The 56432-nt window shown below is 69.8% G+C and carries 51 protein-coding genes and 3 pseudogenes (2 of these 54 only partly in view); 25 read left to right on the top strand and 29 right to left on the bottom strand.

Annotated elements, in window-relative coordinates; translation table 11 throughout:
- The 3 genes in view from CLM62_RS22490 to CLM62_RS22480 are tightly spaced (each overlapping or abutting the next) and all read left to right on the top strand, a layout consistent with a single transcriptional unit that may run on beyond the window.
- Positions 1-914 carry the 3' portion of a molybdenum cofactor guanylyltransferase gene (locus tag CLM62_RS22490; protein ID WP_257004004.1) on the top strand. The gene continues 10 nt to the left of window position 1, outside the view, so 914 of the gene's 924 nt are visible here — the last part of the coding sequence; its start codon lies off the left edge, out of view; it ends in the stop codon at positions 912-914.
- On the top strand, positions 911-2317 hold the full coding sequence (locus tag CLM62_RS22485) for a molybdopterin molybdotransferase MoeA (RefSeq protein ID WP_095751651.1): 1407 nt from the start codon (positions 911-913) through the stop codon (positions 2315-2317). Before CLM62_RS22490 ends, CLM62_RS22485 begins: the two co-directional genes overlap by 4 nt.
- Positions 2314-3411, top strand: coding sequence for a TrkA family potassium uptake protein (locus CLM62_RS22480; protein ID WP_095751650.1), 1098 nt, complete (start codon positions 2314-2316; stop codon positions 3409-3411). Before CLM62_RS22485 ends, CLM62_RS22480 begins: the two co-directional genes overlap by 4 nt.
- Before the next feature lie 63 nt (positions 3412-3474).
- Here CLM62_RS22480 and CLM62_RS22475 read toward each other — a convergent pair whose 3' ends face one another.
- Positions 3475-4323: an ABC transporter permease gene (locus CLM62_RS22475; protein WP_095751649.1), complete on the bottom strand. Its 849-nt coding sequence runs from the start codon at positions 4321-4323 to the stop codon at positions 3475-3477.
- Positions 4320-5342, bottom strand: coding sequence for an ATP-binding cassette domain-containing protein (locus CLM62_RS22470; RefSeq protein WP_095751648.1), 1023 nt, complete (start codon positions 5340-5342; stop codon positions 4320-4322). Before CLM62_RS22470 ends, CLM62_RS22475 begins: the two co-directional genes overlap by 4 nt.
- A 691-nt stretch (positions 5343-6033) precedes the next feature.
- Here CLM62_RS22470 and CLM62_RS22465 point away from each other — a divergent pair.
- Positions 6034-7014: an NAD(P)H-quinone oxidoreductase gene (locus CLM62_RS22465; protein ID WP_095751647.1), complete on the top strand. Its 981-nt coding sequence runs from the start codon at positions 6034-6036 to the stop codon at positions 7012-7014.
- Between the two features lie 39 nt (positions 7015-7053).
- Here CLM62_RS22465 and CLM62_RS22460 read toward each other — a convergent pair whose 3' ends face one another.
- Positions 7054-7554, bottom strand: coding sequence for a hypothetical protein (locus CLM62_RS22460; RefSeq protein ID WP_257004002.1), 501 nt, complete (start codon positions 7552-7554; stop codon positions 7054-7056).
- 147 nt (positions 7555-7701) lie between these two features.
- Here CLM62_RS22460 and CLM62_RS22455 point away from each other — a divergent pair, with 147 nt between their 5' ends.
- On the top strand, positions 7702-8244 hold the full coding sequence (locus CLM62_RS22455) for a bacterial proteasome activator family protein (RefSeq protein ID WP_095751646.1): 543 nt from the start codon (positions 7702-7704) through the stop codon (positions 8242-8244).
- A gap of 293 nt (positions 8245-8537) precedes the next feature.
- Here CLM62_RS22455 and CLM62_RS22450 read toward each other — a convergent pair whose 3' ends face one another.
- The gene (locus tag CLM62_RS22450) at positions 8538-10211 is read right to left on the bottom strand and encodes a protein kinase (RefSeq protein ID WP_095751645.1); all 1674 of its coding nucleotides are present in this window, start codon (positions 10209-10211) and stop codon (positions 8538-8540) included.
- A gap of 331 nt (positions 10212-10542) precedes the next feature.
- On the opposite strand from CLM62_RS22450, the gene CLM62_RS22445 reads away from it, so the two are divergent.
- Entirely contained in the window at positions 10543-12120 is a 1578-nt protein-coding gene (locus CLM62_RS22445; protein WP_095751644.1) for a protein kinase, read from the top strand.
- Positions 12121-12264: 144 nt separating this feature from the next.
- On the opposite strand, the pseudogene CLM62_RS22440 reads toward CLM62_RS22445, so the two are convergent.
- Positions 12265-13075, bottom strand: a pseudogene (locus CLM62_RS22440) (phosphotransferase).
- A gap of 452 nt (positions 13076-13527) precedes the next feature.
- On the opposite strand from CLM62_RS22440, the gene pdhA reads away from it, so the two are divergent.
- Genes pdhA through CLM62_RS22425 form a run of 3 tightly spaced genes read left to right on the top strand, consistent with a single transcriptional unit; the run spans position 13528 to position 17174 of the window.
- Entirely contained in the window at positions 13528-14739 is a 1212-nt protein-coding gene (gene pdhA, locus CLM62_RS22435; protein ID WP_095751643.1) for a pyruvate dehydrogenase (acetyl-transferring) E1 component subunit alpha, read from the top strand.
- A gap of 1 nt (position 14740) precedes the next feature.
- Positions 14741-15733, top strand: coding sequence for an alpha-ketoacid dehydrogenase subunit beta (locus CLM62_RS22430; protein WP_095751642.1), 993 nt, complete (start codon positions 14741-14743; stop codon positions 15731-15733).
- A gap of 10 nt (positions 15734-15743) precedes the next feature.
- Complete coding sequence (locus CLM62_RS22425; protein ID WP_095751641.1) at positions 15744-17174, top strand: dihydrolipoamide acetyltransferase family protein; 1431 nt, start codon at positions 15744-15746, stop codon at positions 17172-17174.
- A 61-nt stretch (positions 17175-17235) separates the two neighbouring features.
- Here the strand turns inward: CLM62_RS22425 and CLM62_RS22420 are convergent, their stop codons facing one another.
- Positions 17236-17667: a PPOX class F420-dependent oxidoreductase gene (locus CLM62_RS22420; protein WP_095751640.1), complete on the bottom strand. Its 432-nt coding sequence runs from the start codon at positions 17665-17667 to the stop codon at positions 17236-17238.
- Complete coding sequence (locus CLM62_RS22415) at positions 17664-18563, bottom strand: NAD(P)-dependent oxidoreductase (protein ID WP_095751729.1); 900 nt, start codon at positions 18561-18563, stop codon at positions 17664-17666. The genes CLM62_RS22420 and CLM62_RS22415 overlap by 4 nt, the downstream gene beginning before the upstream one ends.
- Positions 18564-18645: 82 nt before the next feature.
- Between CLM62_RS22415 and CLM62_RS22410 the strand changes: the two genes are divergently transcribed.
- Positions 18646-19014, top strand: coding sequence for a MerR family transcriptional regulator (locus CLM62_RS22410; protein WP_095751639.1), 369 nt, complete (start codon positions 18646-18648; stop codon positions 19012-19014).
- Positions 19015-19224: 210 nt separating this feature from the next.
- Here the strand turns inward: CLM62_RS22410 and dacB are convergent, their stop codons facing one another.
- A complete protein-coding gene (gene dacB, locus CLM62_RS22405) occupies positions 19225-20592 on the bottom strand; it encodes a D-alanyl-D-alanine carboxypeptidase/D-alanyl-D-alanine-endopeptidase (RefSeq protein WP_095751638.1) in 1368 nt (455 codons plus the stop codon).
- Positions 20593-20915: 323 nt separating this feature from the next.
- Positions 20916-21818: a D-alanyl-D-alanine carboxypeptidase family protein gene (locus CLM62_RS22400; RefSeq protein WP_095751728.1), complete on the bottom strand. Its 903-nt coding sequence runs from the start codon at positions 21816-21818 to the stop codon at positions 20916-20918.
- A gap of 212 nt (positions 21819-22030) precedes the next feature.
- Here CLM62_RS22400 and CLM62_RS22395 point away from each other — a divergent pair, with 212 nt between their 5' ends.
- Together CLM62_RS22395 and CLM62_RS22390 are read left to right on the top strand one after the other, a co-directional pair.
- Positions 22031-22693 carry a GntR family transcriptional regulator gene (locus CLM62_RS22395; RefSeq protein WP_095751637.1) on the top strand — a complete coding sequence of 221 codons (663 nt, stop codon included), beginning with the start codon at positions 22031-22033 and terminating at the stop codon, positions 22691-22693.
- Entirely contained in the window at positions 22690-23985 is a 1296-nt protein-coding gene (locus tag CLM62_RS22390) for a nitrate/nitrite transporter (protein WP_095751636.1), read from the top strand. The genes CLM62_RS22395 and CLM62_RS22390 overlap by 4 nt, the downstream gene beginning before the upstream one ends.
- Before the next feature lie 9 nt (positions 23986-23994).
- On the opposite strand, the gene CLM62_RS22385 is transcribed toward CLM62_RS22390, so the two are convergent.
- Positions 23995-24795, bottom strand: coding sequence for a cyclopropane-fatty-acyl-phospholipid synthase family protein (locus CLM62_RS22385; protein ID WP_095751635.1), 801 nt, complete (start codon positions 24793-24795; stop codon positions 23995-23997).
- A 114-nt stretch (positions 24796-24909) separates the two neighbouring features.
- Positions 24910-25734, bottom strand: coding sequence for a maleylpyruvate isomerase family mycothiol-dependent enzyme (locus CLM62_RS22380; RefSeq protein ID WP_095751634.1), 825 nt, complete (start codon positions 25732-25734; stop codon positions 24910-24912).
- A 183-nt stretch (positions 25735-25917) separates the two neighbouring features.
- On the opposite strand from CLM62_RS22380, the gene CLM62_RS22375 reads away from it, so the two are divergent.
- Entirely contained in the window at positions 25918-26736 is an 819-nt protein-coding gene (locus CLM62_RS22375; RefSeq protein WP_095751633.1) for a carbon-nitrogen family hydrolase, read from the top strand.
- A gap of 3 nt (positions 26737-26739) precedes the next feature.
- On the opposite strand, the gene CLM62_RS22370 is transcribed toward CLM62_RS22375, so the two are convergent.
- Together CLM62_RS22370 and CLM62_RS22365 are read right to left on the bottom strand one after the other, a co-directional pair.
- Entirely contained in the window at positions 26740-27237 is a 498-nt protein-coding gene (locus CLM62_RS22370; RefSeq protein WP_095751632.1) for an LURP-one-related/scramblase family protein, read from the bottom strand.
- A complete protein-coding gene (locus CLM62_RS22365; RefSeq protein ID WP_095751631.1) occupies positions 27234-28232 on the bottom strand; it encodes a GlxA family transcriptional regulator in 999 nt (332 codons plus the stop codon). The genes CLM62_RS22370 and CLM62_RS22365 overlap by 4 nt, the downstream gene beginning before the upstream one ends.
- 53 nt (positions 28233-28285) lie before the next feature.
- On the opposite strand from CLM62_RS22365, the gene CLM62_RS22360 reads away from it, so the two are divergent.
- Complete coding sequence (locus CLM62_RS22360) at positions 28286-28678, top strand: cupin domain-containing protein (protein ID WP_095751727.1); 393 nt, start codon at positions 28286-28288, stop codon at positions 28676-28678.
- A gap of 41 nt (positions 28679-28719) precedes the next feature.
- Here the strand turns inward: CLM62_RS22360 and CLM62_RS50185 are convergent, their stop codons facing one another.
- The 6 genes from CLM62_RS50185 to CLM62_RS22335 form a co-directional block, all read right to left on the bottom strand.
- Positions 28720-28884 (bottom strand): hypothetical protein, encoded by a 165-nt coding sequence (locus CLM62_RS50185; RefSeq protein WP_172629231.1) that lies wholly within the window; start codon positions 28882-28884, stop codon positions 28720-28722.
- A gap of 39 nt (positions 28885-28923) precedes the next feature.
- The gene (locus CLM62_RS22355) at positions 28924-30072 is read right to left on the bottom strand and encodes a glycosyltransferase family 2 protein (protein WP_257003997.1); all 1149 of its coding nucleotides are present in this window, start codon (positions 30070-30072) and stop codon (positions 28924-28926) included.
- A 230-nt stretch (positions 30073-30302) separates the two neighbouring features.
- Positions 30303-30554 (bottom strand): DUF6458 family protein, encoded by a 252-nt coding sequence (locus CLM62_RS22350; protein ID WP_095751630.1) that lies wholly within the window; start codon positions 30552-30554, stop codon positions 30303-30305.
- Positions 30555-30651: 97 nt separating this feature from the next.
- Positions 30652-31947, bottom strand: coding sequence for a M18 family aminopeptidase (locus CLM62_RS22345; RefSeq protein WP_095751629.1), 1296 nt, complete (start codon positions 31945-31947; stop codon positions 30652-30654).
- Between the two features lie 291 nt (positions 31948-32238).
- Positions 32239-34065, bottom strand: a complete 1827-nt coding sequence (locus tag CLM62_RS22340; protein WP_095751628.1) for an acyl-CoA dehydrogenase — start codon at positions 34063-34065, stop codon at positions 32239-32241.
- A 153-nt stretch (positions 34066-34218) separates the two neighbouring features.
- Complete coding sequence (locus CLM62_RS22335; protein WP_095751627.1) at positions 34219-35100, bottom strand: intradiol ring-cleavage dioxygenase; 882 nt, start codon at positions 35098-35100, stop codon at positions 34219-34221.
- Between the two features lie 180 nt (positions 35101-35280).
- On the opposite strand from CLM62_RS22335, the gene CLM62_RS22330 reads away from it, so the two are divergent.
- From CLM62_RS22330 to CLM62_RS22320, 3 genes are all read left to right on the top strand, one after another.
- Positions 35281-35751: an SseB family protein gene (locus CLM62_RS22330; RefSeq protein ID WP_095751626.1), complete on the top strand. Its 471-nt coding sequence runs from the start codon at positions 35281-35283 to the stop codon at positions 35749-35751.
- A gap of 194 nt (positions 35752-35945) precedes the next feature.
- The gene (locus CLM62_RS50180; protein WP_179382159.1) at positions 35946-36278 is read left to right on the top strand and encodes a hypothetical protein; all 333 of its coding nucleotides are present in this window, start codon (positions 35946-35948) and stop codon (positions 36276-36278) included.
- 169 nt (positions 36279-36447) lie between these two features.
- The gene (locus CLM62_RS22320) at positions 36448-37419 is read left to right on the top strand and encodes a pirin family protein (RefSeq protein ID WP_095751625.1); all 972 of its coding nucleotides are present in this window, start codon (positions 36448-36450) and stop codon (positions 37417-37419) included.
- Positions 37420-37660: 241 nt separating this feature from the next.
- Here CLM62_RS22320 and CLM62_RS50175 read toward each other — a convergent pair whose 3' ends face one another.
- Together CLM62_RS50175 and CLM62_RS51765 are read right to left on the bottom strand one after the other, a co-directional pair.
- Positions 37661-38119 (bottom strand): helix-turn-helix domain-containing protein, encoded by a 459-nt coding sequence (locus tag CLM62_RS50175; protein ID WP_179382185.1) that lies wholly within the window; start codon positions 38117-38119, stop codon positions 37661-37663.
- Between the two features lie 9 nt (positions 38120-38128).
- Positions 38129-38431, bottom strand: a complete 303-nt coding sequence (locus CLM62_RS51765; RefSeq protein ID WP_257003996.1) for a hypothetical protein — start codon at positions 38429-38431, stop codon at positions 38129-38131.
- 196 nt (positions 38432-38627) lie between these two features.
- On the opposite strand from CLM62_RS51765, the gene CLM62_RS22305 reads away from it, so the two are divergent.
- On the top strand, positions 38628-39731 hold the full coding sequence (locus tag CLM62_RS22305; protein ID WP_095751624.1) for an AI-2E family transporter: 1104 nt from the start codon (positions 38628-38630) through the stop codon (positions 39729-39731).
- Here the strand turns inward: CLM62_RS22305 and CLM62_RS22300 are convergent.
- Positions 39659-41851: a SpoIIE family protein phosphatase gene (locus CLM62_RS22300; RefSeq protein ID WP_095751623.1), complete on the bottom strand. Its 2193-nt coding sequence runs from the start codon at positions 41849-41851 to the stop codon at positions 39659-39661. The genes CLM62_RS22305 and CLM62_RS22300 overlap by 73 nt on opposite strands.
- Positions 41852-42083: 232 nt before the next feature.
- Between CLM62_RS22300 and aspS the strand changes: the two genes are divergently transcribed.
- The 3 genes from aspS to CLM62_RS22285 all read left to right on the top strand — a co-directional run bounded on the left by aspS (position 42084) and on the right by CLM62_RS22285 (position 46463).
- A complete protein-coding gene (gene aspS, locus CLM62_RS22295; protein WP_095751622.1) occupies positions 42084-43847 on the top strand; it encodes an aspartate--tRNA ligase in 1764 nt (587 codons plus the stop codon).
- Between the two features lie 136 nt (positions 43848-43983).
- Entirely contained in the window at positions 43984-44940 is a 957-nt protein-coding gene (locus CLM62_RS22290; protein ID WP_095751621.1) for an intradiol ring-cleavage dioxygenase, read from the top strand.
- A 167-nt stretch (positions 44941-45107) separates the two neighbouring features.
- Positions 45108-46463, top strand: coding sequence for an MFS transporter (locus tag CLM62_RS22285; protein WP_095751620.1), 1356 nt, complete (start codon positions 45108-45110; stop codon positions 46461-46463).
- Positions 46464-46532: 69 nt separating this feature from the next.
- Here CLM62_RS22285 and CLM62_RS52725 read toward each other — a convergent pair whose 3' ends face one another.
- The 3 genes from CLM62_RS52725 to CLM62_RS22270 all read right to left on the bottom strand — a co-directional run bounded on the left by CLM62_RS52725 (position 46533) and on the right by CLM62_RS22270 (position 51056).
- Positions 46533-49688 (bottom strand): S8 family peptidase, encoded by a 3156-nt coding sequence (locus tag CLM62_RS52725; RefSeq protein ID WP_306457927.1) that lies wholly within the window; start codon positions 49686-49688, stop codon positions 46533-46535.
- Positions 49689-49957: 269 nt separating this feature from the next.
- The gene (locus tag CLM62_RS22275; RefSeq protein WP_095751618.1) at positions 49958-50635 is read right to left on the bottom strand and encodes a nucleotidyl transferase AbiEii/AbiGii toxin family protein; all 678 of its coding nucleotides are present in this window, start codon (positions 50633-50635) and stop codon (positions 49958-49960) included.
- A gap of 127 nt (positions 50636-50762) precedes the next feature.
- Positions 50763-51056 (bottom strand): hypothetical protein, encoded by a 294-nt coding sequence (locus CLM62_RS22270; RefSeq protein ID WP_095751617.1) that lies wholly within the window; start codon positions 51054-51056, stop codon positions 50763-50765.
- A 13-nt stretch (positions 51057-51069) separates the two neighbouring features.
- On the opposite strand from CLM62_RS22270, the pseudogene CLM62_RS51745 reads away from it, so the two are divergent.
- Positions 51070-51345: pseudogene (locus tag CLM62_RS51745) on the top strand (Scr1 family TA system antitoxin-like transcriptional regulator); the annotation flags it as partial.
- Positions 51346-51529: 184 nt separating this feature from the next.
- Positions 51530-52297, top strand: coding sequence for an alpha/beta hydrolase (locus tag CLM62_RS22260; RefSeq protein WP_095751616.1), 768 nt, complete (start codon positions 51530-51532; stop codon positions 52295-52297).
- Positions 52298-52362: 65 nt separating this feature from the next.
- Here the strand turns inward: CLM62_RS22260 and CLM62_RS22255 are convergent.
- From CLM62_RS22255 to CLM62_RS22240, 3 genes and pseudogenes are all read right to left on the bottom strand, one after another.
- Positions 52363-52883, bottom strand: a pseudogene (locus CLM62_RS22255) (transposase); the annotation flags it as partial.
- Between the two features lie 73 nt (positions 52884-52956).
- Positions 52957-53853, bottom strand: a complete 897-nt coding sequence (locus tag CLM62_RS49395) for a hypothetical protein (protein ID WP_143659125.1) — start codon at positions 53851-53853, stop codon at positions 52957-52959.
- Positions 53850-54254, bottom strand: coding sequence for a hypothetical protein (locus CLM62_RS22240; protein WP_095751612.1), 405 nt, complete (start codon positions 54252-54254; stop codon positions 53850-53852). Before CLM62_RS22240 ends, CLM62_RS49395 begins: the two co-directional genes overlap by 4 nt.
- A 649-nt stretch (positions 54255-54903) precedes the next feature.
- On the opposite strand from CLM62_RS22240, the gene CLM62_RS22235 reads away from it, so the two are divergent.
- Positions 54904-55449, top strand: coding sequence for a hypothetical protein (locus CLM62_RS22235; protein ID WP_257003995.1), 546 nt, complete (start codon positions 54904-54906; stop codon positions 55447-55449).
- A 398-nt stretch (positions 55450-55847) separates the two neighbouring features.
- Here CLM62_RS22235 and CLM62_RS22230 read toward each other — a convergent pair whose 3' ends face one another.
- The gene (locus CLM62_RS22230; RefSeq protein WP_095751610.1) at positions 55848-56213 is read right to left on the bottom strand and encodes a PH domain-containing protein; all 366 of its coding nucleotides are present in this window, start codon (positions 56211-56213) and stop codon (positions 55848-55850) included.
- Positions 56214-56368: 155 nt separating this feature from the next.
- On the opposite strand from CLM62_RS22230, the gene CLM62_RS22225 reads away from it, so the two are divergent.
- Positions 56369-56432, top strand: partial view of a polysaccharide lyase family 1 protein gene (locus CLM62_RS22225; protein ID WP_095751609.1) — the 5' portion only. Its footprint extends 1277 nt past the window's final position; only the first 64 of its 1341 coding nucleotides appear in the window; it begins with the start codon at positions 56369-56371; the stop codon falls past the right edge of the window.

Genomic DNA, 56432 nt, shown 5'->3' with positions numbered 1-56432 from the left:
ACGAGGCCCTCGACGACCCCGGATCCGAGATCTACGACGCCGTCGTACTCGCCGGAGGTGCCGCCCGGCGGCTCGGCGGCGTGGACAAGCCCGGGGTGCGCGTGGGCGGGCGCGCACTGCTCGACCGGGTGCTCGCCGCCTGCTCCGACGCGCACACCACCGTGGTCGTCGCCGATCCCCGGCCCACCGCGCGGCCCGTGACCTGGGCGCGTGAGGACCCGCCCGGCGGCGGACCGCTCGCCGCCCTCGACGCCGGGCTGCGGCACACCACGGCCGAGGAGGTCGTCGTACTCTCCGCCGACCTGCCGTTCCTCGGCGGCGCGACGGTACGGCGGCTGCTGACCGCCCTGCGGGCGTGCGGCGCCGACGGTGTGCTGCTCACCGACGCCGACGGCCGCGACCAGCCGCTCGTCGCCGCGTACCAGGCACCCGCACTGCGCCGCGAACTCGCCGCACTCAGCGATCAGCACAGCGGTCTCACCGGACTGCCCCTGCGCCGGCTGACCGCCGCGCTCGACCTCACCCGCGTCCTGGAACCCGTCGCGTCCTTCGACTGCGACACCTGGGACGACATCGCCACAGCCAGGGCACGGATCAGGGAGCATGGGCACGTGTTGGATGAATGGATTTCCGCAGTCAAGGACGAGCTGGGCATCGACCTCGACGTCGACACCGGCGTCCTGCTCGACCTCGCCCGCGACGCCGCCCACGGGGTGGCGCGGCCCGCGGCCCCGCTGACCACCTTCCTCGTCGGCTACGCTGCCGCGCAGGCCGGAGGCGGCCCCGAGGCCGTCGCCGACGCCTCGCGCAAGGCCGCGGCGCTGGCCCTGCGCTGGGCCGACGAGGACACGGCCGATGGCAAGCCCGACGTGGCCCCCGACGCCACGCCCGACACCCGACCGGACGCCGGATGACCGCCCGTGGCATCCGCACCGGGCAGGACGCCCGGGACACCGAGGACGCCGACGACTTCGACGTCGAGGAAGTGCTCGCCCTCGTGAAGGAAGACAACGGCCACGCGGCCGCTGATCACATGTCCGCACACGCGGCGCAAGGCGGCCACCACGGCGCCCCGCACAAGCCGGAACACAAACAGGACGCCCGTCACCGAGCCACCCCGTGGCCCCAGGCCCGCGAGATCGCCGCCCGAGCCCCGCACTCCGCCTCCCCCGGCGCCCGCCGTGCCCCCGCGTCCGTGCCGCTCGACGCCGCCCTCGGCCTCACCCTGGCGGCCCCCCTCACCGCCCTCACCGACCTGCCCTCCTTCGACACCTCCGCGATGGACGGCTGGGCGGTCGCCGGCCCCGGCCCCTGGGACGTACGGGACGAGGGCGTCCTGGCCGGCCATAGCGAGCCCGAGCCCCTGACCGACGGCGAGGCTGTCCGGATCGCGACCGGCGCCCGTATCCCCCCGGACACCACCGCCGTCCTCCGCAGCGAGCACGGCCGCACCGATGACAAGGGCCACCTGCACGCGACCCGCGAGATCGTGCACGGCCAGGACATCCGCCCGCGCGGCCAGGAGTGTCGCAGCGGCGACCAGCTCCTGCCGGTCGGCACCGTCGTGACCCCGGCCGTACTCGGCCTCGCCGCGGCCGCCGGATACGACACCGTGACCGCCGTACCCCGCCCCCGCGTCGACGTCCTCGTCCTGGGCGACGAGTTGCTGACCGAGGGCACACCGCACGACGGCCTGATTCGCGACGCGCTCGGCCCGATGCTGCCGCCCTGGCTGCGCGCACTCGGCGCCGAGGTCACCGCCGTACGCAGGCTCGGCGACGACGCCAAGGCCCTGCGCAAGGCGATCACCAGCTCCGACGCCGACCTGATCGTCACCACCGGCGGCACCGCCGCGGGCCCGGTCGACCACGTCCACCCCACCCTCCAGCGCCTCGGGGCGGAACTCCTGGTGAACGGCGTCGAGGTGCGTCCCGGCCACCCCATGCTGCTGGCCCGCACCAAGGCGAACCAGCACCTCGTCGGCCTGCCCGGCAACCCCCTCGCGGCCGTCTCCGGCCTGCTCACGCTCGCCGAGCCCCTGCTGCGTACCCTGGCGGCACGCCCCGTCCCCGAGCCGTACACGCTGCCCCTGATGGGCGAGGCGCACGGGCATCCGTACGACACCCGGCTCATCCCCGTGGTGCTGCGCGGTGACCGTGCCGTGCCGCTGCACTACAACGGCCCGGCGATGCTGCGTGGCATCGCGGTGGCCGACGCCCTGGCCGTCGTACCGCCGGGCGGGGCACGGCCGGGTCAGGAGACGGAACTTCTCGACCTGCCCTGGGCGGCAGCCGGAATCGGGGTGTGTTTCACGTGAAACTTCCGGGCCGTGACGTGATCGCCCGCGAGGCGGACGAACATCTCGTGATCCATCGGGTGAAACTCCCGCGGAAAGTGGTGGAGCACCCGTTCCGGCAGGTGGCCAAACGGCTGTCCATGGCCCTGCTGGTCCTGGTGGCGACCGCCCTGATCGTCTATGCCGACCATGACGGCTACAACGACAACTCCGACGGCTCCGTCGACTTCCTGGACGCGTGGTACTACGCGACCGTCACCCTCTCCACCACGGGCTACGGCGACATCACCCCGGTCAGTGACGCCGCCCGATTCACCAATATCTTCGTCGTCACGCCGCTGCGTGTGCTGTTCCTTATCATCCTGGTCGGCACCACGCTGGAGGTCCTCACCGAACGCACCCGTGAGGAATGGCGACTCAACCGCTGGAGGTCCACCTTGCGCGACCACGTCGTCGTCGTCGGCTTCGGTACCAAGGGGCGCTCGGCGATCCAGACCGTCTGCGCGACGGGGCTGAAGAAGGAACAGGTCGTCGTGGTCGACCCGAGTTCCAAGGTGATCGACGCGGCGACCGCGGAGGGGTACGCCGCAGTCATGGGGGACGCGACGCGCAGCGACGTCCTGAAGCGGGCCGAGGTGCACAAGGCGCGCAAGATCATCATCGCGACGCAGCGCGACGACACGGCCGTGCTGGTGGCGCTGACGGCCCGGCAGCTCAACAAGGGCGCGAAGATCGTGGCCGCGGTGCGCGAGGAGGAGAACGCACCGCTGCTGAAGCAGTCCGGTGCCGACGCGGTGATCACCAGCGCCAGCGCGGCCGGCCGGCTGCTCGGCCTCTCCGTGCTCAGCCCGGCGGCCGGCATGGTGATGGAGGACCTGATCCAGCAGGGCAGCGGGTTGGACATAGTCGAACGGCCGGTCATAAAAGCCGAGGTGGGCAAGACCCCGCGGGAGACGCAGGACCTGGTGGTGAGCGTCGTACGCGGGCACCGGGTGCTGGGATACGACGATCCGGCCGTCGGGAAGCTGGAGTTGACGGACCGGCTGATCACCATCGTGCGGGCGACGCCGGGTACGCAGGTCGCCCCCGACGTCCGCCCGCTTCCTCACGCTTGATCACCGCGGTGGTGCCGCTGATCACTTGCGACGGCACCGCTGTCCCTTGCGACGGCAACGCTGTCACTTGCGGTTGTACAGCCGCATCGTGACCGGACCGAAGACCACCACGAACAGGCCTGCCCAGCCCAGCGACCAGGCGATGTCGCCGGCCGGCCAGTCGCCCGCCATCAGCTCGCGCACGGCCGTCGACAGGTGGGTGATCGGGCTGTTGTTGACGAAGGCCTGCAGCCAGCCCGGCATGGTCTTCGGGTCGACGAAGATGTTCGACAGGAAGGTCAGCGGGAACAGCACCATCATGCTGACGCCCATCACCGACTTCTCGGTGCGCAGCAGCAGTCCGAACATCGTCCAGACCCACGAGAACGCGAACGAGAAGACGACCAGCAGCGCGATCCCGGCGAGCACGCCGATGACCCCGCCGTCCGGGCGGTAGCCCAGGATCAGGCCGACGGTCAGCATCACGACCGACGCGATCGAGTAGCGCAGGGCGTCGCCGAGCAGATAGCCGACCATCGTCGAGGGCCGCCAGATCGGCAGCGACCGGAAGCGGTCGAAGACGCCCTTCTCGATGTCGATGTTCACCGAGACGCCGGTGTACATCGTGATCATCACGACCGACATCACCATGATGCCCGGCAGCAGGAACTGGATGTACTCCTTCGGGGAGCCGGCCAGTGCGCCCCCGAACAGGTACGTGTACATCAGCACCATCATGATCGGGAATGCGGTGACGTCGAAGAGCTGCTCCGGCACGTGTTTGATCTTGAGTATGGCCCGCCAGCCGAAGGTCAGTGAGGCCGACCACGCGCTGGGGCGTGGCGGGCGCTCGCCTGAGACGAGCAGCGCGGCGAGCGACTCGGTGCTGACGGGGGCGAGGTCCTTGGTGTCCGGGGTCGTCGCGGTGCTCATGCTGCTGCCTCGCTTGTCGTGTCGTCGGCCTTCGTCTCGGAGGCCTTCGTGTCGTGTCCGGTGAGGGCGAGGAAGACCTCGTCCAGGCTGGGCTGACCCAGGGCGAAGTTGTCGACGACGATGCCGGAGCGGGCCAGTTCGGCGAGCGCGCGGGCCGCCTGCTCGGCCGCGCCCTGCCCGTTCGCCGCCCCCGCCCCGACGCGGGCCGTCAGCGCCACCGGGTCCGGCTCCCGCTGCACGTCCGCGTCCAGGGCCAGCCGCAGTACCTCCTCGGCCTGCGGTCGCTGCGCCGGATCGCGCAGTCGCAGGTGTACGGAACCGGCGCCGACGGACGCCTTCAGCTCGCCCTTCGTCCCTTCGGCGATCACCTTGCCCTGGTCGATGACGGCGATCCGGGACGCCAGTTGGTCGGCCTCGTCCAGGTACTGCGTGGTCAGCAGCACGGTGGTGCCCTGGGCGACCACGGCGCGCACGATGTCCCACACCTGGTTGCGGCTGCGTGGATCGAGCCCGGTCGTCGGCTCGTCCAGAAAGAGCAGATCGGGGGTGTTGAGGATGGAGGCGGCGATGTCGATACGGCGCCGCATGCCGCCGGAGTAGTTCTTGACCTGCTTCCCAGCGGCCTCGGTCAGCCCGAAGGCCTCCAGGAGCTGCGCGGCACGCTTTCGCGCGGCGGGCTTCCCATGGCCGAGGAGGCGGCCCAGCAGCACCAGGTTCTCGGTGCCGGTGAGGTCCTCGTCCACGGACGCGTACTGGCCGGTGAGGCTGACCCGGCTGCGGACCTCGTCGGCCTCGCGCACGACGTCGTGGCCGAAGACGTGGGCTTCACCGCCGTCGGGGCGCAGCAGGGTGGCGAGCATCTTGACGGTGGTCGTCTTGCCGGCGCCGTTCGGACCGAGGACGCCGTAGACCGTGCCGGCCGGCACCGCGAGGTCGACTCCGTCGACGGCCCGTGTCTCGCCGAACGTCTTCACCAGCCCCGCGGTCTCGATGGCCAGGCCGGACGTGTGCTGGCTCATGGTGGGATGTCCTTCCGCGTACTTGGGTTACGCATGGGGAGACCTTTACCGTCGCGCAAACTCATCGGTCGCGCACAGGGATTTCTCGGCGGATAGGTCGAAGGGCGTAGGGGGAGGGGGACCGGAGGCGGAGGGGAGACGGTCCGGGGACCGAGGGCGGCCCGACCGGAGCCCGAGAAGGTGCCGCCACCGTCTTACGGTCTACGCGGGGCCGCCCCGCGACCGATGAGGGGCACCGGGTGGCTGGCGAGGAGGCGGTCGGTGGTTCGGGAGGCGCGGGCGGGGTCGGTGAGTGGGTCGAGTGGCGGATGGTGAGGGGCGCGGGCGAGGGCGGTGAGTAGTTCGGGTGGCGGCGGATGAGCAGTTCGGGTGGGGACCGATGAGGGGACGACGGCAGCCGGCGAAAAGTCGGCCCGCGACCGGCGAGTAGCGCGGCCCGGGCCTGGCGAGGAGCTGATCGGTGGCCGGTTCTGAGGTGGGCGAGGAGCCGCCAGGCGGCCGGTGAGAAGCGCGGCCCGGGCCTGGCGAGGAGCTGATCGGTGGCCGACGTGAAGCCGCCGGGCACCGACAGGGAGCCGCCGGGCACCGACGTGAAGCCGCCGGGCACCGACAGGGAGCCGCCGGGCACCGACGTGAAGCCGCCCGGCACCAACAGGCAGCCGCCCGGCAAACGAGGAGTAGCGTCCCCCTCATGCATGCGATCACGATTCCTGAACCTGGTGAGCCCGAGGCGCTGGTGTGGGGCGAGGTCCCGGATGCCGTGGCCGGTGAGGGTGAGGTGCTGGTCGAGGTGGTGGCGAGTGCCGTCAATCGCGCCGACCTCCTGCAACGGCAGGGCTTCTACGACCCGCCGCCCGGCTCCTCCCCCTACCCCGGCCTGGAGTGCTCCGGACGGATCGCCGCGCTCGGCCCCGGCGTCTCCGGCTGGGCCGTCGGCGACGAGGTGTGTGCGCTGCTCGTGGGCGGCGGCTACGCCGAGAAGGTCGCCGTACCGGCCGGCCAACTGCTGCCCGTGCCCAAGGGACTCGGCCTCGTACAGGCCGCGGCACTGCCCGAGGTGGTCTGCACGGTCTGGTCGAACGTCTTCATGATCGCCCACCTCCGCCCCGGCGAGACGCTGCTGGTGCACGGCGGCTCCAGCGGCATCGGCACCATGGCGATCCAGCTCGCCAAGGCCGTTGGCGCCAAGGTCGCCGTCACGGCGGGCACCAAGGAGAAGCTGGACCGCTGCGCGGAGCTGGGTGCCGACGTGCTGATCAACTACCGGGAGCAGGACTTCGTCGCCGCGGTCAAGGAGGCCACCGGCGGCGCGGGCGCCGACGTCATCCTCGACATCATGGGCGCCAAGTACCTGGACCGCAACGTCCGGGCCCTCGCCGTCAACGGCCGCCTCGCGATCATCGGCATGCAGGGCGGCATCAAGGGCGAGCTGAACATCGGCGCCCTCCTCGCCAAGCGCGCCGCCATCAGCGCGACCACCCTGCGCGCCCGGCCGCTCGAGGAGAAGGCGGCCATCGTCGCGGCCGTACGGGAACACGTCTGGCCCCTGGTCGACGCCGGCCACGTACGCCCGGTCGTCGACCGTGAGCTCCCGATGAGCGACGCGGCCACCGCACACCGGGTCGTCGAGGAGAGCGGCCACATCGGAAAGCTGCTGCTCGTCACGTCGTAGAACCCTCATGACCGTAGAACCCTCACGACCGTAGAACCCCTACGAAAGACCCCGCCGCATCCGCAGCGCGACGAAGGCGAGTCCGAGACCGAGCCCGACGAGGATCAGCCCGCTGCCGAGCGGCAGGATCTTCAGCCCGGGCTCGGCGGACCGATCGTCCCGCCCAGCGGGCTGTCCCTGCTCCGCGGGCCGCAGCGGGTGCCCCGACGGCACGCCGCCGGTCGCACGCGGCGGTTCCGGTACGGCGGTGAGGTCGCCGCCGGCCTCCTGGCCGCCCTCGTCCTCGGGGGCCCCGGTGTCATCGGCGTCCTCGGGCGCCGATTCCGGAACCCGCCGCCCCGGCCGCTCCCGCCCCTCACCCGCCCGACTCCCGGCCCGGGAGGGCTCGGCGGCGGAAGGGGAGGCAGCCACCTTGGGCGCCGCCTCGACGCCGTACGACCAGCCGGTGCCGTACGGCGAAACGGTCACGCCCGCCCCCAGGACCACGATCAGCAGTCCCGTCGCGCGCAGTGCTCGCCGTGTGCGCCGCCTTGGAGTCACGGAGCAATCCTGGCATTCGACGCATAGCCTGGCATTCAGGGTTCCGCCAGAGTGCTGATGTGCCGCTGATGTGCCGCGTAAAGGGTGGATCAGCCTTCACCGGGGGCACCACGGTGGTGAGGTGTAGGGGTGCGAGAGAATGGCGGCATGGAGATGCCGAGGAACGAAAGGTCGCCGGAGAACCCCCAGATCCTGGTCGTGGGCCAGGACGGCATGGCGCTCGGCGGCGGAGGAGACGAGGACTCCCGCGAGGTTCCGGTGACGGAGATGGTCGAGCAGCCGGCCAAGGTGATGCGGATCGGCAGCATGATCAAGCAACTGCTCGAAGAGGTGCGCGCGGCACCTCTCGACGAAGCCAGCCGGGTCCGGCTCAAGGAGATCCACGCCAGCTCGGTGAAGGAGCTGGAGGACGGCCTGGCCCCGGAGCTGGTCGAGGAGCTGGAGCGGCTCTCCCTGCCCTTCACGGACGAGACGACCCCGAGCGACGCGGAACTGCGCATCGCGCAGGCCCAGCTGGTCGGCTGGCTCGAGGGACTCTTCCACGGGATCCAGACGACCCTGTTCGCCCAGCAGATGGCCGCGCGGGCCCAGCTGGAGCAGATGCGCCGCGCCCTCCCGCCGGGCGTCGGCGGCCACGAGGACGGCGACGACCCGCGCGCGGGCGGCCGTTCGGGAGGTCCGTATCTGTAGGAAAGCCCGGATCCCGCTCTGTAGGAGAACCTGGATCCCGCCCCGCGCGACGTGCGGGGCGGGATCCAGGAGATCAAGACGACTGTGGGCATGTCAAAAGCGCGGAAGATCTACTCTCGGCCCTCCTGACTATCCAGGAGGACCCACGTGAAGATGCGAAACTCGGCGCTCGTCACGGCAGGCGCCCTCGCCTGCCTGTCGATACCCCTCATGGCCTCGCCGGCGGCGGCCGATTCGATGGTGAGTCAACCCCGGTGTGAGGGTGGAGTTCATGTGGTTCCGCCCCACACCTCTTACTGGGGTGGGTTGCCTGTGGAGACGTCGAACTGCATCTCCGGCGGGTTCTTCGGGTCGAAGTCCGTCCCCACCGTGGGTGACTGGCGCATCACGGTGTCGTCCCCGTACGTGTTCTCGTCGTAGTCGCGGATGTCGTACCGCCAGCCTGCGGCCTGCAGGCACGAACGAACCGAGTCCCAGTTCTTGAACGTGAAGTCCGGCATCCGCACCATCTTGGGGTCGTTGTACGACTCCTCCGGCTCGGTGCACTCGGTGTTCTCGATGGTCCGCGTCTTGTCCGGCCCGCGGTAGCCGGCCGCCTGGGTCGCCGATACCGAGGCACTGGCGCTGCTGTCCCCGCCCGCCTCGGGACTGTCCCCGCCGCTGTTCATCAGCAGGGCCGCGATCAGGCCGCCGATCGCGACGACCGACACCGCGATCGAGCCGATGACCACCGGCTTGTTGCCCTTGCCGCCACCGGAGGGTGACGGGACGGTGGTCTGGGGCGTGAGGTTGTACGGCGGCGGGGTCGACGGGGTCTGCTGCGGCGCGTACCCGGCCGGGCCCGGCGTCTGGTAGCCGCCCTGCTGCGGATAGCCGTACGCCGGGGAGGGCGCCGCCGGCGCCGGGGTGCCGTACGGGTTCGGCGGCGGGGTCGGCTGGTAGGGCATCTGTACGTTGCCCGCGGGCCCCGGCGTGGCCTGGTCGACCGGCGGGAACACCGCGGAGCCGACGCCCGCGCCGCTCGGCGTGTGCGCGCCCGGGACGATGCTCGGCGCGGCGGCCTGGAAGGAGGATGCCACGCGCAGGCACTCGTCGCGCATGGCCTCGGCGCTCGGGAAACGCTCGTTCGGGTTCTTCTTCAGCGCGCGGGCGACCAGCGCGTCCACGGCCGGCGGAAGCGAACGGTTGATCGAAGAAGGAGCTACCGGCTCCTCCTGGACGTGTGCGTAAGCTATGGCCAGCGGCGAGTCCGCGTCGAACGGCAATCGCCCGGTGACCAGCTGGAACAGCATGATGCCGACCGAGTAGAGGTCGGAGCGCGCGTCCACCCCGCGCCCCAGAGCCTGCTCCGGCGAGAGGTACTGCGGGGTGCCGACGACCATGCCGGTCTGGGTCATCGAGGTGACGCCGGACTGCATGGCACGCGCGATGCCGAAGTCCATCACCTTGACGACCCCGCGCTTGGTCATCATCACGTTGCCCGGCTTGATGTCCCGGTGGACCAGGCCCATCTCGTGGCTGATCTCCAGCGCGGCGAGCACATCGGCGGTGATCTTCAGCGCCTTGTCGGCGGGCATCGCGCCCTGCTGCCGTACGTCCTCGTCGAGCACCGAGCCGAGCGGGCGGCCCTCGATGTACTCCATGACGATGTACGGCGTCGGCATGCTGTCGCCCGCGGCGGAGCCGCTGTCGGACAGCGTGTCCTCGCCGGTGTCGAAGACCGAGACGATGTTGGTGTGCGTGAGCTTGGCCACGGCCTGCGCCTCGCGGCGGAAACGCTCTCGGAAGGCCTGCTCCCGGCCCAGGTCGGTGTGGAGTGTCTTGACCGCGACCTGCCGGTCCAGCACGGCGTCGTAGGCGAGGTGCACCGAGGCCATGCCGCCCTCGCCCAGCAGGTCACGCAGCTGATAGCGGCCACCGGCGAGCGCCCGCCCCGCATACCGGCCGTGTGCGGCGTCCTGGCTCATTCTCTGCGTCCCCCATGGCCTTTCAGGCGCCGACTGTCGTTGATCCCATGTGCCATTCCCGGCCAAGTCTGCCGGAGGGCACTGACACGTCAAGCTCGGTGCCCGTTCCGTGACCGTACGCGAAAGAAGCGTCGCGGAAGCGTTACCGCGGGCGTACCGCTGGTACACAGAATTTGCACGCCGACACTCACTACAGGTTTCATGGCCGGTCCGTCTCGGGCCGATCCCCGGGGCCTTCCCGGACCGGCGGCTTGCGCGGAGGCTGTAGCGTGGCCGACGGAGACCGTAACAACACCGCGCGCACCGCGGGCAGAAACGACGGCGAGGACTGATGGCACAGCAGCAGCGCGCTCAGGGCCCGTCCGACCCCGAGGCGACTGGCGGCGGGATGTCAGATGCGCCGGAAATGTGGGGTAATGGCGGGCTTGTCGGGGACGGCCGATATCGGCTGACCCGCAGACTCGGCCGGGGCGGCATGGCCGAGGTGTTCGCCGCCGAGGACGTGCGGCTCGGACGCACCGTGGCGGTCAAGCTGCTGCGCGCCGACCTCGCCGAGGACCCGGTCTCCAAGGCCCGCTTCACGCGCGAGGCCCAGTCCGTGGCCGGCCTCAACCACCACGCGATCGTCGCCGTGTACGACTCCGGCGAGGACTTCGTGGGCGGCCAGTCCGTGCCGTACATCGTGATGGAGATCGTCGAGGGCCGCACGATCCGCGACCTGCTCCTCAACGCCGAGGCGCCCGGCCCCGAGCAGGCCCTGATCATCGTCTCGGGTGTGCTGGAGGCGCTCGCCTATTCGCACCAGCACGGCATCGTGCACCGCGACATCAAGCCGGCCAACGTCATCATCACGCACAACGGCGCGGTGAAGGTGATGGACTTCGGCATCGCCCGCGCCCTGCACGGGGCGTCCACGACGATGACTCAAACCGGCATGGTCATGGGCACCCCGCAGTACCTCTCCCCCGAGCAGGCCCTCGGCAAGGCCGTCGACCACCGCTCCGACCTGTACGCCACGGGCTGTCTGCTCTACGAACTCCTCGCGCTCAGGCCCCCGTTCACCGGCGAGACGCCGCTGTCGGTGGTCTACCAGCACGTCCAGGACATCCCGACGCCCCCGTCCGAGGCGTCCGACGCCTGTCCGCCGGAGCTCGACGGCCTCGTCATGCGCTCGCTGGCCAAGGAGCCGGACGACCGCTTCCAGACGGCCGAGGAGATGCGCGGGCTGGTCCAGTACGGCCTGCAGATGCTGTACGAGCAGGGCGGCCACACCGGCACCTGGAACACCGGCCCCGTCGACACGCACGACGGCCGGCACACCCCGGCGGCGGGCATGGCGGGCACGAGCGTGCTGCCGCACCCCGGCGGTGACTCCTCCGGCACCACACAGATCCCGCAGCCGATCCTGCCCGCCGGCTACGGCGGCGGGGACGACGGCGGCTTCGAGGGTCACGGCAACAAGGGCGGTGGCCGCGGCAAGCTGTGGATCCTCGCCGTGTTCGCGGTGATCGCGATCGCCGCGGGTGTGGCGTTGGCGCTCCAGAGCGGCGACAAGAAGGACCCCGGCACGGACCCCACGCAGTCGCCGACCACCACCTCGCAGACCACCGACGACGCGACGGCCAGTGAGGCGCCGACCGACGACACGACCGACGAGCCCACGGACACGGCCACGGAGAACGACACCGGAACCGGTTCCGGCTCGGATTACACGCCGTCGTACACGCCCTCGTACGAGCCAACGGATCAGCCGACGACGAGCGGGCCCACGGACGCACCGACGGACACGCCGACGACGAGCGCGCCGACGGACGCACCGACGACGAGCGCGCCGACGGACGTGCCTACGACCTCGGGGCCGACGGGCGGCGAAACGGGCGACGTCGGGGGCACGGGCGGCGGCCTCTGACCGGCTGACCGAAACAGCCTCCACGCGCGCGTGCGGCCCGGGAAACGGGCTCCACGCGCGCGTGCTCTGTTTCCACTTCTACGTCCCTTTTTCTACGGCCCCTTGAGCTCGTCTCAGTCGGCTTCCACGGCCCCTGAGGCTCGCTCAGTCGGCGAACGCGTCGCACACCGCGTCGTACTCCCGCGTCCACCACACCGCGAGCGCCGAGGCCGCCGGGAACTGCGAGTCCGCGCGGGTGTCACCGCGCTCGTAGTGCCAGCGCAGCATCCAGAAGTCGTTGAGGCGCTCCCACCACACGCGGTGCACGGCCGCCGCCAGTTCGGAGGGCGTGGCCCCGGCGGTACGCCGGTAGGCGCGCGCGTAGGCCCGCACCTTCGGCAGGTCGAGGGCGCCGACGGGCAGCACGAAGAAGATCGCGGCGGCCCGTACGGCCTCCTCCGCGCGGGGCTGCATCCCGAGCCGGTCCCAGTCGACGATCGCGGCGGGCGCGTCCCCCTGGTAGAGCAGGTTGAACGGGTGGAAGTCGCCGTGCACCCAGCCCACCGAGCCCCCGCGCGGAGGCCGCCGGTCGGCGTGCCGCTCCAGCAGTGCGCGGCGCTCCAGGAGCCGGTGGCGGGCCAGTTCGTCGAAGGAGTCGGCGGGACGGTGGCGGCGTACGCGGGCGAGCAGGTCGTCGATGAGGGTGCAGGTGTCGGCGGGGTCGGGGCTGTCGGCGGCGCGAGGGCCACCGTTCGCCCGTTCGGCGCGCGCCCGCGCGTGGGTCGGCTGTCTCGGGGTCGAAGTGGTGCTTGAGGAAGTAGCGGCCGCGGGTCGTACAGAGCCGGTAGCCGCGGTTGAGCAGCCCCTGGTCGACGGGCTCGCAGGCGAGGGCGGAACCGGCGGCGGCGTACTGGCGGAGGAGAGCGCCCAGCGGGGGCGCGTGAGACACGAGGGGTGGTACACAAGAGCGCGGCACGCTGCCCGATGCTAGGACAGGGAAAGCGCCCGCGAACTGGGCGTTGTCACAGACAGTCGCTTTCGATCACGGGATGTGCTCGAAGTGGCGCGCCAAGGCTCTGCCGGTCGAGTGCAAGATGCCGAACCGCCGGCCCCGACGACACGAGAACCCTTCCCGTGACCTGGGTCACCGGGATAACGTGCCGTTGTTCCGGCCCCCTGCAAGGCTGTGACCAGGAACTGTTCCCGATTTTGCGTTTTTACTTGGAAATCCAATCAAAAACGCAGGTCAGGAGGGGTTTCACAGAAATGTGGAGCACTGGGTAACGTGCCTTTTGCAGGGCGCTCGCCGGGGCACCTGTCACGCCTGTTCCCGAACGAGCCGCACCCACCCCGTGCGTCCGTGAGGCCACAGGTGAGCCGCACTGGCGCCCGGCGAACCCGGGTAGCCGGACCGACGGAGGAGCACACGTGACCGTGGAGAGCACTGCCGCGCGCACACCGCGACGCAGCGCAGGTACGACCGGTGCGAAGAGCACGGCCGGCAAGCGTACGACCGCCAAGAAGGCGACGGCGAGCGCCAGGAAATCGCCGCACGGCGAGCCCGAGCTCGTCCAACTGCTGACGCCCGAGGGCAAGCGCGTCAAGAGCGCCGAGTACGACAAGTACGTCGCCGGCATCACCCCTGAAGAGCTCCGCGGCCTGTACCGCGACATGGTGCTCACCCGACGCTTCGACGCCGAGGCGACCTCCCTGCAGCGCCAGGGAGAACTCGGTCTGTGGGCCTCGCTGCTCGGCCAGGAGGCCGCCCAGATCGGCTCCGGCCGGGCCACCCGCGAGGACGACTACGTCTTCCCGACCTACCGCGAGCACGGCGTCGCCTGGTGCCGCGGTGTCGACCCGTCCAACCTGCTCGGCATGTTCCGCGGCGTGAACAACGGCGGCTGGGACCCGAACAGCAACAACTTCCACCTCTACACGATCGTCATCGGCTCCCAGACGCTGCACGCCACGGGCTACGCGATGGGCGTGGCCAAGGACGGCGCGGACTCGGCGGTCATCGCCTACTTCGGCGACGGCGCCTCCAGCCAGGGCGACGTCGCCGAATCGTTCACCTTCTCCGCGGTCTACAACGCCCCCGTGGTGTTCTTCTGCCAGAACAACCAGTGGGCGATCTCCGAGCCCACCGAGAAGCAGACCCGCGTCCCGCTCTACCAGCGCGCGCAGGGCTACGGCTTCCCGGGCGTCCGCGTCGACGGCAACGACGTGCTGGCCTGCCTGGCCGTGACGAAGTGGGCGCTGGAGCGCGCCCGCAGCGGCGAGGGCCCGACGCTGGTCGAGGCGTACACGTACCGCATGGGCGCCCACACCACCTCCGACGACCCCACCCGCTACCGGCACGACGACGAGCGGGCCGCCTGGGAGGCGAAGGACCCGATCCTGCGCCTTCGCCGCCACCTCGAGGCCTCAAACCACACGGACGAGGGATTCTTCGCGGAACTGGAGGCCGAGAGCGAGGCGTTGGGCAGGCGAGTGCGCGAAGCGGTCCGCGCCATGCCGGACCCGGACCACTTCGCGATCTTCGAGAACGTGTACGCGGACGGGCACGCGCTGGTCGACGAGGAGCGAGCGCAGTTCGCCGCCTACCAGGCGTCGTTCGCGGACGCAGAGGGGGGTAACTGACATGGCCGAGACGATGACATCCAAAAACCTGGCTCTCGCGAAGGCGATCAACGAGTCCCTGCGCCGCGCCCTGGAGACCGACCCCAAGGTCCTCATCATGGGCGAGGACGTGGGCAAGCTGGGCGGCGTCTTCCGGGTGACGGACGGCCTGCAGAAGGACTTCGGCGACAGCCGGGTCATCGACACGCCGCTCGCCGAGTCGGGCATCGTCGGCACGGCGATCGGTCTCGCGCTGCGCGGCTACCGCCCGGTCGTGGAGATCCAGTTCGACGGCTTCGTCTTCCCGGCCTACGACCAGATCGTCACGCAGCTGGCGAAGATGCACGCCCGCTCACTGGGCAAGGTCAAGCTCCCGGTCGTCGTCCGGATCCCGTACGGCGGCGGCATCGGCGCGGTCGAGCACCACTCCGAGTCCCCCGAGGCACTGTTCGCGCACGTGGCGGGCCTGAAGATCGTCAGCCCCTCCAACGCGTCGGACGCGTACTGGATGATGCAGCAGGCCATCCAGAGCGACGACCCGGTGATCTTCTTCGAGCCCAAGCGGCGGTACTGGGACAAGGCCGAGGTCAACACCGAGGCGATCCCCGGCCCGCTGCACAAGGCGCGCGTGGTCCGCCAGGGCGCCGACCTCACCCTCGCCGCCTACGGCCCGATGGTGAAGCTCTGCCAGGAGGTCGCCGACGCGGCCGCCGAGGAGGGCAAGTCCCTGGAGGTCCTGGACCTGCGCTCGGTGTCCCCGCTGGACTTCGACTCGATCCAGGCCTCGGTGGAGAAGACCCGCCGACTGGTGGTGGTCCACGAGGCCCCGGTGTTCTTCGGCTCGGGCGCGGAGATCGCCGCCCGGATCACGGAGCGCTGCTTCTACCACCTGGAGGCCCCGGTGCTCAGGGTCGGCGGCTACCACGCCCCGTACCCGCCGGCGCGCCTGGAGGAGGAGTACCTGCCGGGCCTGGACCGGGTGCTCGACGCCGTCGACCGTGCCCTGGCGTACTGAGGAGAGGGTCGTGACGACGATGACGGAAGCGTCCGTACGCGAGTTCAAGATGCCGGACGTGGGCGAGGGGCTCACCGAGGCCGAGATCCTCAAGTGGTACGTCCAGCCCGGCGACACGGTCGCCGACGGCCAGGTGGTGTGCGAGGTCGAGACGGCCAAGGCCGCAGTCGAACTCCCCATCCCGTACGACGGTGTGGTCCGCGAGCTGCACTTCGCCGAAGGCACCACGGTGGACGTGGGCACGCCGATCATCGCGGTGGACGTGGCGGGCGGGGCACCGGCGAAGGCGCCCGCGGAGAGCCCCGCAGCGCAGAAGGAGGCCCCCGGGAAGGCAGGCGAGCAGGAGCCGAAGTCGGCAGGGTCCGGCCGCCAGCCGGTCCTCGTCGGGTACGGCGTGGCGACCTCCTCGACCAAGCGCCGCCCCCGCAAGGGCCCCGAGATCCCGGTCCAGGGCCCGGAGATTCCGGTCCAGGAGGCGTCGAAGGCCCTCCAGACGGAGCTGAACGGCCATGGTTCCGCCCCGGCCGCGAAGCCGCGCCCCCTCGCCAAGCCCCCGGTGCGCAAGCTGGCCAAGGACCTCGGCGTGGACCTGGAGACGGTCACCCCGTCGGGCCCGGACGGCATCATCACGCGCGAGGACGTACACGCGGCGGTGGCGACGCCTCCGGCGCCCGAGCCGGTGACGCAGGCCCCGCCGGTGGCGGCCCCGGCCCCCGCCCCTGCCGCGTCGTACGACGCCGCCCGGGAGACCCGCATCCCGGTCAGGGGCGTCCGCAAGGCGACGGCCGCGGCGATGGTCGGATCGGCGTTCACGGCGCCGCACGTCACGGAGTTCGTGACGGTCGACGTGACCCGCACGATGAAACTGGTCGAGGACCTCAAGCAGGACAAGGAGTTCACGGGCCTGCGCGTGAACCCCCTCCTGCTCACCGCCAAGGCCCTGCTGGTCGCGATCAAGCGCAACCCGGACATCAACGCGTCCTGGGACGAGGCAAACCAGGAGATCGTGGTCAAGCACTACGTGAACCTGGGTATCGCGGCGGCGACCCCGCGCGGTCTGATCGTCCCGAACATCAAGGACGCCCAGACTAAGACGCTCCCGCAACTGGCTCAGGCACTGGGCGAGTTGGTGTCGACGGCACGCGAGGGCAAGACGTCCCCCGCCGCCATGCAGGGCGGCACGGTGACGATCACGAACGTCGGCGTCTTCGGCGTCGACACCGGCACGCCGATCCTCCCGCCCGGCGAGTCCGCGATCCTCGCGGTCGGCGCGATCAAGCTCCAGCCGTGGGTCCACAAGGGCAAGGTGAAGCCGCGCCAGGTGACGACGCTGGCGTTGTCCTTCGATCACCGGCTGGTGGACGGGGAGTTGGGCTCCAAGGTGCTGGCGGACGTGGCGGCGATCCTGGAGCAGCCGAAGAAGCTGATCACCTGGGCGTGAGCCGGACTCGGCCCCCGTCCTCGAAGTCCGCGAACGGGGGCCGAGCGGTCGCGCGGCGCGGTCAGCGGATCCTCTCGCCGTACACGTGGTCGACCATCATGGTCATGAGCACCCGGCGGTCGGACACCATCACCGCCCGGTACTCGTCCCAGTCCGGGTGCTCCCCGGCGGCGCGGCGGTAGTAGTCCACCAGGGCCTCGACCTCGGGGCCGTGGGGGTCGGTTCCCGGTCCGGTGAGGGTCACCGTGCCCTCGGCGGTGGCCCACGCCCAGCCGTCGGGGCGGGTGACCTCCAACGCGGCCCGGGGATCCCGGCGCAGATTGGCCGTCTTGGCCCGGCCCTCGGTCATCGACACGTACAGGACGTCGGCCTCCCGGTCGTAGAAGGGCATGACGGGGGAGAGCTGGGGGCGGCCGTCCGACTTGATCGTCGCGAGGACACCGATCCGGCTCTCCGCGAGCAGCGTGCGGGGGTCGAAGGGCGTGGTGGTCATGACCGGACCTCCTTGGGCTTACGGAACTGTTCGATCATGGCCGCGTAGCCGGCGCCGCCGTTCCCGTCGGCCACGGCCCGGTCGGTGAGGGCCTTGATGAAGGCCGGGAGTTCGGCGCTGACGCCGAGGGACTCGCTCTCGTGGACGAGGTGTTCCATCGCGGCCAGGTGGGTGTCGATGGTGGCGTCGAGGGCCGGGTAGGCGCCATCGTCGATCTGCTGGGCGTAGCCGGTCAGCCAGCCGGCCACGGTCTCGGTGGTCTGCTTCGCGAGCGGGGCGAAGCCCGAGGCGTCCACCCCCGCGGCGCCGAGCAGGGCGGTACCTTGCAGGAAGCCGTTCAGGATGCTCCACATCAGGCCCAGCGCGGCCACGTCGTACAGCGACGACAGGCCGTGGTCGTCGCCGAGGTACGTGGTTCCGGCGCCGAGGCTCCTCAGCGTCGACTCGTGCGGGTCGAATGCCGACCGCGGACCGCTGTAGAGGATGACGGCATCGGCCGTACCGACGGCCTGGGGTACGGACATGATCGCGCCGTCCAGGTAGGCGATGCCCCGCCGGGCCGTCCATGCCGCGGTCTCGCGGGCCTGCTGCGAGGTGCCCGAGGTCAGGTTGACCAGGACCCGGCCGTCGAGGGCGTCCCCGAGCGGGTCGAGGAGTTCGTGCACGGCCGTGTAGTCCGAGACGCAGACGACCACGAGCGGAGTCGCCGTGACGGCGTCGGCCGCCGAGTCGGCGAGCCGGGCGCCCTGGGCGACCAGCGGCTCGGCTCTGGCCTTCGTACGGTTCCACACGGTCGTCGGGTGCCCGCCCCGCAGGAACGCACCCGCCAGCGCCTGTCCCATCAGACCCAGGCCGAGGACGGTCACGGGAGCGTGGCCGGCGTCGTGGTTCTGCATCATGCTTTCCCCCGCAGTGAGGTGGTGGTCATGGAAGAATCGTGAACCTTCACATCGGTATGAAGGTCAAGGGGGATCGCCCATGCTGATCGGAGAGCTGAGCCGGCGGACGGGAGTCCACGCCCACCAACTGCGCTACTACGAGTCCCAGGGCCTGCTCACGCCTCGCCGCCATCCCAGTGGCTATCGCGAGTACGCCGACGACGCCGTCGTGACCGTCATCCAGATCAGGAGACTGCTCGAAGCCGGACTCTCCACCCAGGACATCCGCTACCTCCTGCCCTGCGCCACCGGCACGGCCCCCGACCTGGCACCCTGCGCCGAACTCGTGGACACCCTGCGGGACCGCCTGGACGGCCTCGACGCCCGCATCGACACGCTCAGCCGCTCCCGCCAGGCCCTCCACGCCTACATCGACGCCACCGAGCGGCGCATGTCGTACGTGCACTGAGACATGCTGGCCAAGTGCGCCTCGTACAGGGAGTTCTGTCGGCGGTGGGACCCGAGCGGTCCGGGAGTCCGGCAATGGGAGGAGCGCGCCGAGATCACTGGGGGCTGGCGGGAGCAGCCCTGTTCACGACCGAGGCCCGGCCCCGAACCGGTGTCCAGGGCCGGGCCGCACTGCGGTTGCGGGTGCGGGAAACCCGCGATGCCGCTCCTCCTACGCCCAGCAGCCGTTCACCGTCGCGGCCAGGCCGTCCATGGCGTCCCTGATGTCGTTGGTGTTCGCCGTGGAGCCGTTCTCGATGAAGGAGAACACCTTCCACTTGCCGTCCTTGCCCTGGGTCAGGCCGCTCAGGGCGATCGCGCCAGTGAGGGTGCCGGTCTTCGCGTGGACCTTGCCGACGGCGCACTTGGAGTTCGCGTCGTCGAAGCGGCCCCACTCCGGGCCGAGGGTGCCGCCGGCCTCGCCGGAGACGGGCAGGCCGTCGAGGATGGAGCTGAGGGTGTCTTCGTAGCGGGGGTCCGTCAGCAGGTCGAGGATCTGCGCGAGTGTGGCGGCCGGCATGCGGTCGGCCCGGGACATGCCGCTGCCGTCGTACATCTCGAAGCCGTCGAGCGACACGCCGTACTGCCGGCTCAGCACCTCACGGACGACCTCCGTGCCGCCCTCGAAGGTGGCGGGACGGCCCGCGCCCAGGGCGGTCATCCGCAGCAGGGTCTCGGCGATGTTGCTGTCGCTGGTCTTGAGCATCGTGTGCACGATCTCGGACAGCTTCCCCGACTTGTGCTGCGCGACCGGTACGTCGTTGCGGCTCGCCGTGGCGTGGGTGACGTCGCCGTCGACGGTGATGCCGTCCGCGGCGAGCTGCTTGGCGAAGACCTGCCCGGCGTCGACGGAGGTGTCCATGACGCCGTGTCCGTCGACGACGAGGGCGCGCACCGGGGCGACGTCGGTGGGGTAGTAGCCGGTGTTCCAGCCGTTGGCCAGGGTCGGTTCGGGGAAGAGGCTGTCGTCGACGGCGACCTTCACGGTGGTCAGGCCCGCGGACTTCAGTCCGGCGACTGCGGTCTTCGCCATCTCGGCGAGGTCGTCGCTGGTCAGCGTACGGTCGCCGCCGCCGACGAGCTTGAGGGTGCCGTTGCCGTAGACGACCTTCGTGGTGAACCGGTGGTCGGGGCCGAGCACGGTCAGGGCGGCGGTCGAGGTGGCCAGCTTGAGGTTGGAGGCCGGCATCAGCGCGGTGGAGGCGTTGTGGCCCCAGAGGGTGCGGTTCGACTCCGCGTCGATCACCACACCGCTGACCTCGTCACCCAGGCGCTTGTCGAGGACGCGGGTGTCGAGGTTGGCGGCCATCTGCTGGTCGCTGGTGTCGAGGCTGTCGGGCTGGTCCGTGGCTGTCGCGGCGGTGTTCTGGTCGGCGGCGAAGGCCGACGTACCGGCGAGAGCCGCCGAGGCGACGGGCACGGTCACGGCGAGCACGAGGGCCCGCCGACTGCCTATGCCGGACTCCTTGGGCTTGCGGTGGCGGCGCCGTCCGCCCGGGACGAAAGAACGCTCGGTCACTTCCGCCTTTATTTCACTCATGGGGGTCCCAAAGGCTGTTCTGGTGCGGGGGGAGGGTGTTGCAACAAGGGGCCTTGCAAGGGGTGTTGCAAGGGTGAATTCGTGCCGCACGGTACCATCCGCCACTTGCGACTCACAGGTAACAAATCCCTGGATGAATGCAGATGTGAATTGGCAGCCTTTTGGAAGATGAGGGTTCTTCTCTTTTTCGCGTGTGTGGCCCCCGGATCAATGCCCTGCGTCACGGTCGCGTGGCGCGCGGTGGTCGATCCCCGGGTTTTGTGGAGATGTGATGAAGGGTCCGTCGCCGGCGGCGACGGACCCTTCCCTTACGTGTCTCTCCGTCAGCCGAGCCTGGCGAAGCCGTAGTTCATGAGCTTCTTCGCGTCAGTTTCCCGCTGGGTGATCGACGTCGAGGTCAGGACCGTGCCGATGACCGTCTTGCCGTTGCGGGTGGCGGCGAAGACGAGGCAGTACTTGGCCTCGGGGCCGGAGCCGGTCTTCACACCGATCGCGCCGCTGTAGGTACCGAGCAGGCCGTTGGTGTTCTTCCACGCGGCCATCGTCCGAATGGTGCCGGTCTTGGTGATCGTCTTCGCCGTATAGGACTTCGTCTTGACGACCGTGCGGAACGTGGAGTTCTTCATCGTGTTGCTGGCGAGCTTCGTCAGGTCGCGCGGCGTCGAGTAGTTGGCTCCGTTGCCGATGCCGTCGAACGAGTCGAAGTGCGTGTTCGTCAGACCCAGGTTCCTGGCCGTGGTGTTCATCTTGCCGATGAACGACTTCACGCGCGCCGCCCGCGTCGAGCCGGAGCCGAACTTGTCGGCGAGCGCGTAGGCCGCGTCGCAGCCGGACGGCAGCATCAGGCCGTACAGCAGTTGACGCACGGTGACCTTGTCACCGACGATCAGGCGGGCCGACGACGCGTTGTTCGCCACGATGTAGTCGCTGTACGCCTTCTGGATCGTCACCTTGGCGTCGAGGTTGAGGTTCGCCTGGGAGAGCACCACCTTCGCGGTCATGATCTTCGTCGTGGAGCCGGTGGAACGCCTGGTGTCCGCGGCCTTGGTGTACAGCGTCCCGCCGTTCGCGTTGTTCATCACGTAGCCGCCCTTGGCGACGATCGTGGGCGCGGTGACGGCCTGCGCGGGCGCGGCGGTGAGGGCTCCGGTCACGAGCATCGCGCCGGTGGTAACGGTGACGGCCGCGGCTCTGCGGATACGGACGCCCTGAATGCCGCCCTTGATTCCGGTTATCAACTGAGAATCCCCGATTGTCTCGAATGCCCCTGAAGCGCGGCCGGGTTGAGGTGTTGCAGAGAAGGTGGGGCCGCACGTGTGTGACATGTAACTAGCACAGAAGGTTGTGCCGTGTGGTCAATGGGGGCCCGGAGGCCGGTGCGAGGTCCGCATGATGGACGGCCGCCCACATGCGTACGTGTTGTATCTAAGATGTGCCCATGCCCTCCGCTCCGCCCGCCCCCGTCAAGCAGCCCCCCGCCGCCGACCGTGTCTACGCCCACGTCAAGCGGGGTGTCCTGGACCGACGTTACGAGGGCGGGACTCTCCTCACCGAGGGCGAGCTCGCCGAGGCCGTCGGGGTCTCGCGCACACCGGTGCGCGAGGCGCTGCTCAGGCTGGAGGTCGAGGGGCTGATCAAGCTTTACCCGAAAAAGGGAGCCCTCGTCCTGCCGGTCTCCGCCCAGGAGATCGCCGACGTGGTGGAGACCCGGCTGCTGGTCGAGGAGCACGCGGCCCGCAAGGCCGTACCCGCACCCGCCGGGCTGATCGAGCGGCTCGAGGAACTGCTGGCGAAGCAGAAGGCGCAGGCCGCCGCCGGCGACCTCGCCGCGGCCGCCGTCACCGACCGCTGCTTCCACGCCGAGATCGTCCGCAGCGGCGGCAACGAGATCCTCTCCCGCCTCTACGACCAACTCCGCGACCGCCAGCTGCGCATGGGCGTCGCCGTGATGCACTCCCACCCCGACCGGATCGCCAAGACCCTTGTGGAGCACGAGGAGATCCTCGAGGCGCTGCGCTCCGGGGACGCGGAGGCCGCCGTCGGCCTGGTCCACCGGCACGTGAGCTGGTTCTCCCATCTGGCCCGGGGTGAGGTCCGATGAGGACCGCCACATTGCCCGGTGATCCGCCGGGCGGCCGACGCGCGATGGCCGTCTGGGGCATCGGCGTCTCCGTCTACTTCGTCGCCGTCATCTTCCGTACGTCCCTGGGCGTGGCCGGCCTCGACGCGGCCGACCGCTTCCATGTGAACGCCTCGGCGCTGTCGACCTTCTCGATCCTCCAGCTCCTGGTCTACGCGGGCATGCAGATACCCGTCGGCCTCCTGGTCGACCGGCTCGGCACCAAGAAGGTGCTGGGCCTGGGAGTCGTGCTCTTCACGGCGGGTCAGCTCGCCTTCGCCTTCTCGCCGTCGTACGGCATGGCCCTCGCCTCGCGCGCCCTGCTCGGGTGCGGTGACGCGATGACGTTCATCAGCGTGCTGCGGCTCGGCACCCGCTGGTTCCCGGCCCGGCGCGGACCGATGGTCGCGCAGTTCGCGGGGCTGGCCGGCATGGCGGGCAACCTGGTCTCCACCCTCGTCCTGGCCCGGCTGCTGCACGGCATCGGCTGGACGGCCGCGTTCGCCGGCAGCGCGCTCGCGGGCGTCGTCGTACTCGTCCTCCTGCTGCTGTTCCTGAAGGACCACCCCGACGGGTACGAGCCGGAGCCGTTCCCGCACCAGGGAGCCGCGTACGTACGACGGCAGATCGCCGCCTCCTGGCGGGAGCCGGGGACGCGGCTGGGGCTGTGGGTGCACTTCACGACCCAGTTCCCGGCGATGGTGTTCCTGCTGCTGTGGGGGATGCCGTTCCTGGTGGAGGCGCAGGGCCTGTCGCGGGCCACGGCCGGCGAACTGCTCACTCTCGTCGTGCTGTCGAACATGATGATCGGACTGGTGTACGGCCAGGTGGTCGCCCGGCATCACGAGGCGCGGCTGCCGCTGGCGCTGGGGACGGTGGCGGCGACGGCGCTGCTGTGGGCGACGACGCTGGCGTATCCCGGTGAACGGGCGCCGATGTGGCTGCTGATCGTGCTCTGCACGGTGCTGGGCGCGTGCGGACCGGCGTCGATGCTCGGCTTCGACTTCGCCCGGCCGGCCAACCCGCCGGAGCGGCAGGGGACCGCCTCCGGCATCACGAACATGGGCGGCTTCGTCGCCTCGATGACGACGCTGTTCGCGATCGGGGTGCTGCTGGACGCGACCGGGGACGACTACACGGTCGCCTTCTCGGCGGTGTTCGTGCTCCAGGCCCTCGGGATCAGCCAGATCCTGCGGCTGCGGAAGCGGGCGGCGCGCAGGGAGCGGGAGCGGTTGGTGGCCAGCCGGGTGGAGACGGTGCACGTGCCGGCGTGAGCGGGCGTTTCACCGGACCGGCACGAGGGTGAGGTGGGCGTACCCCAGCAGCCCGCGGTAGTTCATCCACTGGGCGCGGTGCCGGTCGAGGCGCTCGCGGGTCTCGGCGGCCAGCGGATGGTCGCCGTGCCCGGCGAGCCATACCTCGGCGTCGGCCTGGTACGCCGACTCGAACTCCTCCCACTCGTCCAGGCTCGCCGTCTCGACCCACTCCGGCCGGAAACCGGCCCGTACGGCCGTGTCGACGAGGCCCGCGAGGTCGTAGTGCTCGTCGGCCGAGGCCTCGGGCCACATGCCGGACAGCTCCGCAGGGCTCGGGGCGCGCTGCCAGAAGCCCTCGCCGAGCAGGACGCGGCCGTCGTCGGTCACGAGTCGGCGCAGCGCGCTCAGGGCCTCGTCGGTGTGGCGGGGCGGCTCGGCCGCGCTGAGGGCGTGGCTGGCGCCGAGGCACAGGACGAGGTCGGCGGGTCCGTGCGCCGCCCCCACCGCCGACTCCTCGACGAACTCCACCCGGTGGGCGAGCCCTCTCGCCGTGGCGTTGCGGCGGCCCCGGCTCAGGTCCTCCGCGTTGAGATCCACGCCGGTACCGCGGGCGCCCGGGACGGCCTCGAGCACGCGCAGCATCAACTCGCCCCAGCCGCAGCCGAGGTCGAGCACGGTGTCGGGCGCGGTCGCCGCGAGCCGCCGGACCAGCCCGGCCGCGCGGGCCTCGGACAACGGGCCGTGGAAGGCGAGCCGGGTGAGGCGGGGCGGGCCGTCGGGGCGGTGCGGCGCCGGGACGGTCTCGGGTGTGGTGTCGGTGTCGGGCATGGGGCGCACGGTAGTGCGGCGTGACCGACGGACGACAGCCGTTATTCGGCTGTGACGACAGCGGTTGGTCGGCTGTGACGACAGCGGTTGTCCGGCCCGGCCTTGCTGCGGGCCTTACTGCGTCACCGAGAAGTTCCGCAGGATCGCCGCCGTGAGCTCCAGATCCCCCTCCGCCTTCACCCGGTCCGCCACCGCCTCCGGCGTCGTGCGGCCGCAGGCCAGGCGGACGTAGGTCTCCCAGTCGAGGGTGAGGGTGGCGGCGGGGCCGAGCGCCGGGACCGTTTCCAGGGTGCCCCGGCCCTGGATGTCGACGCGGATCGTGCGCAGGAACTCGATGGGGCCGTGCACGTCGAAGACGATCGCCGAGCTGCGCGGCGCGCTCGCGTCCTCGGCGACGATGCGCGGGAGTTCTTCGAGCAGCACGTCACGGGCGATGTGCGCGCCGGGCGAGTCGAGGTTGCCCGGGCGGCCGAGGGCGGTGCGCAGATCCTGCTCGTGCACCCACACGTTGAACGCGTGGCTGCGCATCGACTCCTCGAGGGTGAGCTCCGTGCTCAGCGGTCCGCGCACCTTCGTGCCGGGGTCGCGGGACTCGTTGCGCAGCTGGCGGTTGCGGCGGATGATCACGTACTCCAGCTCGGACGTCATCTCCGGCGCCGTGTGGTGGCGGCGGACGTCGACCTGCATCTCCATGTACCGCTGGTGGTCGTTGGTGACGTGGAACAGGTCGCGCGGGAGCGAGTGGATGGGGCGCGGATCGCCGAGCATCTCGCAGTCCAGGCCGATGACATGGGAGACGACGTCGCGCACCGACCAGCCGGGGCAGGGCGTGCGCCGGTTCCACTCGCCCTCCACAAGCGGCAGCACCAGCTCGGATATCGCTTCGATGGAGTGGGTCCAGGCGTCGGCGTAGGGCTGGAGAGTGGGATGCAGACTCACGGAACGGGACCCCTCGGCGGTCGGTACTCGGGCGGTTGTGGCGGCGGCGTTGCCAGCGTGGAGGGTGGCTGTCGGCGGGTGTCTTGGAACGCTAAGTTACGCTGCTGTGAGGCACCCCGGCAGTGCTTTCGTGTGACGATCGTAGGCCCGTGTGGACGACTCGAATGCCAGGACGGTGGTAGTGTGCGCGCCTCTTTGATGCAGATCGCCGTGAATGAGGGTGAATCGGTCGAATCGCGTCGGCGACGCGTGGCCTCTCTGGTACGGGATCAGGCCGATGCCGATCTCGTCGTCCTGCCGGAGCTGTGGACCACGGGAGCGTTCGCCTACGAGGAGTTCGGAAGCGAGGCCGAGCCGCTCGAAGGGCCGACGTACGAAGCCATGGCGAAGGCGGCGAGCGACGCGGGCGTATGGCTGCACGCGGGCTCGATTCCCGAGCGGACTGCATCCGACAGCGGCTCCGCCGCGGGTGACGGGCCTCTCTACAACACCTCCCTGCTCTTCTCCCCCTCCGGCGACCTGGCCGCCGCCTACCGCAAGATCCACCGCTTCGGCTTCGACAAGGGTGAGGCCGTGTTGATGGGTGCGGGGCGGGACCTGGTGACGGTCCGCCTGCCCGAGACGACTCTCGGTCTGGCCACCTGCTACGACCTCCGTTTCCCCGAACTCTTCCGCGGTCTCGTCGACGCCGGCGCCGAGACCCTGGTCGTCCCCGCGGGCTGGCCGGAGCGCCGCCGGGCGCACTGGACGCTGCTGGCTCAGGCGCGGGCGGTGGAGAACCAGGCGTTCGTGCTCGCATGTGGAACGGCCGGGACGCATGCGGGGGTTCCGCAGGCCGGTCACTCGATCGTGGTGGATCCGTGGGGTGAGGTGCTGGCGGAGGCGGGCGGGGATGAGGAGGTGCTCACGGTGGAGTTCGACCCGGGGAAGGTCACGACGACGAGGGAGCAGTTCCCGGCGCTGAAGGACCGGGTGCTGGGGCTGCAGCCCCCCAGCCGTTAGTCCTCAGTCCGACTCCCGCTCCTTCTCCGCCAGATGGATCACGCACACCGCCACCGCGATCAGCAGGGCCGGGTCCGCGTCCTCCCGTACGACGTCCACGCCGTACGTCTCCCGCACGTGCAGCCACCGCCGCGAGACGACGGCAAGCAGCTCACCGTCGTACTCGATGGCGAATTCCCGGTCGAGGATCTTGCCGCTGACGTCGAGTTCCGTGCTGCCGTCCGCCAGGGACACCCGATAGTGGTTGCGCAGCAACGACAGCCGTTTCCGCCTGATCCGCGCGAGCGGCTCGCCGTCCCGCTCGATCACCATCGTGTCCCGCAGGGCGAACATCTTCTGGTGGATGTCGATCAGGACGCGCCCGTGCGTGTCCTTCAGCTCGAAGGTGTCCCGCAGCCGCATGGCCTTGCCGTCGACGAGGAAGACCCTGTTGCCGCGGTCGTCCTCGATCCAGTAGTCGTCACCGATGCCGAGGATCCGGTCGCGTACGAGGAATCTCATGACACCAGGGCTTCCCCGCCGCCCGGTCCGAAACGCCGCCGGTAGGCCGACGGGCTCAGCCCGGTCACCCGCCGCAGCCGCGCCCGGAGGTTCGCGGCTGTTCCCAAACCGCTCCTCTCGGCCACCACGTCCAGCCGCTCCTCCCCCCGCTCGATCAGCCGGCAGGCCAGCGCCACCCTCTCCCCCGTCAGCCAGGCCAGCGGGGTCGTACCGAGCTGGGCGCGGAAGCGCCGGTGCAGCGTCGCGGGGCTGACCGCCGCCCGCGCCGCCAGGTCCGCCACCGTCAACGGCTCCCCCAGGCGTTCCTGCGCCCACGCCAGCACGGGCCCCAGCGACTCGTCGGGCACGTCCGGCACCGGCCGCTCCACGAACTGCCGCTGTCCGCCGTCCCGGTGCGCGGCGAACACCAGCCGGCGGGACACCATGTTGGCGATCTCGGCGCCGTGGTCGCGCCGTACGACGTACAGCCCCAGGTCGAGCGCGGCCGCGCTCCCCGCGGCGGTCAGGACGTCGCCCTCGTCGACGAAGAGCACGTCCGGCTCCAGCCGCACCTTCGGGTGCAGCTCCCGGAAGGTGTCGGCCCACATCCAGTGGGTGGTGGCCCGGCGGCCGTCGAGCAGACCGGCCTCGGCGAGCGCGAAGGTACCCGTGCAGAAGCTCATGACGCGCGCCCCGCGCGCGTGGGTGCGCCGGATGGCGTCCAGGACGGCGGGGCCGCGCGGTACGACGTTGTCGGGCCGGCCCGGTACGACGAGGGTGTCGGCCCTGTCCACGGCGGCCAGGCCGTGCACACCGGTCACGGTGAAGAAGCCGTGGTTAATCCGCACCTCGGGCACGGGCGTGCACAGCATGACCTCGTACAGCGGCCCGGGCAGCCCGAGCTCGGGACGGGGCAGTCCGAACAGCTCGGTGGCGACACCGACCTCGAAGGGGTTGGTGCCTTCGTCCACGATCACGGCGACCTTGTGCGGGCGGTGCGAGGATCCTTGCGGCATGTGCGATTCCTAGCACTCGTGCGCGCCCCGGACCACCCCCGACGATGACGGACATGAGCAGCGAACCCATCTCCCTCGCCCAGGCCCTCGCCACCTTCACCGACCGCTGGAGCCCCCGCATCGTCACCACCGTCAACGACTACGACGTCCGCGTCGCCAAGGTCGAGGGCGAGCACCTCTGGCACGTCCACGACCACACCGACGAGTTCTTCCTGGTCCTGGACGGCGAGCTGCACATCGCCCTGCGCGAGACGGCCGGCGAGCGCACGGTCGTCCTGCCCCGGGGCGCCGTCTTCACGGTCCCGCGCGGCACCGAGCACAAGCCGTACGCTCCCGTCCCCACCGAGATCCTCGTCCTCGAACCGACCGGCACCTCCACCGTCGGCGACCGCCACGACGAGGTACCGGGCCATGTGGACGCGACTACGGGGCACGCGCTGGCCTGACCCCGTAGCCGTCGAGGCCCGGCGGCGGCGCGGGCGAGGCCCTAGCGGCGCCGCGGGCGCGGTGCCAGCTTGTACAGCGCCATGCCCGCGGCCACCATCGTGGTGGCCGTGACCAGCAGCGCCAGGCTGTTCAGCCACAGGCCGGTGGCGGCCAGGGTGGCGCCGCCCGCGCCGGTGGTGCCGGCGCCGATCACTCTTCCGTACATCGTGTTTCTCCTAGCGGGTGTTGGTGTGCGGGGGGTGGGTCATGTGGCCACCCACTTCTCCTCGCTGCGGCGCAACAGCCCCCACAGCGAGGAGAAGTAGACGGCGTGCTGGAAGAGGTCGTAGAGCATCTCCGGGATCATCAGCGCCGCTACCAGGACGGCCCTGGGGCCGGCGCGGCGCACGGAGACGGTCTTCTCGACCATGAAGATCAGGCCGATCGCGGTCCAGAACGGCGAGAAGCCGGGCCAGCCGTACAGCGTCGTGTAGGTCGTCATGTAGACGAGGTAGATCAGGAACGACAGCGCGCCGAAGCCCATCAGGAACTGCTGGAGGAAGTAGCGGGCGGTGACCCGTGTCCAGCCGTAGTCGCGCAGGTTCTCCAGGGCGCCGCGCTGCCAGCGCAGGCGCTGGTGCCACAGTTTGCCGAGTGTGGGCATGACCTCGGTGGTGACCTCGCAGCCGACCGGGGACATGGCCCGGTAGCCGAGGGTCTTGACCGCCTTGGTCATCTCGTCGTCCTCGGTGAGCGAGGCGAGGCTGTAGTAGCCGGTGCCGCCGCCGATCACCCCGGCGCGGCGGGCGGTGCGCACCTCGCGCAGGACGCGGGCGCGGAACATCGTGCCGGTGCCGGTGAGGACCTGCGCCTTGCCGCCGGTGCGCTCCAGTTCCCACGCGTAGCGGTGGAACTCCATGCGCTGGAGCAGGCCGAGGAAGCCGCCGCCCTGCTCGCCGTAGAAGATCCCGCCGACGGCGCCGACCCTGCGGTTGAAGGTGGCGAGGGCGGTCTCGGCGAACCACGGGTTGAGCACGGTGTCGGCGTCCTGCACCAGCAGCAGGTCGCGGTCGTCCAGGTGCGGCAGCATCCAGGCGATGGCCTGGTTGAGGGCGCCGGCCTTCTTGTGGGCGTTGCCCTGCGTGTGGAAGACCTGGGCGCCGTGGGCCATGGCGACGGTGGCGGTGTCGTCGGTGCAGTTGTCGGCGACCACCACGATCAGGTCGGGGCGCCGGGTCTGCTGCCACAGGCCGTCGATGGCGGCGGCGATGCGGTCCGCTTCGTTGTGGGCCGGTATCAGGACCGCGAGGCGCGGTCTGCCGACCGGTTGCTCGGGGGCGGCGTGGGCACGGCGGGCGGCGTGCCGACGCGCGCCGCGCGGCCGAGGGCCGCCGGGTACCGCGAGGTCGAGCATGGCGGTACCCCCCTGGTACGAAGCATGCGCAACAAGCAGGACCCGGTACCGCACACCCCCCGGGCCCCTGGGACCTCCCTACTCTTCACGATTTCCCTACAATCCGACAAGTCGTCCCGAGTAACGGACTGCTCACGGTTGTCTCTTTTTGCCCTGTGAGCCCTGTTCGTGACGACGGATCAGATCCGATTCATCGGATCCGGTCATCGGATCCGGTCATCGGATCGGGTTCAGATGCCGTAACCGTCCCTGTATCCGTCCCGACGGCTGTGGTGCCGTTCCTCCTCGACGACCGGCGTTGTGGGTGGCATCACGACCCGCCGACGACGCGCGATGCTGCTGAAGGTGCTGACGCCGATCAATCCGACGACCATCAGGATGATGCCGACCAGGTCGAGATTGACCCCCTGCATCTCCCAGTCGGTCGCGAACGTGAGGATGGCTCCCACGGCGATGAGGATGATGCATCCGCCGAGGCCCATGAGTGTCGCCTCCCTGTGCGGTCCGGTCGTTCCGGTCCGCCGCCCGGGTACCCCCGCCGGCAACGCCCATGCGACAGCAGTGCTTTCCAGGAAGGCCTTACCCCTCCAGGAACGCCACCAGCGCGTTCGTCAGCAGGTGCGGGTCGTCGGCGCCGCACAACTCCCGGGCGCTGTGCATCGACAGGATCGCCACGCCGATGTCGACGGTCCGGATGCCGTGGCGGGCCGCGGTGATCGGGCCGATCGTCGTACCGCACGGCATGGAGTTGTTGGAGACGAAGTGCTGGAAGGGCACGTCCGCCTTCTCGCAGGCGGCGGTGAAGACGGCCCGGCCCGAACCGTCCGTGGCGTAGCGGTTGTTGACGTTGACCTTCAGGATCGGTCCGCCGTTGACGCGCGGGTGGTGTGTCGGGTCGTGCCGCTCCGCGTAGTTGGGGTGGACCGCGTGGCCCGTGTCGGAGGAGAGACAGACGGTCCCCGCGAAGGCTCTCGCCCGGTCCTCGTACGACCCTCCGCGCGCGAACACCGAACGCTCCAGCACGCTGCCGAGCAGCGGCCCGTCCGCGCCCGTGTCCGACTGCGAGCCGTTCTCCTCGTGGTCGAAGGCGGCCAGCACCGGGATGCACGGCAGGTCTTCACCCCCGGCGATCGCCGCCAGCGCGGCCGCACCGGCGTGCACCGACAGCAGGTTGTCCATGCGCGGACCGGCGACCAGCTCCCTGTCGCGGCCCAGGTAGGCCGGCGGCTCCACGGAGTGGGTCATCAGGTCCCAGCCGGTGACCTCGCCCGCGCCGATCCCGGTCTCCTCCTCCAGGAAGGAGATCAGGTCCCCGTCGCGCACGTCGTTGCCCAGCCCCCAGATGGGCTGCAGGTGCCGCTGCTTGTCCAGCTTCAGCCCCTCCGACGACGCGGAGCGGTCCAGGTGGATGGCGAGTTGCGGGACGCGCAGCAGCGGGCGGTCCACGTTCACCAGCCGCGTCGAGCCGTCCCGCAGGGTGAGCCGGCCCGCGAGGCCCAGGTCCCGGTCGAGCCAGGAGTTCATCAGCGGCCCGCCGTAGATCTCCACGGCGACCTGCCGCCAGCCGTGCGCCCCCAAGTCGGGCAGCGGCTTGACCCGCAGGTTCGGGGAGTCGGTGTGCGCGCCGACGATCCGGAACGGCGTGTGCGGAGCGGCGCCCTCGGGGACGTACCACGCGATGATCGCTCCGCCGCGCAGCACGTACTTGCCGCCGGTCGACCCGTCCCAGGCGTCCGTCTCGGCGACCTGGCGGAAGCCGGCCTTCTCCAGCCGCTCGGCGGCGTTCGCCACGGCGTGGTACGGCGAGGGGCTCGCCGTCAGGAAGGACATGAGGTCGTCGGTGTGGCCGCGGTCGAAGCGGGAGGGTGCGCTCATGGGTTCACCTTAACGACGACGAGGTTCACCTGGACGATGATGCGGTTCACCTCAACGACGTACGAGGGGCACATCAGCGACGTACGAGCACTGGTCAGCGGCGTACGAGCACCGGTCAGCGGCGTACGAGGACCGGTCAGTGACGTACGAGGACCGGTCAGTGACGTACGAGGACCGGTCAGCGGCGTACGAGGACCGGTCAGCGACGTACGAGGACCGGTCAGCGACGTACGAGGGCCCGCTCCCGTCCGCCGGGAGCGGGCCCTCGTGAGGTGTCGATGGGGACCGGGACTAGAACGCTGCCTCGTCCAGCTCCATCAGGTCCAGCTCGACGCCCTCGGCCACCTTGCGGGCCAGGGTCACGCCGGGCAGGACGTTGGCCGCGAAGAACTTCGCCGCCGCGATCTTGCCGGTGTAGAAGGCCTTGTCCTTCGCGGAAGCTCGCTCCAGCTTGTCTGCCGCCACAGCGGCGCCCTTCAGCAGCAGGTAGCCGACGACCACGTCCCCGGAGGCCATCAGCAGGCGGGTGGTGTTGAGGCCCACCTTGTAGATGTTCTTGACGTCCTGCTCGGTGGCCGCGAGGTCGGTGAGCATCAGGCCGACGATGGCCTCCAGCTCGACGGCGGCCTTCGCGAGGTGCTCACGCGCACCCGCGAGCTCCTCGCCGCCCGTGCCCAGCGCCAGGAACTTCTTGATGTCCTCGGCGAGGGAGTTCAGCGCCGCGCCCTGGTTGCGGACGATCTTCCGGAAGAAGAAGTCCTGGCCCTGGATCGCGGTCGTGCCCTCGTACAGGGTGTCGATCTTGGCGTCGCGGATGTACTGCTCGATCGGGTACTCCTGCAGGAACCCGGAGCCGCCGAAGGTCTGCAGCGACTGGGCGAGCTGCTCGTAGCCCTTCTCGGAGCCGTAGCCCTTGACGATCGGCAGGAGGAGGTCGTTGAGAGCGTGCTCGGTGGAGGCGTCCTCGCCGCTCGCCTCCTTGACCGCGATCGCGTCCTGGACCGAGGCGGTGTAGAGGACCAGCGCGCGCATGCCCTCCGCGTACGCCTTCTGCGTGATCAGCGCGCGGCGGACGTCGGGGTGGTGGGTGATGGTGACCTTGGGCGCGGTCTTGTCCATGAAGTTGGCGAGGTCCGGACCCTGGACGCGCTCCTTGGCGTACTCGAGGGCGTTGAGGTAGCCCGTCGACAGTGTGGAGATCGCCTTCGTGCCGACCATCATCCGCGCGAACTCGATGATCCGGAACATCTGGCGGATGCCGTCGTGCTTGTCGCCGATCAGCCAGCCCTTGGCCGGGTGGCGGTCGCCGAAGGTCATCTCGCAGGTGTTGGAGGCCTTCAGGCCCATCTTGTGTTCGACGTTCGTGGCGTAGACGCCGTTGCGCTCGCCCAGCTCGCCGGTCTCGAAGTCGAACAGGTACTTCGGTACGAGGAAGAGGGACAGGCCCTTGGTGCCGGGGCCGGCACCCTCGGGACGCGCGAGCACGTAGTGAAGGATGTTCTCCGACATGTCGTGCTCACCGGACGTGATGAAGCGCTTGACGCCCTCGATGTGCCAGGAGCCGTCCTCCTGCTGGACCGCCTTGGTGCGACCGGCGCCCACATCCGAGCCGGCGTCCGGCTCGGTGAGGACCATCGTCGAGCCCCACTGCTTCTCGACGGCGATCTGGGCGATCTTCTTCTGGACGTCGTTGCCCTCGTCGAAGAGGATCCCGGCGAAGGCCGGACCGGAGGAGTACATCCACACGGCCGGGTTCGCGCCCAGGATCAGCTCGGCGTACGACCAGATCAGCGACGGGGGTGCCGTCGTGCCGCCGATCTCCTCGGGCAGGCCCAGGCGCCAGTACTCGGAGTCCATGTAGGCCTGGTAGCTCTTCTTGAAGGACTCCGGGACCGGCGCGGTGTTCGTCTCGGGGTCGAAGACCGGCGGGTTGCGGTCGGCGTCCGCGAAGGACTCCGCGAGCTCCTTCTCCGAGAGGCGCGTCAGCTCCTCCAGGATGGACTTCGCGGTGTCCGTGTCCATCTCCGCGAACGGGCCGGTGCCGTACAGCTTGTCGCGCCCGAGCACCTCGAAGAGGTTGAACTCGATGTCGCGGAGATTCGACTTGTAGTGCCCCATGGCGACGGCTCCGTTGAGGGATTCGGCGAGGCACTGACTCCTCGCAGCTAGTTCACGTACCAATAAGTAGCTCCGATGATGCTACCCGTCGGTAATAAGAAGCAACCCCAAACGGACAGGTGTGACGCGTTAGACCGGCACGTGAGCGTCGCCTCAGACAGGCACCGTGAGCGTCGCCGTGTAGCCCTTGCCGACGCTGCCCGACATCGCCGCGAGCTGCTGCTCGTAGCCGTCGCTGAAGATGTTGTCCGACTCCAGGGACAGCTGGCCCATGTTGCTGACGCTCTCGCTGTAGCCGTCCGTCGCGTACACCGTGTCGCAGACGTCCTTCGGCAGCGCGAGCTGGGAGGTGTTCGTGATGGAGGTGGCCGCCGTGGCGTCCTCCAGGCTGCCGTAGACCTCGAAGTGGATGTGCGGCCAGCGACCGGCGTAGCAGCCGGGGAAGATGCTCGTGAAGGTGACCTGGCCCTTGTCGTCCGTCTCCTGGACGCCCCGCAGGTAGTTCTCCTCCGTGACGCCCTCGGAGTACAGGGAGTAGTTGCCCTCCCGGTCGCAGTGCCAGATGTACACGGCGGCGCCCTTCTTCGGGGTCCCGCAGCCGGAGGCGGCGTCCACGACCGTGAGCGTGACGGTCAGGGGCACGCCCTCGGCGGTGCCGCCAGCGGAGTCGCCGAAGCTCTTCCTGATGTCGCTGCGGACGACACCGCTCTCCTTCAGGACGTTCACGCCGTTCGAGCCGTCGCCGGGGAAGGGGCCGGCCGTCTCGTCCGGGATCGTCGCGCACTCGGCGGACGAGGAGGACGAGGAGGAGGAAGAAGAGGACGAGGACGACGAGGAGCCCGAGGAGCCCGAGGAAGCCGGGCTCGACGAGTCGCCGCCGGCAGAGGTGTCGTCCTCGGCGGAGCACCCCACCAGCGGCACCAGGCTCGCCCCCGCGAGCAACCGGATCATCCGGCGGCGGGCGAGGACGGGGAGGTCGTAGGAGAGACCTCTGTCGTGCTCGTGGACGTCGTCGCCGTGGTGGTGTCCGCTCATGGCCGTGTCCCCTTGCCGGTGATTGCTCACGCTTTGCCGTTCCGTGGTGCGCTCTTGATACGTCGGACGCTATGGCTACCAGCTGTGCGAAACCAGGGCCCGCAGCTGTCAACTCGCTGTGGAACGTGCGCGCGCCCATACCGCCTCGGCCGCCCCGGTCCTCTCGGTACGCTTACGCTCATGTACGGCTACGACCAGAACGTGGGCGGCGGCGCGCAGCAGCAGTACGCCCCGCCGCAGCAGCCCATGTCCGGCGGCTACGGCCAGCAGCCGCCGCTCTACCCCGAGCCGTCCCCGCCCTCGCTCGCGGACGCGGTGCGGGCCTTCACCACCGGGCAGATGGCCGCCGAGGACTTCCAGCAGGTCTTCGCGACCTCGAAGGTCTACTGCCCGCGCGGTGACAACCCGGGCTTCCTCGCCCTGCACAACACCCAGCAGCCGGTGATCCCGATGTTCACGTCGCTGAAAGAGCTGCGCAGGTACGCGGGCAAGGAGTCCAAGTACTTCGTGATCACCGGCGCCGAGGTGATCGACCTGCTCCCGACCGGGTACGGCTTCGTCCTCGACATGGAGGGCGAGCACCGGATGGTCTTCGACTCGAAGGCCGTGGAGCAGATGGTCGAGTTCGCGATGCGCCGGATGTATGGCTGATTCTCTTCAGTTGGGTCAGCTGGGTCAGTTGGGGAGCCGCAGGGCCAGTCCGTCGAGGACGACCTCCAGGCCGTAGGCGAATTTGGTGTCTCTGGGCCACGGGGTCCGTGGTCGCGGCGGTGAGGACGTCGTGCGGGCCGGCGAGGTGCTCGTAGTCGGCGGCGGCCTGCTGGGCGGCGGGCGCGAGGCGGGCGATGAACTCCGCCTCGGTCTCGCCGGAGCGGGCGACCGTGGTGAGCCAGGCGGCCTCCGTGGTGCTCATGCCGATCACGTACGACAGGACCGTGTCGATCGCGCCGGACGGCTCGGGGAATCCGGCTGCCGTGAACAGGGCGGCCAGGCGCTCGGAGAAGGACATGAGGTCCATGTCGACGACCTTCACGGTGAGCGCGATCGGTGTGCCGGCGGCGGCGGTGCTGGCGACGCTGGTGATGCGGGACGGGAAGCCGTCGGAGGCGGAGGCCGGGGAGGCGCCGGGAGCGGACTCGGACTCGGACTCGGCGAAGGAGGCGGAGTTGGTCGCCTGACCCTGGTTGAGTGGTCCGGGAGGCCGGTGCCCTGCGCGGGGCACCGGCCTCCGGCGTTGTCCGCGTCCGCCGGCCCGTTCTCCGGCGGGAATGCCCTGTTGGCCTTCCCGGTTAGGGGTGGCAGAAAGTTCAACGCTCAACTAAACTCGGAGCACAAGGAGGTACCGACATGCCTGCAGTGACCGTCGAGAACCCGCTGACGCTGCCGCGCGTCGCCGCATCCGCCGATGCCGTGGCACGTCCCGTACTCGCCGTCACGACCGCGCCCAGCGGTTTCGAGGGCGAGGGCTTCCCGGTGCGCCGTGCGTTCGCCGGGATCAACTACCGCCATCTGGATCCGTTCATCATGATGGACCAGATGGGCGAGGTGGATTACGCGCCCGGGGAGCCGAAAGGGACCCCGTGGCACCCGCACCGCGGCTTCGAGACCGTCACCTACATCATCGACGGCATCTTCGACCACCAGGACTCCAACGGCGGTGGCGGCACCATCACCAACGGCGACACCCAGTGGATGACGGCAGGCGCGGGCCTGCTCCACATCGAGGCGCCGCCGGAGTCCCTCGTCATGTCCGGAGGCCTGTTCCACGGGCTCCAGCTCTGGGTCAACCTGCCTGCCAGGGACAAGATGATGCCGCCGCGCTATCAGGACATCCGAGGCGGTCAGGTTCAGCTCCTCACCTCGCCGGACGGCGGCGCGCTGCTCCGGGTGATCGCCGGTGAGCTGGACGGCCACCAGGGACCGGGGATCACGCACACGCCCATCACGATGGTTCACGCGACACTGGCGCCGGGCGCGGAAATCACGCTGCCGTGGCGCGAGGACTTCAACGGGCTCGCCTACGTGCTGGCGGGACGTGGCGCGGTGGGCGCGGAGCGCCGGCCGATCCACCTCGGTCAGACGGCCGTATTCGGAGCGGGCTCCTCGCTGACCGTCCGCGCCGATGAGAAGCAGGACTCCAACGCGCCGGATCTGGAGGTCGTCCTGCTGGGCGGTCAGCCGATCCGGGAGCCGATGGCGCACTACGGTCCCTTCGTGATGAACACGCGGGCAGAATTGGAGCAGGCGTTCGAGGACTTCCAGAAGGGCCGACTGGGGACGATCCCGGCGGTGCACGGGATGTCTGAGGGCGGCATGTAGTTCGCGCAGTTCGCGCTTCGAGCGGGGATCTTCCGGCTTGACGTCCGTGCTTGACCTCGTCGCCGGTGCAGCCGGTGGCGGTCCGCTCGGCCGACCAGGGAAGTTTCACAACGTTGGTGATGCCGGTTCAGGCACATGTCGAGTAACGCCCTCGGTGGGCTGTAGATCTCGGGTACGGTACGACGAGGCCCGAAGCCGCAACCTCGTTTTGCGGCTTCGGGCCTCTCTTGTCAGGACGCTGCTACGGCAGCACGTAGATGGGCGCTCCGTCCGCAGCGCAGCCCGTCTGCCGCATGCAGCCGCGCTTGAGCAGGGTGCGGAGGCAGTCGTGGACGCGGGCGACGGTGAGCCCCGTACGCGTGGCGATCTCTTCCAGGCGGTAAGTGGCCTCGCCCCGAACGAGCGCAGGCGCCAGGTAGGCGGCTACCGCATGGATGTCCTCGGTGAAGACGAGGTTCTTCGCCTTCCAGGTGGCGAGGAGCTGTTGGGGCGTCAGCTTCGGTTCCGAGTGACGGAACCTGAGGGACTGGGCGATGTCCTGTAGGGCGTCTGCGATCAGGGTTTGGCTGCGAGCGATCGCGCTCTGGCTGCGGGCGATTGTGCTCTGGCTCTGGCTGATGTCTCGTAGGAGATCGGTTTGCTCCCTCTGGAAGGCCGCCATCATCTCGTCGGCCTGGATGTTCCTCACTTCGAGCCGCATTCACCATCCTCATGTGTTTCTTGAGCCCGTGAGCTGCAATCTTGCGCGAACCGTCGATCCTGTCGACGGTTCGTGCAAGATCGCCAAGGGATGTTGTGTGTTCTTGTGCGACCCCATGGCGCAACGCGTCTCTTGTGTTGGTGTAGCCAAGGCCATTGCAACATCCACGGCCGGAAACCAGTGAGTCCCGTCCGGCAACGTCAGCCTCCGCACTCGCGCCCCCGTGGCCGCGAACACGAAGTCGTTGATGTCGATCGCGTCCTGCCGCTGTGCCGCCGACTGGTCCGGCGGTGTGTTGTTCTGCTCGCTCATCGAGCTCACCTCCGCCTCGGAAGCTAGGCACGCATGGATGCGGCTCACGTCCATAGCAAGGATGTTCACCCGATAGTGGATAGAGGCATCGATTCTGCTGGGGACGCTCAGCTGCAACCCCCCCCCGCCTTCCCCGCATACGGCGTTCGGCCCCCTCAGCGCGACGCCCCCAGCTGACGTATGGCCAGATGGGAACGTGCAGGCACCGCAACCGTCTCTACTTCCGGACCCCGTCCGCCGCTTCGCCGCCTGGTGTGCCGTACTCCTGCTCGTAGCCGGCGTCGTCTACGTCGGGATCCGGTTGGCCGTGGAGTTCCGGACGGCCGTCGTGCCCGTACTGCTCGCGCTGCTCGGGACCGCCCTGCTCGGGCCCTTCCACCGGCGACTCGTCAAGGCCAAGGTCAATCGGTCCGTCGCCGCCGGGGTCACCTGTGTCGCCGTGCTGGGTGTCGTCGGTGGGGCCGTGTATATCGTCGTCGCCGCGCTCATCGACACCGGGGACGAGATCGTCGCCTCGCTCAAGGACGCGGCGCAGGGGCTCAGTGACCACTTCGGGGCCGCCGGGACCTCGCTCGACGACCTCGCTTCCAACGCGAAGGAGCTGCTGACCAAGTTCGGGGGGACGGCCGCGTCCGGGGTCATCAGTGGCGTCAGCGTCGTCGGCGAGACCATCGCCATGGCCGTACTCGCCCTGCTCCTCGTCTTCTTCTTTCTGCGGGACTCCGACAAAGCCGCCGATACCTTGCGGGCCCTCTCTCCGCATCACAGGGGCGACCTCCTGGAAGCCATGGCCCGGCGGGCCTACCAGGCCGTCGAGGGGTTCATGCGCGGGACCACCCTCATCGCGCTCATCGATGCCCTGTGCATCACCGTCGGGCTGCTGGTTCTTGATGTGCCGGGGGCCGTGGGGTTGGGAGCGCTCGTCTTCGTGGGGGCTTATATCCCCTACCTCGGCGCCTTCCTCTCCGGTGCGGTCGCCGTGCTCGTGGCGCTGGCCGATCGGGGGTTCGTGATCGCGCTGTGGGCGCTCGGTATCGTGCTCGCCGTGCAGGTCCTGGAGGGGCATGTCCTGCAGCCCATGATCCAGAGCCGGACCGTGCAGATGCATCCCGCCGTCGTCATGGTGGCCATCACCGCGGGGGCCTCCGTCGCCGGCGTTCTCGGGATGCTGCTCGCCGTGCCGCTCACCGCCGCCGTATTCGGGGTCGTACACGAGTTGCGTACGCGCTATTCCGCATCCGCCGTGGACTCGTCGGCAGAGGACTCGTCGGCAAAGGACTCGTCGGCAGAGGACTCATAGAGCTCGAACCAGATGCTCTTCCCCTCGCCCCGCGGATCCACCCCCCACACCTCCGCCAGCAGCTCGATCAGCATCAGCCCGCGGCCCGACGAGGCCAGCTCGCCGGGTCTGCGCCTGTGCGGGAGGTCGTCGCTGGTGTCCGTCACCTCGACCCGCATCCGGCGCGCGCCCGGCTCGCCCCTCACCTCGGCCAGCAGCAGTGCGTCGGCGTCCGTGTGGACCAGGACGTTGGTCAGCATTTCGGAGAGCAGCAGGACCGCCGAGTCGACCTGGTCCGGCGAGGTCCAGTCGTGGAGCAGCTCCCTCAGGTGCTGGCGGGCCACCGCCACGAGTTCCGGTTCCGCCTGGGCCACCGACAGCATCGTGCGGCGGATCCGGGGCCGTACGGCGATCGAGTCGCCGCAGCCGCAGCCCTCGCCCTCCCGGCACAGGAGCAGGACGGCTATGTCGTCCTCGCGGCGGTCGGCCAGGGGGCCGGTGGTGTGGTGGGAGGACGGGCCGTGCACCGCCTGGACCAGGGCGTCGGCGAGTTCCTCCAGGTCGCCCTCGTGGCTCTCGAGGATCGCGCGGATCCGTTTCCAGCCGGTCTCCATGTCGTGGCCGCCGGTCTCGATCAGGCCGTCGGTGCACAGCAGCAGGGTCTCGCCGGGTTCGAGGGTGATCCGGGTGGTGGGGTAGTCGGCGTCCGGGTCGATGCCGAGGGGCAGGCCGCCGGCCGTGGGGCGGGTGAGGACCGTGCCGTCCCCCATGCGGATCGCCGGGTCGGGGTGCCCGGCGCGGGCGACGTCCAGGACGCCGGTCGTGGGGTCGACCTCCACGTACAGGCAGGTCGCGAAGCGGAGATCCGAGGGGTCCTCGTCGCCGTATGTCATGCCGTGCAGGAAGCGGGACGCGCGGGAGAGCACCGCGTCGGGGCGGTGGCCCTCCGAGGCGTAGGCGCGCAGTGCGATGCGGAGCTGGCCCATCAGGCCCGCCGCCCTGACGTCGTGGCCCTGCACGTCGCCCATGACCAGGGCGAAGCGACCTCCCCCGGATTCCGTCCGGGAGGTGCCCCCAGGCAGCGGGATCATGTCGTACCAGTCGCCGCCGACCTGGAGGCCGCCGCCGGTGGGGACGTAGCGGGCCGCCACGCTCATGCCGGGAATCCGAGGGCCCAGCGTGGGGAGCATGCTGCGCTGCAGGCCGTCCGTCAGTTCCCGCTCCGACTCGGTGATCCCCGCCCGGGACAGCGCCTGCGCGAGCATCCGCGCCACCGTCGTCAGGACCGACCGCTCGTCCGGCGTGAACGCCACCGGGTAGGTGAAGGCCGCCATCCAGGCGCCCATCGTGCGGCCGGCAACCGTCAGCGGCAGAAACGCCCAGGACTGGCGGCCGAAGTGCTGGGCGAGCGGCCAGGTGACCGGGTAGCGGGACTTGTAGTCCTCGGGGGAGGAGAGGTAGACCGCGCGGCCGGTGCGGACGACCTCGGCGGCCGGGTAGTCCGTGGACAGCGACATGTGGGAGAAGGGGTTCTCGTCGCCGGGCTGATGTCCGTGATTGCCGATGATCGTCAGGCGGTCGCCCTCGACGCCGAAGACGGCCAGGCCGTCCGGGGAGAAGCCGGGCATGGCGAGGCCGGCCGCCACCCGCAGGACCTCGGCCGTCGACCGGGCCTCGGCCAGGGCGCGGCCCGCGTCCAGCAGGAACGCCTCGCGGGAGCGGCGCCAGTCGCCGGTGACCGGGGTGCGCGCGGCCGCGCCCGGCGGGGGCTCGGTGATCTCCTGGAGGGTGCCGATCAGCTCGTACTCCCCGGTGGCCGGGTCCATGACCGGCTTGGAGCGGCTGCGGACCGAACGGATCACGCGGCCCTGCTCGTCCATGATCCGCAGCCGGGCCTCGGCGAGGGTGCCCTCGGCGGCGGCGAGCTGCACGATGCCGTCGATCTCGTTCCAGTCGACGGGGTGGAAGCGGGAGCGGATCCCGGCCTCTGTGAGGGTGACCGGCTCGGCGGGCAGCCCGACCAGCCGCGCGGCCTCGGCGTCCAGCATGACGAGGCCCGCGGTGTTGTCCCAACGCCACAGGCCGGTCGCGAGGGCGGCGAGGACCTGCCCCACGGCGGGCAGGGGCTCACCAGTGCGCATTGCCCCACCTTAAGAAGAGGCGGTCGGAGAGTGCCACTGTTCATGGCCATGGCACTCTCCCGGAACTCTCCCGGAACTCTCCCGGGACTCTCACGGTCGCGGCCCGTGATGTCGCGGCCCGTAATGGTGGGGAGCCGATCTTGGGGTGCCCGGTACGCTTGGGGGAGTTTCACGTGAAACGAACCTTCACGAGAAACGAGCCCCCGATCCGCGAAGACTGGATGAAACGACGATGCATCGGTACAGGTCCCACACCTGCGGCGAGCTCCGCGCCTCTGACGTCGGCACCGACGTCCGGCTGAGCGGCTGGCTGCACAATCGGCGCGACCTGGGCGGCATCCTCTTCATCGATCTGCGCGACCACTACGGCATCACGCAGCTCGTGGCCCGCCCCGGCACCCCGGCGTACGAGGCCCTCGACAAGCTGACCAAGGAGTCCACGGTCCGCGTCGACGGCAAGGTCGTCTCCCGAGGCACCGAGAACGTCAACCCCGACCTGCCCACCGGCGAGGTCGAGGTCGAGGTCGGCGAGGTCGAGCTGCTCGGCGCCGCCCAGCCGCTGCCCTTCACGATCAACACCGAGGACGGGGTCAACGAGGAGCGGCGCCTGGAGTACCGCTTCCTGGACCTGCGCCGCGAGCGCATGCACCGCAACATCATGCTGCGTACGGCCGTCATCTCGGCCATCCGGCACAAGATGGCCGCGCTGGGCTTCAACGAGATGGCCACGCCGATCCTCACCGCCACCTCCCCCGAGGGCGCCCGCGACTTCGTGGTCCCCTCGCGTCTGCACCCGGGCAAGTTCTACGCCCTCCCGCAGGCCCCGCAGCAGTTCAAGCAGCTGCTGATGATCTCCGGCTTCGACCGCTACTTCCAGATCGCGCCCTGCTTCCGCGACGAGGACGCCCGCGCGGACCGTTCGCCGGGCGAGTTCTACCAGCTCGACGTCGAGATGAGCTTCGTCGAGCAGGAGGACGTGTTCCAGCCGATCGAGCAGCTGATGACCGAGCTGTTCGAGGAGTTCGGGCGCGGCCGCCACGTCACCTCCCCGTTCCCCCGCATCCCCTTCCGCGAGGCGATGCTGAAGTACGGCTCCGACAAGCCGGACCTGCGCGCCCAGCTGGAGCTCGTCGACATCACCGACGTGTTCGAGGGCTCGGAGTTCAAGGCGTTCGCCGGTAAGCACGTACGCGCGCTGGCGGTGCCGGCCGTGCAGGACCAGCCCCGGAAGTTCTTCGACCAGCTCGGGGACTACGCGGTCTCGCAGGGCGCCAAGGGTCTGGCCTGGGTGCGGGTCGCCGAGGACGGTTCGCTGTCCGGCCCGATCGCGAAGTTCCTCACCGAGGAGAACGTCAAGGTCCTCACCGAGCGCCTCGGTCTGGAGGCCGGTCACGCCGTGTTCTTCGGCGCGGGCGAGTTCGACGAGGTCTCGAAGATCATGGGCGCGGTGCGGGTCGAAGCCGCTCGCAGGGCCGGGCACTTCGAGGAGAACGTCTTCCGGTTCTGCTGGATCGTCGACTTCCCGATGTTCGAGAAGGACGAGGAGACCGGGAAGATCGACTTCTCGCACAACCCGTTCTCGATGCCCCAGGGCGGCATGGACGCCCTGGAGAACCAGGACCCGCTGGACATCCTGGCCTGGCAGTACGACATCGTCTGCAACGGCGTCGAGCTGTCCTCCGGCGCGATCCGGAACCATGAGCCGGACATCATGCTCAAGGCCTTCAACATCGCGGGCTACGACAACGAGACCGTCGAGCGCGAGTTCGCCGGCATGCTGCGTGCGTTCCGCTTCGGCGCCCCGCCGCACGGTGGCATCGCGCCCGGCGTCGACCGCATCGTGATGCTGCTGGCCGACGAGCCGAACATCCGCGAGACGATCGCCTTCCCGCTCAACGGCAACGCCCAGGACCTGATGATGGGCGCGCCGACGGAGCTGGAAGAGGCGCGGCTGAGGGAGCTGCACCTGTCGGTGCGCAAGCCGCAGCCGAAGTAGGGCACACCGGTACGTCCACCAGTACGTCTGCGAATGGCTCGGAACCGACGTCGGTTCCGAGCCATTCGCGTATGCAGGGCTCTCACCTAACTCTTACCCATGTTCCTGACAGGCGCCGTTCCTAGCGTCCTGCCCCATGACGGGAAACGAGAAGGCCCAAGGGCCCAAACACAAGCGGGATCTGACACGCCGTAAGGTCGTCGTGGCGGGAGCCGGCGCGGTGGCCGCGGTGGGAGTGGGCGGCGCCATCGCCGCGACCGCGAGCGCGGGCGAGACGAGCAAGACCGCGAGCGCCGCGAGCGCCGCGAGCCCCTCCAGCTCCTCGAGTTCCGCCGAGGTCTGCTACAAGCTCACCTCGGAAACCACCGAAGGCCCCTACTACATCGACGCCGACAAGATCCGCCAGGACATCACCGAGGACAAGGAGGGCATCCCGCTCACCCTCACCCTCAAGGTGATCGACTCCGAGACCTGCGAGCCGATCCGGAACGCGGCCGTCGACATCTGGCACTGCGACGCGCTGGGCATTTACTCGGGCTACGAGTCCATGAGCAGCGGCGGTGGCGGCGCCCCGACGGACACCCCGACGGACGCTCCCTCGGGTACGCCGACGGGTGAGCCGCCGTCTGGGGAACCCACCGGCGCCCCGGGTGGCGGTGGCGGGGGCGTGCATGAGGAGCCCACCGACGACACGCGCTACCTCCGAGGCACCTGGAAGACGGACAAGAAGGGCGTCGTCACCTTCAAGACGATCTTCCCCGGCTGGTACCGGGGCCGTTGCGTCCACATCCACACCAAGGTGCATGTCAGCGGCGAGTGGACCGACGCCGGCTACGAGGGAGGCAACACCTGCCACACCGGCCAGTTCTTCTTCGACGAGGAGTCCGTTCTCGCGTCCGCCGAGGTGGAGCCGTACTCGACGTCGACGACGGAGCGCACCACGCTCACCGAGGACACGATCTACGACCAGAGCGGCACCCAGGGCGGTCTGCTCAAGCTGAAGTACAAGAAGAACGACATCGCCAAGGGCGTCCTCGCCACCCTCACGGTCGGCGTGGATCCGGAGGCGACGCATACGGGGCAGGGGAGCTGACGGACGTAGTCGGTGTGTGGGGCGGGCGTGCGCGTTCACGCCCGCCCCGTTCACATGTATGGACATCTGCTCAACCCATTGACCCGGAAGCAACCCCTCCGTAGCGTGCCCAGGTGCCCGCGTACGTGATTGCTGTTCACGTATGTGTCCACTGAGGGGAGACAACGATGTCGGAAGCCGTGATGCCCGACGCCGAGGTGCCCGACGCCGAGCGTCGCGCCGTCGGCAAGTTCCTGCGCCGCATGATGCCGCTGCTGGTCCTGATGTTGCTGGTCAACCAGATGGACCGGACGAACGTCGGCTTCATCCAGGACGAGCTGCGGGCCGACGTCGGCGTCAGCGCCACCGCCTACGGGCTCGGGGCGGGCCTGTTCTTCATCGGATACGCCCTGTTCGAGATCCCGAGCAACATGATGCTGGAGCGCTTCGGCGCCCGGGTGTGGCTGACCCGCATCATGATCACCTGGGGTCTGGTGGTCGTGGCGATGTGCTTCATCCACAACGTGTGGATGTTCTACGGCCTTCGCTTCCTTCTCGGCGTCGCCGAGGCAGGTTTCTTCCCTGGCGTGATGCTCTACCTGACCCAGTGGCTGCCCGACTCCGCCCGGGGCCGGGGGAGCGCGATCTTCCTCGGCGGCTCGGCGACCGCGTACATCGTGACCGGTCCGATCACGGGCGCGCTGCTGGAACTGCACGGCATGGGCGGCATCGCCGGCTGGCGCTGGATGTTCGGGCTGGAGGGCGCCATCTCGATCCTCGTCGGATTCATCGCCGGCTTCTTCCTGGTCTCGCGCATCGACGACGCCCGCTGGCTCTCGCGGGAGGAGAAGGACGCGCTGGGGGCGGCGATCGCCCGCGACAAGAAGGCCCGCAGCCGAGAGCCCGAGGTCTCGCGACTCCGGCTGCTGTTCCACCCCCAGGTCGCCCTGCTGACCGGCGTCTTCTTCGCGATGACCCTGACCGGCTACGCCATCACCTTCTGGCTCCCCAGCCTGGTCGACGACATCGGCGGCCTGTCGTCCTTCCAGGTCGGGCTGCTCACCGCCGTACCGTGGATCTGCGCCGTGATCGCGATGTACACGCTGAGCCACTTCACCGACGGCGCCCCGGACCGCCGCCCGTACCTGGCGATCGCCCTGGTCGTGTCGGCCGTGGGCACGTTCCTCGCCACGCTGGGCTCCCCCTGGTTCGGCCTTGCGGCCATCACGCTCGCCGCGGTCGGCAGCAAGTGCTCGGCCAGCATGTTCTGGCCGATGTCCCAGGCCGGCCTCGACCTGAGGATCGCCGCGCCGGGCCTGGCCCTGGTCAACTCCATCGGAAACCTGGGCGGTTTCGTCTCCCCCACCCTCTTCGGCTACCTCAAGGACACGACCGGCACTACGAACGGCGGCCTGTACACGCTGTCCGCGGCGTCGCTGCTCGCGGTGGTCGGGGTCACCTTCATCCGCCGGGCGAGGGGGGCTGCCGCTCCGCTCTCGTCGGAGTCCGTGCCGGTGGCGCAGGAAAGCGCGAACCGTACGTGACGGGAAAGTGCGAACCGCCCGTGAACCCTGCGGGGTTCACGGGCGGTCGCCCACGACTGTCGCCGGGTCTTACGGCGTGACGGCCAGCCTGGTGAGTCCCACCGCCTGGGACCCGTCGCCGTACTCGACGATGCCGACGTACCGCTCACCTCGCGCCGCATCCGGCCACGCCACCGTCAGTCCGCGCAGGGCGGCCGGGGTGACGGGCTGGGTGGCGGGGGTGACGGTGGGCCGGACGGCCGGGGTCGTCTGGCCCACCTTCCACAGGCGCAGCGTGTACTGCTGGCTGTCGGTGCCCTCCGGCATGTCGTACTGCACCACGTAGACGTCGTAGTCGCCGGGCGGCAGGTCGACGTAGTCGTCCGAGCCGATCTGCGGCTGGGCGAGCACGGGAACGCCATCCTTGTCGAAGGCGTAGAGGAAGACCTGGCTACCGGGCACGTGATCCGCCGCGTCGACCGCGACCCGGGTGAACGGGGCGCCCTCCGGGACGTGGACCGGGATCTTCGCGGCGGCGTCACCGGTGTGCGGGTCCGCCAGGAAGTCCGACTGGTCCTCGCCGGTGAGGGTGCCGTGGATCTTTTCGGCCTTGTACAGCTCCGCCCGCGCGGTCAAGTCACCCTTCCAGTCCGCCCGTACGGCGAGCTGAGTGGACCGCTCACCCTTGACGTTGATCTCGACCGGTGCGGCGACGTGGGCGGCGCGCAGCGCGATCGGGCTGGTGACCCGATGGTGGCTGTGGGCGTCGCTCCAGGTGAGGGAGCCGGAGGACCAGGCGCCGTAGGCGGCGTCGGTGCGGGTGAAGGTGACCCGGTACGTCGCCGAGCCGCCCGGAAGCACGGTCAGGCGCTTCGGGGTGACCTCGGCCTGGTAGCCGGGCGGCGTCTGGAGCGTCGCCTTGTACGTGGCGATGTCCCTGCCGACGTTGGTGACCGTGCGGGTCACCGTCTGCCGCCCGGCCAGGTCGCCGACCGCGATCGACGGGTAGTTCAGGTCGCTGGGGTCGATGGGACGGGTGGTCGCGCAGGCGTCGCCGCCGTCCTTGGTGGTCGGCCGCAGTCTCAGGCCGCAGAGGTACGACGTCCAGTCCGCGGACGTGGAGTCGTAGACCAGGCCGGGGTCGGCGGCCAGGGTGGCCCGGGGAGAGCCGGCGCCGTAGTCGAGCGGGGTCGCGGAGTCGGCATCCTCCCGGCCGATAGGCTCGCCCTCGTTGTCGGTGGTCGTCGCCGTGGTCATCAGCGCCGACTTGACCTCCATGGGCGACCAGTCGGGGTGCAGCTGCTTCAGCAGCGCGGCGAGACCGGATATGTGCGGGGTCGCCATCGAGGTGCCCTGCCAGAAGCCGAAGCGGTCCGGGAACCCGGCGCCGCCGCCGGGCACGGTGCCCGCGAGGACCATGCTGCCCGGTGCGGCGATGTCCGGCTTGAGCATGTCGCCGCCGCTGTAGCGGTCGGGGCCGCCGGAGGAGAACGAGGTGACCTGCGGAGCGCGGATCTGGGTGATGCTGCTGGGGGTGAACTCTCCCGTGGCGCCGGAGCCGGCCGCGTACTCCTTGACCGTCTTCGCGTCCTCCTGGGTCAGCTGGATCAGGGGCAGGTCAAAGTTGTCGGGGTAGAAGTTCTGGGAACTGGTCGCGGTGTTGGCCAGGACCACCGCCACGCCGCCCGCGTCCGTGACCGCCTTGGTCTTGTCCTCGATGAACAGGTTGTCGCCGCCCCGGTCGCAGACGACGATCCTCCCCTTCGTCTTTCCGGGATCCAGCGTGCCCGGCGCGCACAGCGTGGCCTGCGCGGCGTCCGCGTCCGGCTCGCGTACGTCACCGGAGTTGACCAGCGGGGCCGAGGGAACCGGGGACTGCAGCCTGTTGTTGGTGAAGCGGCGGCCGTCGCCCAGGACCAGCGCCGAGCTGTAGCCGGTGTCGTGCGTCTCCGCGGCGACGGTGGTGATCCACGGCGCGGTGTTCTCCACCGTGTCGGGGCCGCTGTTGCCGGCGGCGGCGGAGACGAATACGCCGGCCTTCGCGGCGTTGAACATGGCCTCCCTGGAGGTCGGACTGGTGAGCGTCCCGCCGATGGAGTAGCTGATGACGTCCACGCCGTCCGCCACGGCCTTGTCGATCGCCGCCGTGGTGTCCGAGTACCAGCAGCCGTCGTGCCAGCAGGTCTTGTACGCGGCCACCCGGGCCGCCGGCGCGACACCACTGACCTTGCCGCGCAGACCGAGACCCGGTATCTCCGCCGGGGTGTCGTGGTTGCCGGCGGCGGTCGTGGCGGTGTGCGTGCCGTGGCTGTCCATGTCCATGGGGGACGAGACGTCCTCGGGGCTGGGATCGGGGACGCCGGCGCGGAACCACTGGGCGCCGATCAGCTTGTTGTTGCAGGTGACCTTGTGGGCGGGGTCGTCGCCCCCGTCGCAGGTGCCGCGCCACTTCTTGGCGATGACGTCGGCGTCGGGGCGGGGTTCGGAGAGCGGGGCGAGCATCGGGTTGGTCGGGTCGATGCCGGTGTCCACGACGCCGACGATCACGCCTTCGCCGGCGTGCCCTGGGCCGCCGAGTTTCGACCAGAGGCCGTTCTTGCCGTCCAGGCCGAGGAAGCGGGGGATGTCGGGTGGGGGTGCTGCGGCCGCGGCTTCGCCTTCGGCCTTGTTCGTGTTCCCACCCGCACTGCCCGTGCGACTTTCGTTGTCGGGTGCGGGTGACCCCTGTGGGGCTCCCTGTGGGGAGTGTTCGCCGTCGGCGGCTGCCGGTCCGCTGCCGTCCACTGCGGCTGCCGGGCCGCGGTGGTCCGCTGCGGCTGTCGGGCGGCGGTCGTCTCCGGCCGCTGACGGTATGCCGGTGGGTGTGGTGGTCCGGCCGGGTGTCAGGGGAAGGCGGTCGGCCTTGTCCCGGGTCAGCGAGACCACGCCGGGGGTGGCGGCCAGTTCCGCCGCTTGACGGGCGGTGAGTTTCGCGGCGAAGCCGTTGAAGGCGTAGTCGTACTCGTAGAGCTTCTTGATGCCGGGGACTTCGTCGAGCACCTCGTCGCGGCGGGAGTCCAGGTGCCGTAGGTAGGCCCCGACCGCGCTCGTGCCTGTCTTGAGCCGGTCTCCAGGGGCCGGGGCGGTGCGCTTCAGGCCGCCCACGCCGCCCTGGTAGGTGGCGACGGGCTGGTCGGCGAGCTTCACCACGTAGGTCCCGGCGCGGTAGCCGGGGTTGCCGGTGGTATCAGCGTGGGCGGGGGCCACCGTTCCGGCGAGGGCCAGGGCCCCGGTCAGAAGGGGCGTCAGGAGTCTGACGGATGCCCTGTCATGTCTTTTGTTGTGTGACAACTCTTATCCATATTGGTCGATTTGGTGAGCTGTACTTCCCCCAGACCCCAATAGCAACAGAAGTCACCGCAGTTGAGAATCTTGAAGTCTCAGACAAACCCAACCTTCACAGAGGTCACACAGACGAACCGCCCGTAGAATCCTGTGAGTTCACGGGCGGTTGGTCCCTCGGCTACGTGGTGCGATCACTCGTCGGCCGGCGGCTCCGACGCCTCCTCTTCGAGGAGGCGTTCCGCGATGTCGTTCGCCCAGCTCTGGGCCCACTGGCGGAGGGCCTGGACGGACTGCTCGTCGAGGCCGTGGACGGTGAAGTCGCGGTCGTCGAGCCACTCGATGCCCTCCAGGCGGGACTGGAGGTCGGTGAGGTCGAAGGCGTCGTGGGCGTGGCGGCGGCCCAGTTCCTCCAGTTCGGTCGGGCTCCAGTGGGCCGCGGCGGCGTGGACGTCGACGAGGTCGCGGGCGGCACCGCGATCGGCGAGGGCACGGACCCTGGTCCCGATGACGTCCTCGAGGGAGAGGGCCGGGCCGAGGCCGGTCTCGACCGGCGGGTGCCAGAGGGTCTCCTTCAGGAGATCGACCGTCTGTTCCTCGCCCGTGGCGGGGTCGGTGACGAGCAGGCGGGCGGAGAGCGGGTCGGTCTCCAGGGAGCGCACGGGCCAGCCGCGTTCCGCCAGTCCGGCGAGGACGGTGGCCGCGATGCGCTCCATGGGCTCGGCGGATTCGGTCGCCAGCTCCAGGTCCTGCACCCGCCGGTCGACCAGGCCGTGCGCGCGGACCGCGTGGTCGCCGGCCAGGAGCAGGGGGTAGGCGGCGCCGATGGTCAGGAGGTCGTGGAGGAGGCGGGGGGCTGTGGTGTTGTTCACGTAGTCGCCCGTGTGCGGGGGGTGTTCATGGGGCGATTATCGCGGGGGTGCGCATGCCGGCGTGCTTGTGCGTGTCGCGGGTCTGCGGCGCGGGTCTGCGTCGCGGCCGTACACCGGAGAACGCACGTCAGGCGCTCCAGGCGCGGAGCACGTCCTGCGGCCCCCACACCAGCTGGACGCCGTCGTCGTTCAGCGGCTCCGTCGTCCCGGACAGGGAGACCCCCGCCAGACCCGTGGTGCCCGGGATGAAGCCGGGGACGTGGGGAGCGCTCGTGCGGAGGGCGGTCAGGTCGCGCTGGTCGAAGGGGGAGGCCGGCCACTTCACGGAGCCGGCGAAGTAGAGCGTGCTCGCGACGGGTGCGCGGTCGGCGCCGATCAGATGGATCTCCGGGGAGAACTGGCGGTTCCACCAGCCGCCCACGACCTCGGTGGTTCCGTACGAGACGGTCCTGCACGAGTCCGTGCTCCGGACTCGCGTCGCGGACCGGCGGGTTGCACGTGCCCAACTCGACGAACTGCTACGTCAGTCGGAACGCCCGAACGTCACAGTGCGGGTGATCCCCTTCGACTTCGACGGATTCGGTGGAGCGAGTTCGTCGTTGGTGTACGCGGGTGGTCCCATTCCCGCACTGGACACCGTGCAGCGGGACACTCCTTACGGATCGGCCTTCCTGGATGCCGCCGCTCAACTCCGCGCCATGCGAACACTCCAAAAGGGTTGAAGGGATGATCATCGGGCTGGTAGCTTTCAGTCGACCGTGACACCGCCCGAGGAGGTGAGACCCATGAACGTTGTATCGACGTGGGTGCTCCCCCTTCCCATCACGGCCGGCGATTGACGTAGGTGTCGCCGGGAGCGCCTCGCCAACAAGGCACTCCCGAAGGGCAACACCTATGCACTCTCTGCAGTTCACCGCGCAGTCGTCGTCGAACGGCATGCTCGAACGCGACTTCACCGTGGGTGACGTCCCCGGCGTCCTCTGGTCGCCGGCCTCCAATGCGGCCCATCGCGCGCCCCTGATCCTGATGGCCCACGGCGGCGGCAACCACAAGAAGCACCCGGCGATGTCCGGCCGCGCCCAGCTCCTCGTGACCGGCTACGGCTTCCACGTCGCCGTCATCGACGCGCCCGGTCACGGCGACCGGCCGCGCACGGCACACGACGAGGCGGAAATCGCCGAGCTGTTCCGGGCGAGGGCGGCGGGCGAGCCGGAAGGCCCGATCGTCGTGCGCTACAACGACCACTTGGCGGAGCTCGCCGTACCCGAGTACCAGGCGACTCTGGATGCCCTGCAGGAACTCCCGGAGATCGGCACCGACGGGCCGGTCGGCTTCTGGGGCATCAACATGGGCACCGCGATCGGCGTACCGTTCGTGGCGATCGAACCCAGGATCACCGCCGCGGTCTTCGGTCAGCACTGGCCCGATGTCCTGGCCGAGAAGGCGAAGCAGATCACCATCCCGATCGAGTTCGACCTGCAGTGGGACGACGAGCACATCTCGCGCGAGGAGGGTCTCGCGCTGTTCGACGCCTTCGCCTCGAAGGAGAAGTCGTTGCACGTGAACTCGGGCAAGCACAAGGAGCTGCCCCGGTTCGAGGCCGACAGCGCGGTCCGGTTCTTCGCCCGGCACCTCGGCGGAGCGGTCACCGCCTCGGCCTGACGTGCGCGGTTGCGGCGTCCGGCTTGCCAGCCAGGCGCCGCGACTGCGGCCCCGGGTTGAGGCTGCCGCGAGCGACCCAGCGCCGCCGCCTTGAGCCGGGCCCGGCGGCGCCGACGCAGCCGTCGGCGCTCGGCCCGCTCGGACTCCCCAGCCAGCGAGTCGACGGTCGCCGAGGCGATTTGCCCGGTTTCCGTGGCCCCTTTTCCTGCGGCGCGGCCTCTTCCAGCGCCGTCAGGACCTCCGGTTCCACCACCATCCCGGCCGCGTCGTGATGGGCACGGGCCACCGTGGAGTCCACGCTGATCAGGGACATGTCGGCCTGTCCGCGCCGAGCGGGCTCGGCGATCATCCCCTCCATCAGCGCGGCGAACATGCCGACGTCGCGCCACTGGGTGAAGCGGCCGTAGACCGTCTGCCAGGCCCCGAACTCCTCTGGCGTCTCTCGCCATTGGCTGCCAGTGCGGCACCGCCGGATGACGCCCTCGAACTGCTCTCGCAGGCGCTGCGGGAAAGGGCCGTACTGCCCTATCGGCAGAAACGGCTCTATCAGTTCCCACTCGGCATCGCTCAGTTCACGGCGCGTCACCGGAGCGTTCTATCAGCTCGGCGTGATCCTCGGGTCCGAAACAGACCGCATTGATCAGGACTCCAGACAGGCCCTAGTAGACGAACGGGAACTGGGCGCCGTCCACATCCGGGTTCTTGACGTTGGGCGGGGTGGATTCCTTGAGCTGCACCCTCACGTTGACCTGATACGTGGCTCCCTGCACCAGATCGGTATGGATCTCCCGCTCCCCCCACTGCTTCTTGCCGGTGCCTTGTGGTGAGGCGACCTCGCCGGGGAATTTCAGGCTGGTGTCCGTCGGGTAGACCGCGTGGTAGCCGTCTTTGTCCTTCAGCCAGAGGTGGACGTCCACCAGCACGGTCCCCTTGGTGGTGCGCCACTCCGCGATCATGAAGACCCGGTCGCCCTCGCGCCGCCAGCAAGGGCGGGTCTCCACGTCGGCCACGCCGGCCGCAACCCAGGCACGGCACTGCTTGTCGGGTGCCGGGTTCTTCCAGGACGGAAGCGCCGACGCACTCGGGTTCCGGGTCGCCGGTGTCGGTGACGGCTTGGGTTCTGCCGTGGCCTTGGTCGGTGGGGCCGCAGGCGCCGCAGGGGTGGACGGCCGCGACGTGGTCGAGCGGGAAGCGGAGGGCGAGGCGGACGACGGCGCGACCGACGCGGTCTGCCTGGCCGGTGCGTCCGGGCGCGGCGCATCGGCCGCGGCCTTGCTGTCCTCGGACGAGACCGATCGCAGCAACAACCATGTTCCGCCGGCTCCTCCCAGGAGGACCAGGACGGCAGCCATCGCGGTCAGGGAACCGGTCAGCGCGTACAGGGCGGGCTTCCGCCGATTGGGCGCGCTCGGCGGAAGCGGCGGGGCCGACCCGTGGTAGTGGTGCTCGTGGAAGTTCTGGTCGCCGCTCGCCTGGTACGCCCGGCCGCTGTCGGACGGTGACGACGTGAAGGACGACGGGCCCGCCCCCGCAGGCCCCGTCGATCGTCCGGTCATCGCTCGGTGATGTGCTGGTCGCGGCCGGCCTGGTACACACGGGCGTTGCCCGTGGGGCTGGCGTTGAAGACGACTGCGGCGGGCTGGGTCTGGGTGGGGGCGAGCACCTCGTCCAGCATGCGCCGCACCTCCTCGGCGACGTCCGGGCGTGCGGCGAGCAGGCGGAGGAACTTGCCCCGCCAGTCGTCGGCCACTGCTTCCGCGAGGTCATCCGCACCGGGGGCCTCGAGCAGTTCCCTGGTCTCCAGAAGCTCGGCCTCCACGGTCTCGGCGCGGTCCGGGCAGGCCCGCCGCCACAGCGAACCCACGGCAGTCCTGGTTCGCTCCCAGACATTGGTGGTGAGCGCGGTCACGACCGCGGTACCGGCTGTCGAGGCGAGTGCCATCAGTTCGGCATCCACGCTCCACCCCTCTCTCATGACGCTGTGCAGGGCCGACATCTTAGGGACAAATCCCACGAGAATGGGGCTAGTTGACGTCTTCGGGGTGATGTGGCGACAGATGTTGACGTATGTCGTCAGGCGGAGGCGGAAGAGCTCGGGTTCGCTCTGTAACGCTTTGCGCGCCCCAGTCCAAGAACAAGTGAAGTGCCTTTGAAGACTCCGGTGAACTCCGAGGATGGGGACCGGGGAGCCTCCGACGAGAGGGAGACGCCTGTGGATGGCGCGGAACGGTTACGGGGTGGGCCCGCCGCGGCGGTGTGTTACCCGCAGCTCTTCGAGGAGTGAGCGCGTACCGGTACGGCGACGGGTCCATTTCCCGAATGTCAGCGAAGTTTGACCACCGAGCAGTTCGTGTCACCGAAGTTTGACCGCTGGGAATGCCCAGGTCGGCGGTCCAACGCATCTTCCGTGGGCGCCCGTGCCAATCCGGCGCCGTGCATCAGAGTCGTCCCGTGCTGTGTCGGTACCCCGTTCGTCCACCAGGGATGAGGGGAACGAACCGTTCGGCATTCCACCAAGCAGAGGTGCTCCGCGGCGAAGGTGGGTAGAGGTTCCCGGTCGTAGAGCGATGAGCGTGCGACATCAGGGAATCGGTCGGGGAGGGACTGTGGCGCTCTTGGATCAACTGCCCGCTCTGATAGGCGTCGTGGTCGGTTCGCTCGGCTCGTACGCGGTTCAGAGCTTGACCGAGCGTCGGCGGTGGCAGCGGCAGCGGGAGGAGCGGTGGGACGAGAAACGCTTCGAGACGTATGGCCGTTACGCCAATGCCCTCAAGGCGCAGCTTCGCCTCGCCCAGCGCATCGGCGCCGCTCTTGGTTTCGCGGACGTGGCCGATCCGCTGTCGCCAGCCGACGGTCTGCCTCTCCTCGCCGATGCGGAGTCCCGCCGCGCGACAGAGTGGGAGTCCGTCCTGCTCGTCGGGGACGCGGCGACGATCGCGGCGGCGCGGCGCTGGCACGAGACGATCTGGACCATCGAGCTGCTCGTACGGGAGGGGCCAGTCGACGCGGAGATGTGGACCAAGGCCCATCAGCTGGCGAGTGCGGCGCGTGATGCCTTCTACGAGAGCGCGCGGCGGGACCTCGGCATCGTGGGAGATCCGCCGCCGTCGGGTGAGTGGCCACGACCCTGGCAGGCCGAACTCTCCGGGTGATTCACGGGAGCTTCAAGGGCCGCGTCCGTCAGGTCAACCATGGCGTAGCACAGCCGCAGCGCGGCCGCGGAGGCCCAGTGGGTCCGCGTGCAATCCAAGTGCGTGCGGCGGATAGGTCCACCGTTTACGAGGTGCGGTCGAGTCCGGCGTGCGCCGTACACGCTTCCCAGCCGACCCGGGCCACGACAGCCGGAAGGGCTGAGATCGGGGGTGATTGGCAGATCTGTTCCACCCCTGCGAAGGAAAACCCCAGGTGAGGTGGCCGTGCCGGTGGAACAGATCTGCCAATCACTGGGCGAGCGTCCGGGCCCCCGCGCCAGATCTTTGCGCGCCCGGCAGAGGTCAAAACTCGAGCTGAAGTCCCGGGCGCCCTGCGTGACGGAAGCGGTGGCGGCGAGCTATCGCGCCACGAACTGCGTGAGGATCGCCTGCACCTCGTAGATGTCGACCCCCTTGGTGAACGTCTTCTGCACCGGCACCGAGTTGCCCGAGATCCAGATCTTCAGCTCGGCGTCGAGGTCGAACGTGCCGGCCGTCTCCACCGCGAAGTGGGTGATGCTGCGGTATGGGATGGAGTGGTACTCCACCTTCTTGCCGGTGATGCCCTGCTTGTCGACCAGGATCAGGCGGCGGTCGGTGAACAGGATGACGTCACGGACCAGCTGGTACGCCGCCTGCACCTGCTCCCCGGCGCCCAGCAGCCGCGCGAAGTCCTGCTGCGCCTGACCCGGATCGACGGTGTGCGCGTTGCCGAACAGTGCCATGGATGGATCCCCCTCAGCCGATTCACGCCGATGCGTAAATCTTCTCTGCTGCGGCAACCCTAATGACCTCCGCGGCCACTGAGGAGTCGTAAGCCCCGTTCACGGGAGCTTCACGAACAGCACGAGCAGCACACACCCACGTAAAGGACTCCTCCGTGGCATCCCCTACTCACCGCCGGTCCCTCCGCAAGCGGCGCACCGTCGTCGTCACCGCCGCCG

The organism is Streptomyces sp. SA15 (genome assembly GCF_002291145.1).
In the GTDB taxonomy this organism is placed as follows: Bacteria; Actinomycetota; Actinomycetes; order Streptomycetales; family Streptomycetaceae; genus Streptomyces.
The sequence above is the reverse complement of the archived record's forward strand: the minus strand, read 5'-3'. Positions and strand labels throughout refer to the sequence as shown.

Coding starts and splice junctions, on each gene's coding strand:
- CLM62_RS22360 (WP_095751727.1), top strand. CDS start 28,286: ATGAGCAGCGAACCCATCTCCCTCGCCCAGGCCCTCGCCACCTTCACC.
- CLM62_RS22355 (WP_257003997.1), bottom strand. CDS start 30,072: ATGCTCGACCTCGCGGTACCCGGCGGCCCTCGGCCGCGCGGCGCGCGT.
- CLM62_RS22385 (WP_095751635.1), bottom strand. CDS start 24,795: ATGCCCGACACCGACACCACACCCGAGACCGTCCCGGCGCCGCACCGC.
- CLM62_RS22300 (WP_095751623.1), bottom strand. CDS start 41,851: ATGCGCACTGGTGAGCCCCTGCCCGCCGTGGGGCAGGTCCTCGCCGCC.
- CLM62_RS50185 (WP_172629231.1), bottom strand. CDS start 28,884: ATGTACGGAAGAGTGATCGGCGCCGGCACCACCGGCGCGGGCGGCGCC.
- CLM62_RS22445 (WP_095751644.1), top strand. CDS start 10,543: ATGGCACAGCAGCAGCGCGCTCAGGGCCCGTCCGACCCCGAGGCGACT.
- CLM62_RS22465 (WP_095751647.1), top strand. CDS start 6,034: ATGCATGCGATCACGATTCCTGAACCTGGTGAGCCCGAGGCGCTGGTG.
- CLM62_RS22485 (WP_095751651.1), top strand. CDS start 911: ATGACCGCCCGTGGCATCCGCACCGGGCAGGACGCCCGGGACACCGAG.
- CLM62_RS22290 (WP_095751621.1), top strand. CDS start 43,984: ATGACGGGAAACGAGAAGGCCCAAGGGCCCAAACACAAGCGGGATCTG.
- CLM62_RS50180 (WP_179382159.1), top strand. CDS start 35,946: ATGAACTCCGCCTCGGTCTCGCCGGAGCGGGCGACCGTGGTGAGCCAG.
- CLM62_RS22345 (WP_095751629.1), bottom strand. CDS start 31,947: ATGAGCGCACCCTCCCGCTTCGACCGCGGCCACACCGACGACCTCATG.
- CLM62_RS22320 (WP_095751625.1), top strand. CDS start 36,448: ATGCCTGCAGTGACCGTCGAGAACCCGCTGACGCTGCCGCGCGTCGCC.
- dacB (WP_095751638.1), bottom strand. CDS start 20,592: ATGAGTGAAATAAAGGCGGAAGTGACCGAGCGTTCTTTCGTCCCGGGC.
- CLM62_RS22390 (WP_095751636.1), top strand. CDS start 22,690: ATGAGGACCGCCACATTGCCCGGTGATCCGCCGGGCGGCCGACGCGCG.
- CLM62_RS22475 (WP_095751649.1), bottom strand. CDS start 4,323: ATGAGCACCGCGACGACCCCGGACACCAAGGACCTCGCCCCCGTCAGC.
- CLM62_RS22410 (WP_095751639.1), top strand. CDS start 18,646: ATGCTGATCGGAGAGCTGAGCCGGCGGACGGGAGTCCACGCCCACCAA.
- aspS (WP_095751622.1), top strand. CDS start 42,084: ATGCATCGGTACAGGTCCCACACCTGCGGCGAGCTCCGCGCCTCTGAC.
- CLM62_RS22455 (WP_095751646.1), top strand. CDS start 7,702: ATGGAGATGCCGAGGAACGAAAGGTCGCCGGAGAACCCCCAGATCCTG.
- CLM62_RS22350 (WP_095751630.1), bottom strand. CDS start 30,554: ATGGGCCTCGGCGGATGCATCATCCTCATCGCCGTGGGAGCCATCCTC.
- CLM62_RS22420 (WP_095751640.1), bottom strand. CDS start 17,667: ATGACCACCACGCCCTTCGACCCCCGCACGCTGCTCGCGGAGAGCCGG.
- CLM62_RS22330 (WP_095751626.1), top strand. CDS start 35,281: ATGTACGGCTACGACCAGAACGTGGGCGGCGGCGCGCAGCAGCAGTAC.
- CLM62_RS22470 (WP_095751648.1), bottom strand. CDS start 5,342: ATGAGCCAGCACACGTCCGGCCTGGCCATCGAGACCGCGGGGCTGGTG.
- CLM62_RS22370 (WP_095751632.1), bottom strand. CDS start 27,237: ATGAGATTCCTCGTACGCGACCGGATCCTCGGCATCGGTGACGACTAC.
- CLM62_RS22395 (WP_095751637.1), top strand. CDS start 22,031: ATGCCCTCCGCTCCGCCCGCCCCCGTCAAGCAGCCCCCCGCCGCCGAC.
- CLM62_RS22335 (WP_095751627.1), bottom strand. CDS start 35,100: ATGAGCGGACACCACCACGGCGACGACGTCCACGAGCACGACAGAGGT.
- CLM62_RS22450 (WP_095751645.1), bottom strand. CDS start 10,211: ATGAGCCAGGACGCCGCACACGGCCGGTATGCGGGGCGGGCGCTCGCC.
- CLM62_RS22365 (WP_095751631.1), bottom strand. CDS start 28,232: ATGCCGCAAGGATCCTCGCACCGCCCGCACAAGGTCGCCGTGATCGTG.
- CLM62_RS22260 (WP_095751616.1), top strand. CDS start 51,530: ATGCACTCTCTGCAGTTCACCGCGCAGTCGTCGTCGAACGGCATGCTC.
- CLM62_RS51765 (WP_257003996.1), bottom strand. CDS start 38,431: ATGAGCGAGCAGAACAACACACCGCCGGACCAGTCGGCGGCACAGCGG.
- CLM62_RS22230 (WP_095751610.1), bottom strand. CDS start 56,213: ATGGCACTGTTCGGCAACGCGCACACCGTCGATCCGGGTCAGGCGCAG.
- CLM62_RS50175 (WP_179382185.1), bottom strand. CDS start 38,119: ATGCGGCTCGAAGTGAGGAACATCCAGGCCGACGAGATGATGGCGGCC.
- CLM62_RS22415 (WP_095751729.1), bottom strand. CDS start 18,563: ATGCAGAACCACGACGCCGGCCACGCTCCCGTGACCGTCCTCGGCCTG.
- CLM62_RS49395 (WP_143659125.1), bottom strand. CDS start 53,853: ATGACCGGACGATCGACGGGGCCTGCGGGGGCGGGCCCGTCGTCCTTC.
- CLM62_RS22285 (WP_095751620.1), top strand. CDS start 45,108: ATGTCGGAAGCCGTGATGCCCGACGCCGAGGTGCCCGACGCCGAGCGT.
- CLM62_RS22430 (WP_095751642.1), top strand. CDS start 14,741: ATGGCCGAGACGATGACATCCAAAAACCTGGCTCTCGCGAAGGCGATC.
- CLM62_RS22340 (WP_095751628.1), bottom strand. CDS start 34,065: ATGGGGCACTACAAGTCGAATCTCCGCGACATCGAGTTCAACCTCTTC.